50 protein-coding genes (1 of these 50 only partly in view) are annotated in these 56,276 nt (G+C 70.8%); 16 read left to right on the forward strand and 34 right to left on the reverse strand.

The features are described from left to right. Nucleotides 1–1,031, reverse strand: partial view of an LPS export ABC transporter periplasmic protein LptC gene (lptC, locus tag VB738_RS04720; RefSeq protein WP_323304653.1) — the 5' portion only. 103 nt of this gene lie to the left of the window's left edge; the window shows 1,031 of its 1,134 coding nt (coding positions 1–1,031); it begins with the start codon at nt 1,029–1,031; its stop codon lies off the left edge, out of view. Further along, the gene (locus VB738_RS04725) at nt 1,028–2,578 is read right to left on the reverse strand and encodes a methionine--tRNA ligase (RefSeq protein ID WP_323304654.1); all 1,551 of its coding nucleotides are present in this window, start codon (nt 2,576–2,578) and stop codon (nt 1,028–1,030) included. The genes lptC and VB738_RS04725 overlap by 4 nt, the downstream gene beginning before the upstream one ends. A 149-nt stretch (nt 2,579–2,727) precedes the next feature. Between VB738_RS04725 and VB738_RS04730 the strand changes: the two genes are divergently transcribed. From VB738_RS04730 to VB738_RS04740, 3 genes are read left to right on the forward strand one after another with little or no spacing between them, the layout of a single operon-like run. Next, complete coding sequence (locus tag VB738_RS04730) at nt 2,728–4,587, forward strand: FAD-dependent oxidoreductase (protein WP_323304655.1); 1,860 nt, start codon at nt 2,728–2,730, stop codon at nt 4,585–4,587. Next, a complete protein-coding gene (locus VB738_RS04735) occupies nt 4,584–5,174 on the forward strand; it encodes a hypothetical protein (protein ID WP_323304656.1) in 591 nt (196 codons plus the stop codon). The genes VB738_RS04730 and VB738_RS04735 overlap by 4 nt, the downstream gene beginning before the upstream one ends. A 37-nt stretch (nt 5,175–5,211) precedes the next feature. Next, nucleotides 5,212–5,526 carry a hypothetical protein gene (locus VB738_RS04740; RefSeq protein WP_323304657.1) on the forward strand — a complete coding sequence of 105 codons (315 nt, stop codon included), beginning with the start codon at nt 5,212–5,214 and terminating at the stop codon, nt 5,524–5,526. Between the two features lie 11 nt (nt 5,527–5,537). Here the strand turns inward: VB738_RS04740 and VB738_RS04745 are convergent, their stop codons facing one another. The 3 genes from VB738_RS04745 to rpmG all read right to left on the reverse strand — a co-directional run bounded on the left by VB738_RS04745 (nt 5,538) and on the right by rpmG (nt 8,084). Next, nucleotides 5,538–7,577 carry a ribonuclease catalytic domain-containing protein gene (locus VB738_RS04745; RefSeq protein WP_323304658.1) on the reverse strand — a complete coding sequence of 680 codons (2,040 nt, stop codon included), beginning with the start codon at nt 7,575–7,577 and terminating at the stop codon, nt 5,538–5,540. 1 nt (nt 7,578) lies between these two features. Further along, on the reverse strand, nt 7,579–7,800 hold the full coding sequence (gene rpsR / locus VB738_RS04750) for a 30S ribosomal protein S18 (RefSeq protein ID WP_006041316.1): 222 nt from the start codon (nt 7,798–7,800) through the stop codon (nt 7,579–7,581). 89 nt (nt 7,801–7,889) lie between these two features. Next, nucleotides 7,890–8,084, reverse strand: coding sequence for a 50S ribosomal protein L33 (rpmG, locus tag VB738_RS04755; protein WP_015108195.1), 195 nt, complete (start codon nt 8,082–8,084; stop codon nt 7,890–7,892). A gap of 112 nt (nt 8,085–8,196) precedes the next feature. On the opposite strand from rpmG, the gene pheT reads away from it, so the two are divergent. Then, complete coding sequence (gene pheT / locus VB738_RS04760) at nt 8,197–10,653, forward strand: phenylalanine--tRNA ligase subunit beta (protein ID WP_323304659.1); 2,457 nt, start codon at nt 8,197–8,199, stop codon at nt 10,651–10,653. Here pheT and rlmD read toward each other — a convergent pair. Then, nucleotides 10,650–12,020, reverse strand: a complete 1,371-nt coding sequence (gene rlmD, locus VB738_RS04765; protein WP_323304660.1) for a 23S rRNA (uracil(1939)-C(5))-methyltransferase RlmD — start codon at nt 12,018–12,020, stop codon at nt 10,650–10,652. The two genes, pheT and rlmD, sit on opposite strands and share 4 nt — an antisense overlap. 122 nt (nt 12,021–12,142) lie before the next feature. On the opposite strand from rlmD, the gene VB738_RS04770 reads away from it, so the two are divergent. Further along, nucleotides 12,143–12,637: an allophycocyanin subunit alpha-B gene (locus VB738_RS04770; RefSeq protein ID WP_323304661.1), complete on the forward strand. Its 495-nt coding sequence runs from the start codon at nt 12,143–12,145 to the stop codon at nt 12,635–12,637. A gap of 988 nt (nt 12,638–13,625) precedes the next feature. On the opposite strand, the gene VB738_RS04775 is transcribed toward VB738_RS04770, so the two are convergent. Both VB738_RS04775 and VB738_RS04780 read right to left on the reverse strand, forming a co-directional pair. Beyond that, nucleotides 13,626–14,690 (reverse strand): J domain-containing protein, encoded by a 1,065-nt coding sequence (locus VB738_RS04775; RefSeq protein ID WP_323304662.1) that lies wholly within the window; start codon nt 14,688–14,690, stop codon nt 13,626–13,628. A 45-nt stretch (nt 14,691–14,735) separates the two neighbouring features. Beyond that, a complete protein-coding gene (locus VB738_RS04780) occupies nt 14,736–16,301 on the reverse strand; it encodes a DUF3370 family protein (protein WP_323304904.1) in 1,566 nt (521 codons plus the stop codon). 238 nt (nt 16,302–16,539) lie between these two features. Here VB738_RS04780 and VB738_RS04785 point away from each other — a divergent pair, with 238 nt between their 5' ends. After that, complete coding sequence (locus VB738_RS04785; protein ID WP_323304663.1) at nt 16,540–16,731, forward strand: sigma factor SigF; 192 nt, start codon at nt 16,540–16,542, stop codon at nt 16,729–16,731. Here the strand turns inward: VB738_RS04785 and VB738_RS04790 are convergent. The 4 genes from VB738_RS04790 to VB738_RS04805 all read right to left on the reverse strand — a co-directional run bounded on the left by VB738_RS04790 (nt 16,679) and on the right by VB738_RS04805 (nt 20,495). Beyond that, the gene (locus VB738_RS04790) at nt 16,679–17,443 is read right to left on the reverse strand and encodes a sigma-70 family RNA polymerase sigma factor (RefSeq protein WP_323304664.1); all 765 of its coding nucleotides are present in this window, start codon (nt 17,441–17,443) and stop codon (nt 16,679–16,681) included. The genes VB738_RS04785 and VB738_RS04790 overlap by 53 nt on opposite strands. Nucleotides 17,444–17,587: 144 nt before the next feature. Further along, the gene (locus VB738_RS04795; RefSeq protein WP_323304665.1) at nt 17,588–18,418 is read right to left on the reverse strand and encodes a DUF4922 domain-containing protein; all 831 of its coding nucleotides are present in this window, start codon (nt 18,416–18,418) and stop codon (nt 17,588–17,590) included. Further along, nucleotides 18,408–19,457, reverse strand: a complete 1,050-nt coding sequence (locus tag VB738_RS04800) for a SpoIID/LytB domain-containing protein (protein ID WP_323304666.1) — start codon at nt 19,455–19,457, stop codon at nt 18,408–18,410. The genes VB738_RS04795 and VB738_RS04800 overlap by 11 nt, the downstream gene beginning before the upstream one ends. A 117-nt stretch (nt 19,458–19,574) precedes the next feature. Next, nucleotides 19,575–20,495, reverse strand: a complete 921-nt coding sequence (locus VB738_RS04805; RefSeq protein WP_323304667.1) for an NAD(P)H-dependent glycerol-3-phosphate dehydrogenase — start codon at nt 20,493–20,495, stop codon at nt 19,575–19,577. Between the two features lie 27 nt (nt 20,496–20,522). On the opposite strand from VB738_RS04805, the gene VB738_RS04810 reads away from it, so the two are divergent. Continuing rightward, the gene (locus VB738_RS04810) at nt 20,523–21,287 is read left to right on the forward strand and encodes an SDR family NAD(P)-dependent oxidoreductase (RefSeq protein WP_416233151.1); all 765 of its coding nucleotides are present in this window, start codon (nt 20,523–20,525) and stop codon (nt 21,285–21,287) included. 22 nt (nt 21,288–21,309) lie between these two features. Here the strand turns inward: VB738_RS04810 and VB738_RS04815 are convergent, their stop codons facing one another. Beyond that, nucleotides 21,310–21,696, reverse strand: coding sequence for a DUF2237 domain-containing protein (locus tag VB738_RS04815; protein WP_323304668.1), 387 nt, complete (start codon nt 21,694–21,696; stop codon nt 21,310–21,312). A 116-nt stretch (nt 21,697–21,812) separates the two neighbouring features. On the opposite strand from VB738_RS04815, the gene VB738_RS04820 reads away from it, so the two are divergent. After that, nucleotides 21,813–22,040, forward strand: a complete 228-nt coding sequence (locus tag VB738_RS04820) for a hypothetical protein (RefSeq protein ID WP_106220000.1) — start codon at nt 21,813–21,815, stop codon at nt 22,038–22,040. 30 nt (nt 22,041–22,070) lie between these two features. On the opposite strand, the gene VB738_RS04825 is transcribed toward VB738_RS04820, so the two are convergent. Genes VB738_RS04825 through VB738_RS04835 form a run of 3 tightly spaced genes read right to left on the reverse strand, consistent with a single transcriptional unit; the run spans nt 22,071 to nt 27,010 of the window. Then, a complete protein-coding gene (locus tag VB738_RS04825; protein WP_094584569.1) occupies nt 22,071–22,343 on the reverse strand; it encodes a DUF4090 family protein in 273 nt (90 codons plus the stop codon). 51 nt (nt 22,344–22,394) lie between these two features. Beyond that, complete coding sequence (gene metH / locus VB738_RS04830) at nt 22,395–26,093, reverse strand: methionine synthase (protein WP_323304669.1); 3,699 nt, start codon at nt 26,091–26,093, stop codon at nt 22,395–22,397. After that, complete coding sequence (locus tag VB738_RS04835; RefSeq protein WP_323304670.1) at nt 26,093–27,010, reverse strand: branched-chain amino acid transaminase; 918 nt, start codon at nt 27,008–27,010, stop codon at nt 26,093–26,095. The genes metH and VB738_RS04835 overlap by 1 nt, the downstream gene beginning before the upstream one ends. Nucleotides 27,011–27,063: 53 nt before the next feature. Here VB738_RS04835 and cobN point away from each other — a divergent pair, with 53 nt between their 5' ends. Then, nucleotides 27,064–30,807: a cobaltochelatase subunit CobN gene (cobN, locus tag VB738_RS04840; RefSeq protein WP_323304671.1), complete on the forward strand. Its 3,744-nt coding sequence runs from the start codon at nt 27,064–27,066 to the stop codon at nt 30,805–30,807. 24 nt (nt 30,808–30,831) lie between these two features. Here cobN and VB738_RS04845 read toward each other — a convergent pair whose 3' ends face one another. From VB738_RS04845 to VB738_RS04870, 6 genes are all read right to left on the reverse strand, one after another. After that, nucleotides 30,832–31,368: a hypothetical protein gene (locus tag VB738_RS04845; RefSeq protein ID WP_323304672.1), complete on the reverse strand. Its 537-nt coding sequence runs from the start codon at nt 31,366–31,368 to the stop codon at nt 30,832–30,834. Between the two features lie 29 nt (nt 31,369–31,397). Beyond that, nucleotides 31,398–32,063, reverse strand: a complete 666-nt coding sequence (locus VB738_RS04850) for a PHP domain-containing protein (protein ID WP_323304673.1) — start codon at nt 32,061–32,063, stop codon at nt 31,398–31,400. Further along, complete coding sequence (gene hemJ, locus VB738_RS04855; RefSeq protein ID WP_323304674.1) at nt 32,050–32,667, reverse strand: protoporphyrinogen oxidase HemJ; 618 nt, start codon at nt 32,665–32,667, stop codon at nt 32,050–32,052. Before hemJ ends, VB738_RS04850 begins: the two co-directional genes overlap by 14 nt. A gap of 84 nt (nt 32,668–32,751) precedes the next feature. Beyond that, nucleotides 32,752–33,072 carry a hypothetical protein gene (locus tag VB738_RS04860; RefSeq protein WP_323304675.1) on the reverse strand — a complete coding sequence of 107 codons (321 nt, stop codon included), beginning with the start codon at nt 33,070–33,072 and terminating at the stop codon, nt 32,752–32,754. Further along, nucleotides 33,069–35,081, reverse strand: a complete 2,013-nt coding sequence (gene uvrC / locus VB738_RS04865) for an excinuclease ABC subunit UvrC (protein WP_323304676.1) — start codon at nt 35,079–35,081, stop codon at nt 33,069–33,071. The genes VB738_RS04860 and uvrC overlap by 4 nt, the downstream gene beginning before the upstream one ends. Nucleotides 35,082–35,090: 9 nt before the next feature. Then, the gene (locus tag VB738_RS04870) at nt 35,091–35,582 is read right to left on the reverse strand and encodes a flavin reductase family protein (protein WP_323304677.1); all 492 of its coding nucleotides are present in this window, start codon (nt 35,580–35,582) and stop codon (nt 35,091–35,093) included. An 84-nt stretch (nt 35,583–35,666) separates the two neighbouring features. On the opposite strand from VB738_RS04870, the gene coaD reads away from it, so the two are divergent. Both coaD and VB738_RS04880 read left to right on the forward strand, forming a co-directional pair. Further along, nucleotides 35,667–36,170 carry a pantetheine-phosphate adenylyltransferase gene (gene coaD, locus VB738_RS04875; protein WP_323304678.1) on the forward strand — a complete coding sequence of 168 codons (504 nt, stop codon included), beginning with the start codon at nt 35,667–35,669 and terminating at the stop codon, nt 36,168–36,170. Further along, a complete protein-coding gene (locus VB738_RS04880) occupies nt 36,163–37,110 on the forward strand; it encodes a hypothetical protein (RefSeq protein WP_323304679.1) in 948 nt (315 codons plus the stop codon). The genes coaD and VB738_RS04880 overlap by 8 nt, the downstream gene beginning before the upstream one ends. A 21-nt stretch (nt 37,111–37,131) precedes the next feature. Here the strand turns inward: VB738_RS04880 and VB738_RS04885 are convergent, their stop codons facing one another. From VB738_RS04885 to dapF, 5 genes are all read right to left on the reverse strand, one after another. After that, complete coding sequence (locus VB738_RS04885) at nt 37,132–38,463, reverse strand: D-alanyl-D-alanine carboxypeptidase/D-alanyl-D-alanine-endopeptidase (protein WP_323304680.1); 1,332 nt, start codon at nt 38,461–38,463, stop codon at nt 37,132–37,134. A gap of 1 nt (nt 38,464) precedes the next feature. After that, nucleotides 38,465–38,995, reverse strand: coding sequence for a DUF4330 domain-containing protein (locus tag VB738_RS04890; RefSeq protein WP_323304681.1), 531 nt, complete (start codon nt 38,993–38,995; stop codon nt 38,465–38,467). A gap of 76 nt (nt 38,996–39,071) precedes the next feature. Continuing rightward, a complete protein-coding gene (locus tag VB738_RS04895) occupies nt 39,072–39,761 on the reverse strand; it encodes a DUF1995 family protein (protein WP_323304682.1) in 690 nt (229 codons plus the stop codon). 26 nt (nt 39,762–39,787) lie between these two features. Next, entirely contained in the window at nt 39,788–40,978 is a 1,191-nt protein-coding gene (locus VB738_RS04900) for a cysteine desulfurase family protein (protein WP_323304683.1), read from the reverse strand. Next, nucleotides 40,959–42,095, reverse strand: coding sequence for a diaminopimelate epimerase (gene dapF, locus VB738_RS04905; RefSeq protein WP_323304906.1), 1,137 nt, complete (start codon nt 42,093–42,095; stop codon nt 40,959–40,961). Before dapF ends, VB738_RS04900 begins: the two co-directional genes overlap by 20 nt. Before the next feature lie 43 nt (nt 42,096–42,138). Between dapF and VB738_RS04910 the strand changes: the two genes are divergently transcribed. Both VB738_RS04910 and leuS read left to right on the forward strand, forming a co-directional pair. Next, complete coding sequence (locus VB738_RS04910) at nt 42,139–42,378, forward strand: Hfq-related RNA-binding protein (RefSeq protein ID WP_106220014.1); 240 nt, start codon at nt 42,139–42,141, stop codon at nt 42,376–42,378. Between the two features lie 46 nt (nt 42,379–42,424). Beyond that, nucleotides 42,425–45,043: a leucine--tRNA ligase gene (gene leuS / locus VB738_RS04915; RefSeq protein ID WP_323304684.1), complete on the forward strand. Its 2,619-nt coding sequence runs from the start codon at nt 42,425–42,427 to the stop codon at nt 45,041–45,043. Here the strand turns inward: leuS and fghA are convergent. The 3 genes from fghA to VB738_RS04930 are packed head-to-tail and all read right to left on the reverse strand — an operon-like array spanning nt 45,027 to nt 48,640. Beyond that, nucleotides 45,027–45,875 carry an S-formylglutathione hydrolase gene (gene fghA / locus VB738_RS04920; protein WP_323304685.1) on the reverse strand — a complete coding sequence of 283 codons (849 nt, stop codon included), beginning with the start codon at nt 45,873–45,875 and terminating at the stop codon, nt 45,027–45,029. The genes leuS and fghA overlap by 17 nt on opposite strands. 31 nt (nt 45,876–45,906) lie before the next feature. After that, nucleotides 45,907–47,019: an S-(hydroxymethyl)glutathione dehydrogenase/class III alcohol dehydrogenase gene (locus tag VB738_RS04925; RefSeq protein ID WP_323304686.1), complete on the reverse strand. Its 1,113-nt coding sequence runs from the start codon at nt 47,017–47,019 to the stop codon at nt 45,907–45,909. Nucleotides 47,020–47,038: 19 nt separating this feature from the next. Then, on the reverse strand, nt 47,039–48,640 hold the full coding sequence (locus VB738_RS04930) for a glucose-6-phosphate isomerase (protein ID WP_323304687.1): 1,602 nt from the start codon (nt 48,638–48,640) through the stop codon (nt 47,039–47,041). Between the two features lie 288 nt (nt 48,641–48,928). Here VB738_RS04930 and VB738_RS04935 point away from each other — a divergent pair, with 288 nt between their 5' ends. Then, complete coding sequence (locus VB738_RS04935) at nt 48,929–49,762, forward strand: helicase DnaB (RefSeq protein ID WP_323304688.1); 834 nt, start codon at nt 48,929–48,931, stop codon at nt 49,760–49,762. Between the two features lie 24 nt (nt 49,763–49,786). On the opposite strand, the gene VB738_RS04940 is transcribed toward VB738_RS04935, so the two are convergent. The 3 genes from VB738_RS04940 to VB738_RS04950 are packed head-to-tail and all read right to left on the reverse strand — an operon-like array spanning nt 49,787 to nt 52,744. Next, the gene (locus VB738_RS04940) at nt 49,787–50,662 is read right to left on the reverse strand and encodes a peptidoglycan recognition family protein (RefSeq protein WP_323304689.1); all 876 of its coding nucleotides are present in this window, start codon (nt 50,660–50,662) and stop codon (nt 49,787–49,789) included. Then, complete coding sequence (locus tag VB738_RS04945) at nt 50,659–52,407, reverse strand: M61 family peptidase (RefSeq protein ID WP_323304690.1); 1,749 nt, start codon at nt 52,405–52,407, stop codon at nt 50,659–50,661. The genes VB738_RS04940 and VB738_RS04945 overlap by 4 nt, the downstream gene beginning before the upstream one ends. After that, a complete protein-coding gene (locus VB738_RS04950; protein ID WP_323304691.1) occupies nt 52,400–52,744 on the reverse strand; it encodes a DUF1257 domain-containing protein in 345 nt (114 codons plus the stop codon). The genes VB738_RS04945 and VB738_RS04950 overlap by 8 nt, the downstream gene beginning before the upstream one ends. 7 nt (nt 52,745–52,751) lie before the next feature. On the opposite strand from VB738_RS04950, the gene purN reads away from it, so the two are divergent. Next, entirely contained in the window at nt 52,752–53,411 is a 660-nt protein-coding gene (gene purN / locus VB738_RS04955) for a phosphoribosylglycinamide formyltransferase (protein ID WP_323304692.1), read from the forward strand. On the opposite strand, the gene argC is transcribed toward purN, so the two are convergent. After that, the gene (gene argC / locus VB738_RS04960; RefSeq protein ID WP_323304693.1) at nt 53,402–54,466 is read right to left on the reverse strand and encodes an N-acetyl-gamma-glutamyl-phosphate reductase; all 1,065 of its coding nucleotides are present in this window, start codon (nt 54,464–54,466) and stop codon (nt 53,402–53,404) included. The genes purN and argC overlap by 10 nt on opposite strands. 79 nt (nt 54,467–54,545) lie before the next feature. Between argC and ribBA the strand changes: the two genes are divergently transcribed. Further along, on the forward strand, nt 54,546–56,240 hold the full coding sequence (ribBA, locus tag VB738_RS04965) for a bifunctional 3,4-dihydroxy-2-butanone-4-phosphate synthase/GTP cyclohydrolase II (RefSeq protein WP_323304694.1): 1,695 nt from the start codon (nt 54,546–54,548) through the stop codon (nt 56,238–56,240). Nucleotides 56,241–56,276 lie beyond the last annotated feature (36 nt).

The following is a 56,276-nucleotide window of genomic DNA, read 5'->3' on the forward strand; positions in this document are numbered from 1 at the left end:
GTGACCACCACGGCCCCCTTGTTCCCCAGCTGGCCCCGCAGCACACTGCCGCGGGTCAGCTGGCGGCTGGCGGGCCGCTGCAGCAGCACCGAGCCATCGGCGGTGACCGCCTGGGTCTGCCAGTTCCAGGAGCAGCTGCGGGCCTCGAGGGTGGCACCGTCCTGCTGGAGGAAGCAGCCCGAAGGGATCAGGACCAGATGCTGGGCGGCGTCCACCTGCAGGGCCTTGCCCCGGGCGCTGGCACCGCCGGCCACCGCCGGGTCGCTGAACAGCACCGGTGGCCCGAGGTTGAACAGCTGCGTCTGGGTGTTGCCGATCAGGGAGGTGGCGGTGAGGGTCTGGAGCGGGCGTGTGGCGGTCGAGCCCGGCGGCCGCCGTTCCCCCAGGACCGGACCGCGGGCGGTGAGGGCGCCGGTGCCGGGTTTCCAGAGCACCGAGGTCACCGTCACCAGGATCTGGGGGGCTCCGACGGGGTTGGCCCGGAAGGGATCGAACGCCTTGGCCCAGCGCTGCAGCTGGGGCTTGCCCTGCAGCTCCAGGGTGTCCTTGTCGAGGCGGAAGGTGGCCCGCTCGGCGGAGAGCCGGGTGTGGGGGTCGAAGCCCTCCGGATGGCGGTCGATCTCCATCAGGTTGCGGGAGGGAAGCCAGCGCACCCGGGAGCCCTGGATCATCACCGGCTCTTTTCCCAGTCGCTGCAGCCGGATCCTCCCCTCCAGCAGGATCACGGCCCCGTCATTGATCACGGTGCCTGTGGAGGCCTCCACCCGATAGGCCGGCTTGCCGTCGCTGTAGATCACCCCACGGGGCTGAAGGGCCCGGGCGACGCGGCGGCGCAGGTCATAGCGCGCCTCAGGGCTGGTCAGTTCCCAGTTGGGCCGCCCGAACACGTCCTGCTGGCGCAGATCCAGGGAACGGAACACGAAGGGGGTGGGTGCCGTCTCGCGGGCGACGTCGCCGCGGCCGCAGCCCGTGAGCAACAGCAGCAGCAGGGCGGACAGACGCCAGGGTCGCGCGGGGAGAGGAAGCGTCAAAGGGGGGAATCCAGTTCCAGTCGGTGCATCACCGGCGTCGGTTCGGGGAGGGCCAGGTCACTGGCCAGCTTCCCCCAGTGTCGGGCTGCCGTCCAGCCGCTGTCGGCCACCAAGGCCGGCTGGGCCAGCTGGTCGAGCATGCGCCCGGAGAGATCCGGCAGCAGGGGCGCCAGGAGCACCGCCACCCAGCGGCTGGTCTCCAGCACGGCGTACAGGTCTTCGGCAACCCCGGCGCGGCCCTCCTCGGCCTTGATCGCCTTCCAGGGGGCGCGATCGTTCAGGAAGCCGTTGGCAGCCTCCGCCAGCTCCAGGATCGCGGCCGCCGCCGTGCGGAAATCCAGCCCCTCGAGGGCCCCATCGACGGCCTCGGCGCAGGCCAGGCAACGCAGGGCCAGGGGATGGTCTGGGACGGCGGCGGCTCCGGCCGGTGGCACGGCCCCGTCGAACCAGCGCCGCGCCATCGAGGAGGTGCGGTTGAGCAGGTTGCCGATCGTGTTGGCCAGGTCGTTGTTGACCAGATCGCTGAAGCGCTGCTGCTGGAAATCGCCGTCATCGCCGAAGGGGATGTCCCGCAGCAGGTACCAGCGCACCGCGTCGGTGCCGCAGCGCTCCAGCAGGACGTCGGGATCGAGCACGTTGCCCAGGGATTTGCCCATCTTCTGGCCCTCCCGGGTGAGGAAGCCATGGCCGAAGACCTTCTCCGGCAGGGGCAGGCCGGCTGAGAGCAGCATGGCCGGCCAGTAGACGGCATGAAAGCGCAGGATGTCCTTGCCGATAACGTGCAGCTGGGCGGGCCAGCCGCGCGCCGCCAGCAGGGTCAGGTCGGCGGGATCGCTGGGCTCCAGCAGGGCCGAAAGGTAGCCCAGCAGGGCGTCGAACCAGACATAGAAGGTGTGGCCCTGGTAGCCGGGAACGGGGATGCCCCAGGGCAGATCAAGCCGGGAAATGGAGAAGTCCCGCAGGCCCCCGGCAACGAAGTTCTCCACCTCCCGGCGGCGGGAGCGGGGCGCAATGAAGCCGTCGTTGGCCACCAGTTGTTCGATCTGGCTTTGGTAGCGGGAGAGGCGGAAGAAGAGGTTCAGCTCGTCGCGCCATTCCAGGGGGCGCAGGTGAATCGGGCAATGGGGCTCGGTGGCCGCCGGCGATTCCTCCTTGAACTCCTCGCAGGCGACGCAGTACCAGCCCTGCTGGCGCCCTTCGACCACATCACCGCTGGCCTCGACCCGGGCAAAGAACTGCTCCACGATCGCCCGGTGGCGCGGGTCGGTGGTGCGGATGAAGCGGTCGTTGCTGATGCCCCAACGGCGCCACAGGTCGCGGTACTCACCGCTGATGGCATCGCAGTGAGCCTGGGGCGTGAGGCCGGCCGCCTCGGCCGAGCGCTGGATCTTTAGACCGTGCTCGTCGCAGCCGGTGATGAAGGTGACCTGCTCCCCCTGCAGCCGCCGGAAGCGGGCAATGCTGTCGCAGGCGAGAGTGGTGTAGGTGCTGCCCAGGTGGGCACGGTCGTTGACGTAATAGAGGGGAGTGGTGAGGGTATAGGTCATCGGCAGGCGACGTCGACCGGGTCCGCCGGCGGCAGGTAGGTGTCCCGTGACGGCCCCCTTGACGCCCGTGGGCCCAGGCCCGGGGCCCGGATCCTACCCATGGCCCCGGGATGGGATGCTGGCCCCCTGACCCCGGCCCCTTCTCCACGATGCGCACGGGCTTCGATCGCAGGGCCGACGTGCTCGTCTGGGGCGGTGGCAGCGGTGGCGTGGCCGCCGCGCTCCAGGCCGCCCGCTCCGGCGCCGACACCCTGCTGCTCACCCCCGGGCCCTGGCTCGGGGGCATGGTGAGCGCGGCCGGGGTCTGCGCCCCGGACGGCAACGAGCTGAGCCCCTGGCAGAGCGGCCTGTGGGGGGCCCTGCTGCGGGCCCTGCAAGGGATGGAGCCGGAGGGGCTGGATCAGAACTGGGTGAGCTGCTTCGGCTACCGCCCCGCCAGCGCCGAGCGGCTCCTGCGCCGCTGGGTGGCCGCCGAGGAACGGCTGGACTGGTGGTCCGGCGTAGGGCTTGAGGCGGTAGAGCGCGACGGCGACCGCATCGGCGCCGTGAGCGTGGAGCACAGGGGCGTCCTGCGACGCCTGCGGCCCACGGTGGTCATCGATGGCAGCGACCGGGGCGAGCTCTATCCCCTGGCTGCCGCCCCCTTCCGCTTCGGCTGGGAGGCCAGGGAGCTCTGGCAGGAACCCAGCGCCCCCACGGCCGAGCGCCTCGGGAACGATCCCTTCTTCCAGCAGCAGCCCATCCAGTCGCCCACCTGGGTGTGGCTGGGCCAGCTGGACGAGCGGGGGGGAACGGCGGCCCCCGAGGCTGAAGCCTGGCGCCGCAGCCCCCCCCAACTGCCGGAGCCCTTCGCGGCGGCGACTGAGGCCTTCGGCCTGGAGCGCACCCTCACCTACGGCCGCCTGCCCGGCGGCCTGGTGATGCTGAACTGGCCCCTGCAGGGCAACGACTGGCACCACGGCCTGGAGCGGGCCTTCGCCGAGCGGGTCGCCGGTGGGGCCGGGGATGCCGAAGCAGCCGAGCGGGAACTGCTGGCGGCGATGCGCGACCACAGCGAAGCGTTCGCCGCCGCCCTGCGCCAGGCCAGCGGCGGCTGGCTGGGGCCGGCGGCGGTGTTTCCCACGCCGGAGGAGGCCGGGGCCGGCCGGCTCAGGGGCTCCGGATCCCTGGCCCTGATGCCCTACTGGCGCGAGGGTCGCCGGCTGGTGGCCAGGGAGCTGGTGCTGGAGCAGCACCTGCTGCCCCAGGGGGAGGGCGCCTGCATCGCCCCGCTCCGCCGTGATGCCGATGGGGCCTTGAGCAGCATCGCCGTGGGCAACTACGCCAACGACCACCACTATCCCGGCGGCGACTGGCCCCTGGCCCCCAAGAGCTGCCGCTGGGGCGGCCGCTGGAGCGGCACCCCGTTCACCATCCCCTACGGGGCCCTGGTGAGTGAGGGGGTGAGCAACCTGCTGGCGGCCGACAAGGGCTTCGGGGTCAGCCACATGGCGAATGGGGCCACCCGGCTGCAGCCCCTGGTGCTCAACATCGGCCAGGCCGCCGGGCTGGCGGCGGCCCTGTGCGTGCAGGGGGGGCTGGAGCCGGCGGCCCTGCCGGTGCGCCGGCTGCAGGAGGCTCTGATCGCCGATCCGCTGGCTCCGGCTGCCGTGGTGCCGCTGTGGGACACCCCCTGGCACCACCCCCGCTGGCGCGAGCGCCAGCTTGAGGCTCTGGCGGAGCCGGAGCGACTGGATCGGCACGGCCATCTGGAGGCAGCGGAACTGGCAGCGCCGGCGGGCTGGGCGCCGCCCCCGGAACCGGGCGAGCGCCTCTGGCGCGGCGAACTGGTGCCCGATGGCCAGGGCGGCTACGTGCTCGACGGCGAGGCGGGGGCCTGGCCGCTGATCACCCTGGAACCCACCCTGCACCACTGGCTGCTGGGCCTGGATCGCCCCACCACGGCGGCCCTGATCGGCTGCCCCAACCCCTGGGGCCCCTGGCTGCGGGTGTCGCGGCTCGTGCCGTGAAGCTGCTGTTCAGCGGTGCCGCCATCGCCCTCACCTTCGCGGCTTTCCTCCCCTACATCGTCTCCATCCGTGCCGGTCGCACCCGGCCCCATGTGTTCTCCTGGCTGATCTGGGGGGTCACCACCCTGCTGGTGTTCCTGGCCACCTGGGCCGGCGGTGGCGGGGTCGGGGCCTGGCCCACCGGCGTGTCGGCCCTGATCACCTTCCACATCGCCTGGCTGGCCCATGGCCATGGCGCCGACCGGGCGATCACGACGAGCGACTGGCTGTTTCTGGCCGGTGCCGCCTCGGCCCTGCCGTTCTGGTTCTTCACCGCCGATCCCCTCGGGGCGGTGGTGGTGCTCACCCTGGTGGATCTGCTGGGATTCGGCCCCACCCTGCGGCGCGCCTATCGCCATCCCGAACAGGAACGGATCGGCTTCTTCGGCCTGTTCGTGCTGCGCAACCTGCTGGTGCTGCTCTCCCTGGAGCGGCTGACGTTGACCACGGCCCTGTTTCCGGCCGCGGTGGGCCTGGCCTGCGTGGGGGTGGTGGTGCTGCTGCTGTGGCGCCGGCGCCGCTTGCCGGGAACGGGCTGTGCGGGCTGAGTTCGGCCAGGATGCGCTTGGTCCCTGTCGATTCTCCATGGCCCCCCACCACCCTGCGACGACCTTCCGGCCCCTGTCCGCTCTGCTTGCCCTGGCTGGCTCAGCGGTGCTGCTGGCGGCGCTGCCTGGCCGGGCCCAGGGCCTCAACAACATGCGCGACCAGCTGATCATCCATTACTGCACCCTGGCGGTGAACGCCGACTTCACCAAGGCCGGCAAGCCGGTGCCGGCCGGCCTGGCCAAGGACACCTGCACCTGCGTGGCCGAGCAGGTGAACGCCCGGGCCTCCATCGCCCAGGCCGAAACCATCTGCAAGCAGCAGGCGATGGACAGGTTCAACCTCAGCCCCTGAGCCCGCCAGGGTCAGCCCGTCGCGGTGAAGCGCAGCAGGTCCCGCAGGGAATCCACCTGCTGCAGCCGCACCAGCAGGGCGTCGCCGGGGACGGGGTCGCCATGGCACTCGGCGGCCAGGTCCATGGCCAGATCCGGCAGGTGCACCAGGCCGAGCCGGTCCTGGGGGCGCAGCCAGCGCAGGAACAGCGCCGGCCACTGGTGCTGCTCCTGGGCTTCGAACCACACCTGCTGCCAGTGGCGCTGGTCCTCCCGGGCGATCTGCAGCCCCTGGCGGATCGCCCCCTCGAGCTCGCTCAGCAGCGCCCCCAGCTCCGCCTCCTCCAGCACGGGCTGCCCCTGCTGGTGGGCCAGCAGCTGGCGCTGCACCAGCAGGTCGTTGTAGCGGCGGATCGGAGAGGTGGCCTGCACGTAGCAGGGCAGGCCCAGGGAGAAATGGGGAGCCGCTGTGGTACCCAGAAGGCCCCGGCTGAGGCAGCGCTTGATGGCCGCATGGCGCACCGGGCCGGGCGGCAGGATCGCCAACTCCGCCTCGCCTGGCAGCTCCGCCGCCAGCTGGCTGCGGTAGGGCAGGGCCAGACCCTGCTCCTGTCCGTGGCTGGCGATCACGGCCCCGGCGAGGATCATGGCCTCGGCCACCAGCGTGCGCGATGGCGAGGGTTCGGTGATCTCCAGCTGGGCTCCCTGGTCGTCACACCGGATCCGACCCTCGGGCTGATCCAGGTCGAGGGCTCCACGGGCCAGCCGCCAGCGGCGCCGCTGCTCCATCAGGACGTGGATCTCATTGAGATATCTCTCCTGGGGCGGGGCCAGCTCGATCAGCTCATCGGCATCGGCATAACTGAGCCGATAGGCGGGTTGCACCCAGCTGGGCTCGAGCCCGTAGCCGGTTACCGCGCCGTCCTCGGCCAGCTCCACCCACAGGCTCAGGGCGGCGCTGCGCTGGCCCATGCGCAGGCTCATCGGGCCGGTGCTGAGCACCTCGGGGAACATCGGCAGGGGGCCCCGGGCCAGGTAGAGGCTGCTGGCCCGGCGCCGGGCTTCTGTGTCGAGGGGGCTGTCCGGTGTCACCAGCCGCCCCGGGTCGGCGATGTGGATCCACAGCCGCGGCCGACCGTCAGCCCGATGCTCCAGGGAGAGGCCGTCGTCGATGTCGCGGGTGTCCGCATCGTCGATGGTGACGGTGTGCAGGCCGGTGAGGTCGCAGCGGCGATCGTCACCGGGAAGCTCCGTGGCGGCCAGCGCCACCAGCCGCAGGGCCTCCGCCTCCAGCTCCGCGGAGAAGCCCGCCTGCCAGGTGGTGTTTTCCAGGGAGGGCAGATGGTGCCGCTCCCACTGGCCCAGGTCCACCAGCAGGTGCCGGATCGGTGAGGCTTCCATCGGGCAATGGGCCGCCTGCAGGGCGCGGTGCAGGTCGTCCGGGAGTGGGCGGCTGGTGTCTCCACTGGCCCATTCCCGCAGCCGGGCCAGGTGCTGGCGCTGCTCGGCATTGAGCTGCTGCGGATCGATCGGGCGGCGCTGGCGCAGGGCGTCCTGCCACTGGCGCCGCCGCTGTTCGGCCAGCTGCTGGCGGCGGGCGTCCCGCCGCAGCCGCCGCACATCCACCAGCGGTCGGGGCTCCACCTGCTGCTGGCGCCAGCGGAACAGGGTCTGGGGGCCCTGCAGCCACAGCCAGCAGGCGGCCCGCTGGACCGGGTCGCTTCCGTCACCGATCAGGTCAACGAAGTCGCCCAGGTCGAGGGACGCCGGGTTGTCGAGCAGAAGCAACCAGGCCGCCCCCAGCTCCCGGGGGCTCGGGGCGGCCTGCTGCAACGTCTCGGCACTGAGCCCCCAGGGGGGCTGGGTCAGGCGTGTGGGTGGGGATTGATCGCCCGGGAGAGCGGCCAGCAGATCGAGCTGCCGGACCCCGCGCTGGAGGGCCTTGGCCTCGAAACCCACCTTGAGATCGAGGCGCGTGCCTTTCTCGGCCACGACCACCGCCAGCAGGCTGCGGCTGTCGTCGTGGAGGCCGACCAGGTCACCCGCCGTGAACCGACGCGAGGCGGAGGGCAACTCAGCCTTCGGGATTCACGAAGGGCAGCAGGGCCACGATCCGGGCCCGCTTGACGGCATTGGTGAGATCGCGCTGCTGCTTGGCCGTCAGGCCGGTGAGGCGGCGGGGCAGAATCTTGCCACGCTCGGTGATGAACTTCTTGAGCAGATCGACGTCCTTGTAGTCGATCGGGTCACCGGGCTTGATCGGCGAGAGGCGCTTCTTGAAGAAGGAACTGGACATGGGAACGGAGGGAAGGAACGAAAGGAGACAACTGCCGCTGCAGGGGCCGCGGGACGATCAGGCGATGGGATTCCGCAGGGAATCCGGCCTCACTTGATCTCCTTGTGGACGGTGGAGGCGTTGCAGTGGGGGCAGAACTTCTTCAGTTCGATCCGTTCGGTGGTGTTGCGGCGGTTCTTCTGGGTCGTGTAACGGGACACGCCAGGGGACCGCTTGGCGGGGTTGGACCGGCATTCGGTGCACTCGAGGGTGATCACCAGCCGGACGCCCTTGTTCTTGGCCATGGAAGGACGTTGCGCCGCGGATGCGTTGCAGAGAGACGATCCTGCACCTTACCTCCCGATGGGGAGGGCCCTGATCGCTTCCTAAGCTGCACGGCTGCTGTGCACCCCTCCGATGCTGGTTTCGCTCCAATGGCTCCGGGAGCTGGTCAGCGTGGAACCGGCCGCTCTCGTGCCTGAGCACCTGGCGGAGCGCCTCTCGATCGCCGGTTTCGAGGTGGAGGCCATCGAGGATCTGACGGCCCGGGCGGCCGGTGTGGTGGTGGGCCATGTGGTGCAGCGCGATCCCCACCCCAACGCCGACAAGCTCAGTGTCTGCCGGGTGGATGTGGGGGCTGGCGAGCCCCTTCAGATCGTCTGCGGCGCCCCGAATGTGCGCCAGGGCCTGCATGTGCCCGTGGCCCTGGTGGGCAGCACCCTGCCGGCGGTGGGGCTGACGATCAAGCCCGCCGAACTGCGGGGGGTGGCCAGCAGCGGCATGATCTGCTCCCTGCGGGAGCTGGGCCTCGACGACGGCAGCGACGGCATTGCCGAACTCGACCAGCTGCTGGACACGCTGCCCCCCCTGGGAACCCCCGTGGGCCCGCTGCTGGGCCTCGACGACCAGGTGCTGGAGCTGGCCATCACCGCCAACCGCCCCGATGGCCTGTCGATGCGCGGGATCGCCCGCGAAGTGGCGGCCCTCAGCGGCGGCTGCACCACCTTCCCCGCAGCAGCGCCGTTGGTGGCGGCCGAGCCCCTGGCCGCCGCGGCAGCCGACCGCGAAGCCATCGAAGCGGGGGGTCTGTTCAGCCTCACGGCCCTCAGCGGCCTGACGGTGGGCCCATCCCCGGACTGGCTGCGCCAGCGGCTGGAGCGCGCCGGTGTGCGCCCCATCAACAACGTGGTGGACATCACCAACCTGGTGATGCTGGAAACCGGTCAGCCCCTGCACGCCTTCGACCGGGATCGCCTGGGGGCGCTCATCGGCGGCACGCCCGAGCCCGCCAGCATCGGCCTGCGCCAGGGTCGCCCAGGAGAAGCGTTCCTGGCCCTCGACGGCCAGGAGCGCACCCTGGGCGATGAGGCCCTGGTGGTGACCTGCGGCGACCATCCCATCGCCCTGGCCGGGGTGATGGGGGGCCTGGCCGAGGCCGTCACCGAATCCACCACCTTCATCTGGCTGGAGGCGGCGGTGTTCGCTCCCCAGGCGGTGCGCCGCTCCGCCCGCAGCGTCGGTCTGCGCACGGAAGCCTGCAGCCGCTTCGAGAAGGGGGTGCCGCGCGAGATCACCCTGGCCGCCGCCGATCGTGCCGTCGCCCTGCTGCAGGAGCTCGCCGGAGCGCGGGTGGAGGGGCGCTGGCTGCACCAGCGGAGCGCGTCGCCGCAGCCGCCCCTGCCCCTGCGCCGCGACGCCCTGCACAACCTGCTGGGTCCGGTGCTGGTGGAGGGCGAAGCCCGGGACCTGGACGATGGACGCATCACCGCCACCCTGGTGGCCCTCGGCTGCGTGCTTGAGGAGGACGAGGAGGGCTGGCTGGTGCGGGTGCCGCCCGAGCGCGCCATGGACCTCAGGCGTGAGGTGGACCTGATCGAGGAGGTGGCCCGGCTGGTGGGCTACGACCACTTCGCCGCCCACCTCCCCGATCCCCTGATCCCCGGGGGACTCGAGCCGGCCCAGCAGCTGGAGCGCCGCCTGCGCCGCAGCCTCTGCGCCGCCGGCCTGCAGGAGATCGTCTCCCTGTCGCTGGTGGCGGCGGCGCCGGGCCGGGTTCCCCTGGCCAACCCGCTCCTGGCCGACTATGGCCACCTGCGCGACAACCTGCACCAGGAGCTGCTCCAGGCCGCCCGCCGCAACCTGCAGGCCTCCCTGGGCGGCTTCTGGGGCTTCGAGATCGGCCGGGTGTTTCCGGGTGGCGCGGCCAGCGGCGAAGAGCGCCATGGCGAACGCACCCTGCTGGTGGGGGTGATCGCCGGGGAGCGCCGCGCCGAGCGCTGGCGCAGCTGCGGCAAACCCGCCCCCCCGGATTACTTCCAGGCCCGTGGCGTGCTGCAGGCCGGTCTCGAGCCCCTGCGCCTGCCCCTGGAGGATCGCCCCCTGACCGATGCCCCCCTGCTCCACCCCGGCCGCGCCGCCCGGCTGCTGGTGGAAGGCAAGCCCGCCGGCTGGTTCGGCCAGCTCCACCCGACCGAGGCCGACGCCCTCGATCTTCCGGCCGCCACCTATGTGTTCCAGCTCGAACTGGAGCCCCTGCTCAGCGCCGGCACCCGCCGCAACCGCTGGCAGCCCAGCTTCCGCCCATACCCCACCGTGCCGGCTTCGGAGCGGGATCTGGCCCTGGTGGTACCCACCGACACCACCGCGGCGGACCTGCTGGCGGCGATCCGCAAGGCGGGCAAGCCGTTGCTGGAGCAGGCCGAACTGATCGACCGCTACGAGGGCGCCCAGGTGGAGGCCGGCCGGTGCAGCCAGGCCTTCCGGCTCCGGTACCGCGACAGCGCCCGCACCCTCACCGACGAAGAGGTGGAGGCAGCCCATGGGCGGGTGCGTGAGGCCCTGGAGCGCCGTTTCGGCGCCGAACAGCGCCGCTAGAGGCGCTCCAGGGCCGCCAGGGCCTCCACGTGGCTGGTGTTGGGGAAGAAGTCGACGGGCTGCACCCAGTTCAGCCGGTAGACCCCTGGGCCGCACAGCTGGGCCAGGTCGCGGGCCAGCGCCGCCGGATCGCAGCTCACGTAGGCGATCCGCTCCGGTCGTGCCGCCAGGATCGCCGCGATGGCGACCGGATTCAGTCCCTTGCGGGGCGGATCCAGCACCAGGGCCTGCTGGCCCTGGAGGCGCTCCTCCAGCACCTGGGGCACGTCGGACTGCTCGAAGCTCGCCCGTCCCTCCAGCCCGTTGGCGGAGGCATTCAGCCGGGCCATGGCCACGGCGCCCGGATGCAGCTCGAGGCCGCTCACCAGCCAGCCGGCGGCGGCCAGGGGCAGGCTGTAGGTGCCGATGCCGCAGTAGGCATCGAGCAGGGAGCCGCCGGCGGGAACGGGGCCGAGGGCCTCCGTCAGAGGGGGCACCAGCCGTTCGGCCTGGCGGGTGTTGACCTGGAAGAAGGTGTCGGCGGCGATGCGGAAGCGCAGGCCGGCGAAGGACTCGTGGAGCCACTCCCGGCCGCGGATCACCCGGGTCTCGTCGCCCATCAGACGATTGGTGGGCAGGGGCTGGAGGTTGAGGCAGACACCCACCAGTTCCGGCCAGCGTTCGCACCAGGCGTCGGCCAGGGCCTCGAGGCCGGGCAGATCGTCATGGCTGCTGATCAGGGTGATGAGCAGCTCCCCGGTGGCGGCCCCCACCCGCAGGCCGAGGTGGCGCAGACCAGGACCTTCCACGGCCTCAGGGTCGTTGCCGTGGCGATCGATCGGCCAGTCGCTGGCTTCGATGTCGGCCTTGAGGGGCGCGATCAGGGCGTCAATGCGCGGGTCGAGCACCGGACAGCGGGCCATGTTGACGATCTGGTGCGAGCCCCGGCGGTAGTAGCCGGCGCGCAAGCGGCCATCGGCCCGGCGCTCCAGGGGAATCAGGGCACGGTTGCGGTAGCCCAGGGTCGGATCGGCCGCCAGCAGCGGTCGCACAGGCGCGCTCAGGCCGCCGATGCGCTGCAGGGTCTGCTCCAGGCTGCGTTGCTTCCAGGCGGCCTGGGCCCCGTCCGCCAGGGGCTGGAGGCTGCAGCCCCCGCAGTTGTCGGCCAGGATGCAGGGGGGGCGGCGGCGGTCGGCAGAGGGCCTCAGCACCCGCTGCAGCTGACCCACCAGATGGCGCCGCGCCACCGCCTGCAGGCGCACCTGCACGGTGTCGCCGGGCAGGGCGCCGCTGACGAACACCACCTGGCCGTCGTGGCGCCCCACCCCCTGCCCGTCATGGCCCAGGTCGGTGATCTCCAGCTCGAGCCTGTCGCCCACCGAGGCCATCTGCGATCCGCAGCACTGCAGCGACCCTATCGGGGGTCGTGCAAAGGGGCGTTACACCTTGCGCCAGGAGCCCTGGCGGAGGCTTCGGGCTCGATAGGATTCGCCGGACTGTGGTCGCTGCTATGAGCGTCGTTCGCGATCTGATCCTCCAGGCCGATGATCAGCTCCGCTATCCCACCGGCGGCGAGCTGCGCACGATGGTGGAGTTCCTCAGTGGCGGGGCCCGCCGGCTGAGTGTCGTCAGGGTGCTGACCGACAACGAGAAGAAGATCATTGCCGAAGCGTCCAAACAACTCTTCCTGCGCAAGCCGGATTACGTGGCCCCCGGCGGCAACGCCTTCGGCCAGAAGCAGCGGGCCCAGTGCCTGCGTGACTACAGCTGGTATCTCCGGCTGGTCACCTACGGCATCCTGGCCGGCAGCACCGAGCTGATCCAGCAGATCGGCGTGGTGGGCGCCCGCGAGATGTACAACAGCCTGGGCGTGCCCCTGCCCGGCATGGTGGAGGCGATGCGCACCCTCAAGGATGCGGCCCTGGTGCTGCTGGGTGGCGAGGAAGCGACCCTGGCCGGGCCCTACTTCGACTATCTGATTCAGGGACTCCAGACCTCCACCTGATCCGTCCATGAGTCTCAGACGGGACTCCTTGCTGGTCTGCTGAGGGGTCCAGCATGAGACAGCCGATCAGGCTTTTGCGTCTTCATCAGCCTTCTGCCCCGTCACCCACGTGACGGGGATTTTTTGTGGCACCTCGCGCGTTCGCGGCAGGGGCTCGACGGGTGTGCACGGCCCATCGTCGGCGGGCGGCACCGCTGCCCTACGCATCTCGCCTGGGACTCGTATCCGGTCCCGGATCAAGACCCGAGTCAGCCAGTCGCGACGACTGGAGAAGTGGCGGTTCTGGTTGCTGCATGGCCGGCCGTTGGAGATTCAGGTCGGCCTATCCATGCGGCGGGGCGACGGCCTGCCCGAAGTGGGGTCCGACGCATCGCGTAGAAGGCGGGTCCAGCTGCAGCACCCCAGCAGTCCCAGTTGCGTCACGCAGTGAGTCCCAGAGCAGTTCTCAGTCAGGACTGGCGATGCTCCTGTGGGAGGGCCCAGCCGCTGCGAAGGACAACCCATCCCGGAGATCGTTCCTCCCCTGGACGCCTTCGAGAGACTTCCGAGGTGATCGACCGCCTCGAACCTCGGCTCAACTCTGCGTATCTGTGTCAAAGACAGATACGCAGTCTGGTGGACTTCAGTCCTCACAAGGCTTCTCAGGCACTGTCCAAAGCATGGACAGCGTCGCTTGGGTGGCACGCCATCCTTGGACAGTGGCCGGGCTGGGGGGCAGGTGGCATCGAGTCTCGACGGGGGCAGGGCTCAGCCGTTCGCTGTTGACAAGGGAAATCAACGAAAAATCGGGAAATTACAGATACCGGATGGGTCCAATGACAAGACACACGGCTGGTCCAACATGACGTGCCTGGGAATAGCGCCGACCCAACCATCAGAGCAGTGATCCATGCTGGCTCACCCAGGTCTAGATGTAGGACCCATATGTGGTCCAACAGGAGACTACTGATCTGCCAGATGACGCCCTGGTCGTTTGGCGCGCAGTGGGTCAGCGGTCGCTCGCGGCACCCTGCCGATAAAGCTCCTTGAGCAGCTGATAGGCCTCATTGAGGCGCCGCATCGCCTCCACCGATCCTCCGGCGTCAGGATGGTGACTCTGGGCCATGTCCCGGTAGGCCTCGCGGATCTGGGCAAGGGTGAGGCGCTGCCCGGGATCGGTGGGCAACTGCAGCAGCCGCAGGGCGCCGTGCAGGGTCATCGTGTGCTCCAGCGTCTGGAAGGACGTGCCCCGGCGACGGCGGCGGAAACGGTGCACAAAGCGGCGGATCAGGGTCGGAATCCGCAGGCTCAGGGTGGAACCACTGAAGGGGTCCTCCAGCACCCCCGCCGTCACCATCACCCGCTCGAAGGTCGGCGGGCCATCACTCCAACCGGGAACGAACTGCTGCATCACCTGGCAGGCACCTGACCATGTGAACGTCCGGCCATCGCTCTGGTCCGATTGGGGCCAGATGTCCTGGGCCAGCCAAAGCATGGCCGCCTCCAGTACCGCCTCGTTGGCTGGCGACCCATAGAGCGTGTGCCAGTGGTTGCCGGCTTCTTCCATCGCCTGCTGCACCACCTCACCCCCTAGGGGCGGCAGGGGGGTCAGGGGCAGGGGCCCGGCACTCTGCCGGGCCGTTGGCCGCAGGCTGCGCTTGAGAACGTCGGAGCGGCGACGCACGAAACCAGGAAGATCGATGCCCCCACCAGCGCGCTGGGAGCGCGGAGGATGCTCCTTCGGTGCCTCCCACTCGAATTCCGCCTGCAGGGTGTCCATCGCCCCCCGCCCCACCAGCACCAGGGCCCCCTGTTCCTCCAGGTCCCGCGCGTCCTCGCCGTGACGCTCGGCTGATCGGGCCAACGGAACCAGGCCATCCTCCCCAACGTCATCGCCATCGCCCTCTCCGTCTCCATCGTCCCCGGAGCCGAACAGGTCGTCGAGCAGACGCTCGAGCACATCACCCCGGCTGCGGATGCCCCACTCCCGCCGCAGATGATCAAGGTGGGCCACCAGCTCACGGGTGAGGTCGAGGCTGATCCGCTGCCGGGCGTCGTTCGACTTCTCAGCCACGGCAGCCCTCCTTCGGTGCTGGATTCGCTGGCATCGGACGGATGGTCAGGGTCCCCGCTGGTCCCGCAGGAACTGTTGCTGGGCCTCGACGGCCTCGCGGTAGCGATCCACCAGTGAGCCGGAGCCGGCTGCAGTGCCGGAACGACTGCGCATCGGCGTGATCATGGGGGAAGGGGCCAGGACGCCGCGGGTCGATGAGGGCGGCGGGGGTGGTGGCGGATTCAGCCAGCCGGGGGCGGGTGCCGGTCGGAGGATCTGGGGCGGCGGTATGAGGGGCCCGGTCCCTCCGATCGGTGTCGGGGTGATCGCGGCGGCCGGCGGCACGATGGTCACCGCCGGGGGCGCAACGGGCGGCGGCGACGGCCGGACGGTGGCCCCGGCCCGCGCCAGTTCCAGCTGGCGTTCCCGCTCCTGGACCATGGCCAGCTGGCTGGCACTCACCACGCTCAGCAGATGGCCAGGGGTGGCATCCGCCGGATAGACGAGGCTGACCCGCACGGGATTCACGACCCCTGGTGTGAGGTCGATCTGGCCCAGGGACAGGCTCTGCCCCGAGCGGAGCCCCACATGCACTTCCCTCAGACCGGAGGGGGTCTGGATCTGGATCGATCCCCGGAAGGCTGTGAACGGCTGACCACCGATCAGGGTGGGGTGGCTCATCACCAGCTCATAGGGGCCGTTGCCCTTGAGATTCAGGTCGACGTCGAAGCGCACCCCGTAGGTGCCGACGTTGTCGAGGGAGGAATCGACCATGCGAGTGGCCAGGGCGTTGACCTGCACGTCCCGGGTGCCGAAATGGTGCCGGTCGGTGCTGGTGAAGGGCACGTGCAGCGGCCCTTTGGCGTCGAGGTCGTGGGTGATCGAGGCCTGGTAGGCATCCCCAAGGGCCACGCCGCCCACCCGGGAGAAGATCCTGCGGTTGTGGATGTCGTTGATGCGACTCAGATAGACCCTGCCCGGGGCCAGCCGGCCCTCATCCAGCACCGCCAGCACCTGGCTGTAGGAGTCCTCCGCCTTGGCGGCCACCACGGCGATCTGGAAGGGGCCGTCACTGCGGCCGCGCAGCAGGGCGTTGGCGATCCCCAGGGCCGGCAGCTGGGTCTGGAAGAGCACGATGCGGCTGCGGGCCGGAATCGTGATTTCGTCGGTCAGGCGGCTGTCCAGCCGGCCGCGGAGCATCTGCACCGCGGTGGCGTCGCCGGGGCCGGTGTTCCAGGGCCGGGGACCCAGCGGCTTGACCCCCATCAGGTTGTTGGCCAGGTAAGGGGCCTCGAAGCTGTTGCGCACCGCCCCCTTGGAGAAGCGGATGTGGACAGGGCGCACCCCCGGATTGATCAGGACCGCCGCCAGGGTGAGCTCCGCGCGGCGACTGCCGGGGGCGATGGAGCGCCGGTTGGGGGGGAAGTACTTATGGTGCAGGTGCATGCCGAAGTCACCGTTGAAGGTGAACTCGGCATTGCGCAGGGCCTGGCCGGTCTCGGCGGCGTAGGCGTAGCCGGGCGCCGTGTTGATCAGGATCCCCGGCCCCTCCACCTCCTCGGGCTGGTTGGAGTGCAGTACCGGCACGTTGTTGAAGGTGCCGTTCAGGGGCCGGGCCTTCTGGCCCGCCATCAGGGCCACGTAGGCGTGGGCGGGCTGCGCCAGCACCAGGCCCAGACCCAGCGTCAGCCAGACACCGATGGGACCAATGGGGGGGACTGATCTCAAATTGCGACAGGCTGGTGGTGTGGGTGGCCAGAGGACGGTACGGCGGGATGCGACCGTCCCAACCGTTGGGGGGTGCGTGACCTGGGCAGCCCCGGATGGAACGACGGGCTCGCTAGAACGGTCGCACTCTGCAGATTTTGTCATGATTCCTCCCTTCGGGTACTGCTCCGGGTCGGAGTCCGGAGCCAGCGCCCTGCGGCGGTATCAGGAACGCAAGCTGCGCCTGCTCAGTTTCTGGCGCGATGGCATCGAACGGCAGCTGGCCGCGATGAACGCGGCCATCAGCACCCTGGAACAGCAGATGCACCGCGATCAGGCCGACCACCCGGGGTGAGCCCGCGGGCGTCGAGCTCCAGTCGGAGCTGCTCCAGCCCTTTGTGCAGCAGGCGTTTCACCGTCATCGGGCTGACGTCCATCTGGCGCCCGAGGCGCCGGTAGCTCCAGCCCGCCAGAACCACCTGGCGCACCACCAGCTGTTGGCGGGGCTCCAGCAGGGCCAGCAGCCCCGCCACGGACGGCCCCGGCTCCTCCTGGCGGCAAGGTTCGCTGGCGGTGCTGGCCGCCACGGCCTCGACCAGTGCCGGATCGTCGAGGTTGGCGGGCCTGGCCAGCAGCCGCTGCAGCTCCAGCCGTCGCCACTCCGCCGGGGTGATGCCCATGGAGATGCTCAGCTGCGTGATCGCCCGGGCCGGATCCGCCAGGAGGGCGGGGTGATGGCTGAGCCTGTTGAACCGTTCCTGAAGTTCCGCCTGGCGCCGCGGCAACCGCACCAGCGGCGCCACATCCCGCAGGTAGTGGAGGATCGCCCCGCGGATGTGGGGCCTGGCGAAGGCCTCGAAGGGGGTCCGGCGATCCTCGCGGTAGAGCTCGGCGGCCCGGATCAGCCCCATCAGACCCACCTGGAGCAGATCCTCGACGGATTCACGGCTGCAGCGGGAATAGTGCAACGCCAGGGGACGGACCACGGCCCGGTACTGCTCAACGCGCCGATTGCGGCAGGCGGCGTCGGAGGGAAGGGCCTGGCGGCAGGAGGGGGAGGGGGCCATGGTCGTGGGGCTGGGGCGTCGGCGATGTCGGGGAAGCAGGGCGCGCCGCGGCGCCGATGACGGCTGGCGGTGCGCTCCTTTTCCAGAGAGGGCCAGGGGGCCAGAAACGCACAACCGTGGAAACACGGAAGTTGTTCGTTGGGTTCAGGAACGGGGGGCGGCCACGTCCTTCAGCAGGGCCCAGGGACCATGCCGTGTCAGCCAACCCCTGTCGGAGCCCTCGGTGATCAGCAGGAAGCCCGCGAAGCCCAGGGCGTTGACGCTGAATCCCGCCCCATGCTCCCGCACCCTTCGCACGGTCAGGAACCAGTCGTCGTCGAACAGCAGGTTGTAGGGGTGCTGGGGCTCGCCGTCGCGGCCCGGATCCCCCAGTTCCAGGGCCCGGGCATGGGCGTGGTACAAACCCTCCAGATCGGACCCACCCAGGGGATCACTGCGCCGGCTGAGTCGGTAGGCCCAGCTCCAGGCGGGCTTCCCCGTCTCCAGCTGCTCCAGGAACAACGGCGCCAGGGGGCAGCTGGGCTCGCCAGGTCGGCGCGGCAGCAGCTGCAGATGGCGATGGGGCTGGCTGGCTCCGGAGCGGGCGCCGCTGTTGAAGAACCACAGACCGCCGGTGTCCCGGCCCACCTGCGCCACCGCCTGCCAGTCGGAGCCCTCGATCCAGCCGCCCTGGGGGCGCCAGTCACGGGTGATCACCAGCAGGTGTGCTTCCTGCACCGGGTACTTGTTCAGCAGCAGAACGTGGGCGGGCTCGAGCAGGTCCACCTGCAGCGGCCTGTCCCAGGGCAGGAAGGGATTGGGCCGGGGCCCCCCCTGGCGCAGGTGCCGGGGCGCGGAGGAGAGCAGCTCGCGCAGGACGAAAGGCTCCATCCCGGGAACCGGCAGGATGCGTGTGTCGAGGGGCACCAGGGCACCCTGGTGGCGGGCCAGCTCCGAGACCTCACGGGCCCGTTGCCATTGGCGCTCAGCTCGCACCGGCCTGCAGTCGGGCCAGGGAGGCGCCCCGGTAGTAGCGCCCGAGGATCTCGTTGTACCGCAGTCCCTGCTCCGCCAGATCCTGGGCGCCGTGCTGGCTCATGCTGGCCCCCAGATGGCCGTGGGCCTCCTGGGTAATGCGGGTGGTGGCCGCGTAGAGGCTTTCGACGATGCCCCCCTGGTAGCTGAGGATCACCCCGGAGGTGCTGGCGGTGGCCTGGCGGGTGCGGGCGGTGACGCTGCCCAGGCCCCGGTAGGCCTGCCAGCGGGTGGTGTCGCCCAGGTGCCAGTGGGCACTGGCCGGACGGGCCATGTGGGCCATGGCGTAGGACCGGGCCGCCACGGCCTGGGCCTTGAGGGCCTCCATGTTCCAGCTGCTGGGCATTTCCGCACCCACCACCGAACTGATGTAGCGCTCCAGGGAGACGTGGTTCACCAGCTGGAGGCCCTGGGATCCGCGCAGCACCCGCAGCCGGCCTTCGTAGGGACGGCCGTCCACCTGCAGGACGTGGTCGGACCCCGTCTCCATCCAGACCTCGGCCCGTCCGGCCATGGCCGCCGCCAGATCGGGTGCGTCACCGGGCCCGCCCTCCTGGACCGGGCGCCCGTCCCGGTCGACCAGCCGCCAGACGCCGCTGGCGCCCAGCCTTGGGGACGGGGAGGCGCCTAGCAGGGCCACCCGGATCTCGAGGGGGACCTCCGCGCCGGCCTCCGGCTCCACCAGGGCAGGGTCGGGATCGCTCAGGCTGGTGCGCTGGGCCTGCAGGGACGCCGCCGCCAGCAGATTCCTGTCCGGGGCTTCGCTGGCTTCGGTGGCCTGCTGGGAGAGCTCCCGGGGCTGGGCGATCAGGGCTTCGAGCAGGTCGGGATCCGAGCGGGAGGCCCCCGCCGGGATCAGCTCCTGGGCGGCGAAACCGGCTCCCACCGCCACGATGGCCAGGGGGGCGGTGAGCAGGATCGGGTGGCGGCGACACCCCTGCATCAGTCGCCGGCCCGTGGCCCGGAGAGCGGCGATGGCGGCCGTGACATGCCGGCTCACGGCAAGGATTCACAAAGGAATGCAAGGATCATGCCGGAGAATCCGTCTCCGCCGCCGCCCGGCGCAGGACGGTCGCCCCATTGCACCGCGGTGCCACGCCGGCACGGCCGTCCCGGCTCAGGCGACCGCTTCGGCCCGCAGGTCGCGCTGCATCAGCTCCTGGACGGCCTGCCGGGCCTCCAGCTCCCCCGCCAGCAGACGCACCACCTGGGCGCAGATGGGCAGTTGCCAGCCCTCCCTCTCGGCCAGGGCCAGGGTGGCGCGGGCAGTGCGGGGCCCCTCCACGGTGGCGCCGATGCGGCCGAGGGCTGTGCTCTCGTCACAACCCTCGGCCAGCAGGCTGCCGAAGCGGTAGTTGCGGCTGAGGCTGCTGTTGGCCGTGGCCAGCAGATCCCCCAGACCGGCCAGGCCGTAGAGGGTGGTCGACTGACCGCCGAGGGCCTGGAGCACGACGGCGATCTCCGCCAGCCCCCGGCACAGCAGGGAGGCCTTGGCGTTTGCCCCCAGGCCCAGGCCGTCGCTGATGCCCGCGGCCAGGGCGATCACGTTCTTGAGGGCTCCTGCCGCCTCGGTGCCGATGGGATCGGCGTTCGTGTACAGGCGCAGGTGCGGGGTCCGTAACTGCTCCTGCAGCCGGCGGGCCAGGCCGGGGTCGTCGCTGCTGAGCACGCTGGCCGCGGGCAGGCCCCGGTCGAGCTCCTCGGCCAGATTCGGGCCGCTCAGCACCGCCAGCGGCACCGCCGGCAGGTGGCGCCGCCAGAGCTGACTGGCGGTGCACAGGCTGTCCAGATCAATCCCCTTGCTGCAACTCAGCAGCGGCAGGCCCTCCGGCCAGCGCCCCTGCAGGCCCAGGCCCAGGGGGGCGACCCCCACCATCGAGACGGCCACCACCGCCAGGTCGCAGTCCTGGAGTGCGGAGGCCGGATCTCCACCGTCGCGCCGCGACCAGCTGCGCAGCTGGTGCCCCTGGCGCTCCCAGAGCCGCAGCAACGTGCCGCCCCAGGCACCCCGACCCAGCACGGTGATGCGCAGACCCATGGACCGATGCGCGGGGCGATTCCCCGGATGGAACTGCCATCATGCGCCATCCCCCTGCCCGCCATGCCGATCGCCACCTACCCCCACTGGCACGACTGGGAGGGGCAGGCCCTGATCGTCGGCCCGGGGGGCATCGGGCTGGCGCTGGCGGCCGAGCTGGCAAGGCGCGCGCCGGGGCTGCGGATCCGCACCGCCGGTCGCCGCCGGGCGCACATCCCGCTGGATCTGACCGATGACGCCAGCCTGGCCGCGCTGGCCGCCCGTGCTCCCGCCGAGCTCGCGCCGCTCCGGGTCGTGATCAACACGGCCGGCTTGCTGCACGACGGGGCCCTGCAGCCGGAGAAGCGTCTCTCCCAGGTGAACCGCCAGGCCCTGGAGCGCAGCTTCGCCATCAACGCCTTCGGCCCCCTGCTGCTGGCCCAGGCGATCGAGGCTGCCCTGCCCAGGGACCAGCCAGTGCACTTCGCCAGTCTTTCGGCCCGGGTGGGCAGCATCGGCGACAACCGGCTCGGCGGCTGGTACGCCTACCGGGCGGCCAAGGCGGCCCAGAACCAGCTGCTGCGCACCCTGGCGATCGAGTGGCAGCGCCGGCTCCCCCTGGCCTGCGTCACCCTCCTCCATCCAGGCACCACGGCCACGCCGCTCTCGGCTCCCTTCGGCCGCTCCGTGCCGCCCCTGACCCTGTTCAGCCCGGATCGGGCCGCCGGCCACCTGCTCGATGTGCTGGAGGCCCAGACAGCGGCCAGAAGCGGAGCCTTCCTCGCCTGGGACGGCCAGGCGGTGCCCTGGTGAGGCGCCGGAGGCAGGACGCCGCTCAGGCGGCGTGGCTGCGCAGGACGTCCAGGGGGATCACCTCAAGGGTGGAGAGGGCGGAGCTCTCCAGTCGCACCGGCGGGGCCATGCCGTCCTCATAGGCCTCCAGCCAGCGGGCGGCGCAAACGCACCAGTGGTCGCCGGGGCGCAGGCCTGGGAAGTTGTAGGCCGGTACCGGAGTCGACAGGTCGTTGCCCTGGGCACGGCTGTAGGTCAGAAAGGACTCGTTCACCACACAGCAGACCGTGTGGCGGCCGAAATCACCGGGATCGGCATGGCAGTAGCCGTCTCTGAACCATCCGGTGAGCGGCGCACATCCACACTCCTGCAACGGTTCTCCCAGCACGTTGTGGCTTTCGGCGGGGGGCTGCAGGGGGGAGGCGACCAAGGCCGGTGCGGTGCAGGAACGGGGAGAGTCTGACGGAGGACTGGCACAAATTGCCCCCAGGAGGTTGACGAATTCCGGGGGAGAGGGGTTAAAGGTCTTTCAGCACGACCCCCTTCATGAGCTGGGATTTCACCGAGGATGCGGCCTTCCTGGCCCTCTGCGACGCCTACAAGGAAAGCGGTGAGCCCTCCGCCATGGAGTTTCTGGCCCATGGGGAGGGTGCCTTCCACTTCCAGGAGCTCACCCAGAACGCCGCAGGTGAGGGGATCGACCTCAGCGACTCCGACGCCCTCGACACCTTCCAACAGGACGTGATCGACAGCCTCGAGGAGCTCTGTAGCTGAAGCCCCCGCCGCTGAGGTCCTCGTGCGCCCTCAGCCGTAGAAGAACGCGATCTCCTTGTCCTTGAGGCCCTCCCAGCCTGCTTCACGGAGGCGCTGGTCGAGGGTGAGCCGGTCCAGATGCTTGGCTCCGGTGCGGACGATGCGATTCCGCATCGACTTCTTCACCCCGCTGCGGGCCCGGCGGCTCTCCAGTTCCATCACTTCGCCGTAGAGGGCAAGCATGGCGGCCGGGATCGGGGAGCCGTCAAGATCCACACCCGCCGCGATGGCGTCATCGACGCCGCCGGGTCCTGCGATGGCCATGGCCTGGGATGCGAAGGATGAACAAAGCCTGCCATGGCAGGGGGGCCGGCCTCAGGCGCTGAAGTAGCGGGCCTGGCTGTGCAGGGCCACCAGCGCGGTGGTGCTCTGCTCTGGCTCCAGCTGGTCGCTCTCGTCCATCGTCAGGCCGATGCGGCCGGTGTCCAGCCAGGCGAGCTGCTGGCGCGAATCGGCCACGTTCGGGCAGGCGGGATAGCCGAAGGAGTAGCGGCTGCCCCGGTAGCGCTGGGCCAGCACATCCCGGAGGGCAGCCGGCTCGGCCTCGGCGAATCCCATCTCCCGGCGGATGCGGGCATGGGTCCATTCGGCCAGGGCCTCGGCCATCTGGACCGCCAGTCCATGGAAGTAGAGGTAGTCGCTGTAGCGATCGGCCCGGAAGAGCTCCTGGGCGAAGCTGGTGGCCCCTTCCCCCATCGTGACGGCCTGCATGGGCAGCACGTCGGACGGGCGGGGGGCGCCGTTCGCTGCCGGTTCCAGGTCGCGGTAGAAGTCGGCGATGCAGTAGCGGTTGCCGCTGCGCTGGCGGGGCAGGGCAAATCGCCCCAGCTCGCCGCCGCCGTTGGTGGGCGGGTCCCGGTCGTCCATCGCGGTGGGATCGAACACCACCAAGGCGTTGCCCTCGCGGCCGCAGGGGAAGTAGCCGTAGGCCACCCGGGGGGTGAGCAGACCCTCCTGCCGGCAGCGGCCGAGCCACTCCTGCAGCACCGGCTCCGCCTTCTCGGCGAGCATGGCCTCATAGGCCTCCCGGCTCTGCTGCTGGGTCTTGCGCAGTTGCCACTGGCCGGCGAAGAGGGCGTTGCGATCCAGGTAGGCGACCACCTCCTCGAGGTCGATCTGCGTCTCGGTGAGCACCCGGGTGCCCCAGAAGGGGGGCGCGATCGCCGCTTCGGCGGGCACCGCCGCGGAGCGCTCCACGCTGCCGGCCGCCACCGGCTCGGCTGGCACGGGCTGCGAGTCCGACGGAGTCTCCCCCGGCTCCGCGGATGCCTGACCTGAATCGGCAGCCGGCGACGACGACGACGACGTGGTCTCGCCCAGCCCCAGGCCATCGGGAGCGCCGTCGAGGAAACCCTGACGGTCGTCCCAGCGGCCGGCCGCCTTGGCCTCCATCAGGGCGTCCATGAAGCGCAGGTCGGCGAAGGCGTCCCGTCCGTAGATCACCTGGCCCCGGTAGGCCGCTCGGCAGTCGCCATTGACGAACCGCGGCGTCAGTGCCGCACCGCCGAGGATGACGGGAACGGAGATGCCGACCTCATTGAAGGTCTCGAGGTTGTCCTTCATGAAGGCGGTGGATTTCACCAGCAGGCCGCTCATGGCGATGCAGTCGGCGCCGTGCTGCCGCTGGGCCTCGACGATCGCGTCGACGCTCTGCTTGATGCCCAGATTCACCACCTCATAGCCATTGTTGGTGAGGATGATGTCCACCAGGTTCTTGCCGATGTCGTGAACGTCACCCTTGACGGTGGCGATCAGAAACTTGCCCTTACTGCTGGATTCGCCTTCCTTGCGCTCCATGTGCGGTTCGAGGAAGGCGACGGCCGCCTTCATGGTTTCGGCGCTCTGCAGCACGAAGGGAAGTTGCATCTGCCCGGAGCCGAACAGTTCGCCCACCACCTTCATGCCATCCAGCAGGAAGGTGTTGATGATCTTCAGCGGTGGATGCTCCGCCAGGGCCTCCTCAAGGGCGGACTCCAGGCCGATGCGCTCGCCGTCGATGATGTGCTGCTTGAGCCGCTCGTCCAGCGGCAGATCGGCCAGGGATGGCCCTGAGGCCCTGGCCTCCCTGGCGCTGACCCCTTCAAATTCGGTGGTCAGCAGGGTGAGGGGGTCGTGGACGCAGATGCCGTCCTCGAAGCGTCTCCGGTCGTGGATCAGGTCGCGGCAGATCTGCTGATGCTCCTCGCTGATCTTCGCCAGGGGAAGGATCTTCGCCGGGCTGACGATCGCCGCATCCATGCCGGCGGCGCAGCAGTCGTGCAGGAACACCGAATTGAGCACGATGCGGGCCGCCGGGGACAGCCCGAAGCTGACGTTGCTGACGCCCAGCACCACATGCACGCCGGGAAGATCCTGGCGGATGCGGCGGATCGCTTCGATCGTGGCGGCTGCGTTGGCCCGATCCTCCTCGATGCCGGTGGAGATGGGCAGGGCGAGGGGGTCGTAGAAGATCTCGTGGGCCGGCAGGCCGAATTCGAGCGCATCCCGGTAGGCCCGCTGGGCGATGGCGAACTTGCGCTCGGCGGTGCGCGCCATGCCCTCTTCATCGATGGTGCCCACCACCACGCCGGCACCGTAGTCGCGGGCCAGTTCCAGCACCTTGAAGAAGCGCTCGTCGCCGTCCTCGTAGTTGGTGGAGTTGAGAATGCACTTGCCTCCGGCCACCTTGAGTCCCGCCTCCATCTTCTGCCACTCGGTGGAATCGAGCATCAGCGGCAGGTTGACGTTGGTGACCAGGCGGCTCACCAGATCGTGCATGTCCTTCACCCCATCGCGCCCCACGTAGTCGACGTTCACATCGAGCACATGGGCATTCTCCTTCACCTGGCCGCGGGCCACCGCCACCAGGCCATCCCAGTCCTCGGCGTTGAGCAGTTCGCGCACCTTCTTCGAGCCGCTGGCATTGAGCCGCTCGCCGATGATCAGGAAGGAGTTGTCCTGGAAGTAGGGGGTGACGCCATAGATCGAGGCCACTGCGGGCTCGTAGTGGAGCGGCGGCCGCTCCAGCCGCTGCCGGGGCAGCCGCACCTCGCGGGGGGCAGGCTTCAGGTCGGCGGCGAGATCCGCCAGGGCACCGATGTGGGCCGGGGTGGTGCCGCAGCAGCCACCGATCACCTGGACCCCCAGATCCTCGACGAAGTGCATCAGTTGCATCCGCATCTCGGTGGGGGTGAGCCGGTAGTGGGCCACCCCGCCGATGTTCTCGGGCAGCCCCGCATTGGGGATGCAGCTCACCACGAAGGGACTGTGCTGACTCAGGTAGCGGATGTGCTCCTTCATCTGCTCCGGGCCTGTGGCGCAGTTGAGGCCGAGCACGTCGATGGGGAACGGCTCCAGGATCGCCACCACGGCGGCGATGTCGGAGCCCACCAGCATGGTGCCGGTGGTCTCCATGGTCACCGAGACCATCAGGGGCCGCCGCTCCCCGGCGGCGCTGAAGGCCTCCTCGATGCCCTGCAGGGCCGCCTTGATCTGCAGCACGTCCTGGCAGGTCTCGACGATGAACAGGTCGACGTCACCGGCGATCAGGCCGGCAGCCTGCTCGCGGAACGAGGCCTTCATCGTGTCGAAGTCGATGTGGCCGAGGGTGGGCAGCTTGGTGGTGGGCCCCATCGAGCCGGCCACGAACCGGGGCTTCTCCGGCGTGCTGTAGGCGGCGGCCATTTCGCGGGCCAGTTCGGCGGCCCGGCGGTTGATGGCAAAGGCCTGGTCCTCCAGTCCGTACTCGGCCAGCACGATCGAGGCCGCCCCGAAGGTGTCGGTCTCAATCACGTCGCAACCCACCTCCAGGAACTGGCGGTGCACCGCCTGGACCGCATCGGGCCGGGTGAAGACCAGGTTCTCGTTGCAGCCCTCCAGGGCCGCACCACCGAAATCCTCGGCCGTCAGGTTCATCTCCTGCAGAGAGGTCCCCGTCGCGCCGTCGAAGACGAGCACGGGCCGGGTCGGACCGTGCAGCCACTCGAGGAAGCCGATGCGGTCGGTGGGGTGGTGGATGGCGGCGGTGACGACCATCAGGCGTCGATGCGGATGCGGGTGACCCAGTGGTCATAGGAAGGATCGCGGCCCTCCGTGATCGCCGTGAGGCGGTCGCGCAGACGCTCCATCACGGGACGGTGGCTGGAGAGGTCGGTGGATTCGATCCGGCGCACCGGGGTGACGCGGGCGGCCGTGCCACTGAGGAACACCTCGTCGGCGATCATCAGCTCGGTCTTGTCGACAGCCCGCTCGAGCACGGGGATGTCCATCGCGCGCGCCAGCTCCATGATGCTGGCCCGGGTGATGCCCTCAAGGATGTCCTGGTCGACGCCGGGGGTGATCAGCACCCCGTCCCGGACGATGAACAGGTTCATGCCGCTGGCCTCACTCACCTTGCCGCGGCTGTTGAGCAGCAGGGCCTCGTCAAAGCCGCTCTTGACGGCTTCCGTCTTGGCCAGGGAACTGGTGATGTAGGCGCCACTGATCTTGCCCCTCAGGGGCAGGGAGCGGTCCTCCTGGCGGCACCAACTGCTGATCCGGCAGCTCACACCCTCAGGGGAGAGATAGTCACCCATCTCGATGCCGTAGATGAGGAAGTCGGTCTGGATGTTGTGCAGCCGCGGGGCGATGCCGAGGTCGCTGGTGTAGACGAACGGTCGCAGATAGATCGGACAGGTGGGCCGGTTCGCCTTCAGGAAGGCGGCGATGGCATGGTGGATCGTCTCCTCCGGCAGCTCGGCCAGCAGCAGCCGGGCGCTCTGGCTGAGCCGATGGGCATGGCGATCGGCGCGGAACAGCAGGATTTCGCTGGTGTCGGTGGGGTTGGGGAGGGCGCGCATGCCACCGAAGGCGCCCGTGCCGTAGTGCAGCGCATGGGTGGCCACCGACAGGGTGGCCTCGGCAAAGGGGACGCATTGTCCGCCGAACCAGGCATAGGGCAGGAACTGGTGCATGGAGGGCGGTGGCGACGATGCGATCTTCTCATCGCGTTAGGCAGGATGGGGCCATGCATCGACTCGCGTCCATCGCCGGGGACAGGACGGAGGAGGACGGCGGCCTGTTCGTCGAGCAGCCACCGGCACCGGTGGTGCTGCTCAGCAGCGCCGACACGGATCTGCTGGCCGTTGCCCAGCTGCTCGAGGTCGAGCCGGAACTGCTGCCGTCCGACCTGCGCGCCCTCAATCTCTCGTGCCTGCAGCACCCGGCGGTGATCGACCACTACGTGGCCACCAGCCTCGCCAGCACTCGGCTGGTGGTGGTGCGGCTGCTGGGCGGACGCGGCCACTGGAGCTACGGGCTGGAGTGCCTGCGCCACTGGGCCGGCAGCGGCGAAGGCCGCCAGCTGCTGGTGCTGGCCGGCACCGCCGAGGAGGAGCAGGCCCTGGCCTGCCTCGGCAGCCTCGACGGGCCGCTGGCGTCGGCCTGTGCCGCCTGCCTGCGGGAGGGGGGGGCGGCCAATCTGCGCCTCCTGCTGCGGACCCTGGCCGGCCTTCTGGCCGGGGAACGTCCCGAGCCGCCCTGGCCCGCACCGGCCGCCGATCCCCTCCCCCATGACTGGCGGGATGAGCCCGGCTCGCGGGTGGGGGTGATCCTCTACCGGGCCCTCTGGCAGGCGGGGGATCTGGCCCTGATGGAGGCGCTGCTGGAGGCCCTGCGCGGCCGGGGGCTGGCGCCGCGGGCCCTGTGGGTGAGCAGCCTGCGCGATGCCGCCGTGCAGCGGGGGGTGGCCGATCTCCTGGCCAGGGAGGGGGCGGAGGCGGTGCTCTGCGGCACCGGCTTCGCCTCGGTGTCCTTCGAAGATGCGGGGCTGGGGGCGCCCCTGTGGGAGCGACTGGGGGTGCCGGTGCTGCAGGTGCTCTGCAGCGGCCGCAGCCGTGACGCCTGGCGTGCCAGCAGCATCGGCCTGGCCCCCCTGGACCTCAGCCTCCAGGTGGCCCTGCCGGAACTGGACGGGCGCCTCACCACCCGGGTGGGGGCCTTCAAGGAGCGGAGCGCCACCAGCGATAGCCTGGCCACGGCCCTACACCGTTACGTACCCGACCGGGAGCGCCTCGACTGGATCGCCCGCCTCACCGGCGGCTGGATCGAACTGCGCCGCACGCCCGCCGCCGGACGCCGCGTGGCCCTGGTGCTGGCCAACTACCCCAACCGCAACAGTCGCCTCGCCAACGGTGTCGGCCTCGACACCCCGGCGAGCGCCGCCCTGATGCTGGGCTGGCTGGCGGAGGCCGGCTACGACCTGGGGGCGGCCGTGGATCTGCCGAACGACGGCGATGTCCTCATCCACCGGCTGCTGGAGGGCCGCAGCAACGATCCGGAGAGCGGCCACCGTCCGCCCCTGGACCACCTGCCCCTCGCCACCTACCAGGCCTGGTATTCCACCCTGCCGCCGGAGGGCCGCCAGCGGCTGGAGGCGGTCTGGGGGCCGCCCGAGGCCGACGCGGGCCTGGAGCCGGCGGTGCTGGCCGACGGGGTCACGCGCCAGGCCTTTCCGGTGCGCGGGCTGCGCTTCGGCCGGGTGCTGGTGCTGATCCAGCCCGAGCGGGGCTACGACCGGGATCCAAGCCTCAGCTACCACAGCCCCGATCTGCCCCCCACCCACGCCTACCTGGCCCAGTACCTCTGGCTGCGGGAGCGGTTCGGTGCCCAGGTGGTGGTGCACGTGGGCAAGCACGGCAACCTGGAATGGCTGCCCGGCAAGGGGCTGGGGCTGTCGCAGGACTGCTTCCCCGAGTGGGCCCTTGGCCCCCTGCCGCACCTCTATCCCTTCATCGTCAACGACCCGGGCGAGGGCAGCCAGGCCAAGCGCCGTGCCCAGGCCGTGATCCTCGACCACCTGACCCCGCCCCTTGGACGGGCCGGCCTGCACGGGGATCTTCAATGCCTCGAGACCCTCCTGGACGAATACTGGGAGGCGTGCCAGATGGGCAGCGCCCGAGCCCCGCTGCTGCGGGAGCGGCTGGCTCAGCGGCTGGAGGAACTGCAGCTGCCCGCCACGGCCCAGCCAGATCTGGACGGGCAGCTGGAGGCGGCCGACGGCTACCTGTGCGAGCTCAAGGAAGCCCAGATCCGCCTGGGCCTGCACACCTTCGGCACCCTGCCGGGGCCGGCGAAGCTGGCCGAACTGCTGCTGTGCCTGGCCCGGGCGCCCCAGGGCGGGGTGACCGGGCTCACCCAGGCCCTGGCTTTCGACCTGGGCCTGGACCTCGACCCCTGGTCCGATCCTGAGGAGGCCCCCCTCACTGCCGACGACCGCGGCCGGCTCACCGCCTTCGCGGGGAGCGGTCCCCTGCTGCGCCACATCGGTGATGGGGTGGCCCTGCTGGAGGCCCGGGCCCTGGCACTCGTGCAGGAGGAGCTGGGCGAAGCCCCCGAGGCTCCACGGGAGCCGCCGGGGCCGGCCACCGCACGGGCACTGGCGCACCTGCGCCGGGCCCTGCTGCCGCCCCTGCTGGCCTGCGGCGCGGCGGAGCGCCAGGCCTTGCTCACCGGCCTGGCCGGCGGGCGCATCGCCGCCGGGCCTTCGGGGGCGCCCACCCGCGGGCGGCCGGACCTGCTGCCGACGGGGCGCAACTTCTACAGCGTCGACCTGCGCGGTCTGCCGACGGAAGCCGCCTGGGACCTGGGGCGGCGCAGCGCTGAGCTGCTGCTCCAGCTCCATCTCCAGGAGGAGGGCGAGGACCTGCGCACCCTGGCCCTGTCGGTGTGGGGCACCGCCACCATGCGCAACGGCGGCGAGGACATCGGTCAGGCCCTGGCCCTGATGGGGGTGCGGCCCGTCTGGGATGGCCCCACCCGCCGGCTCGTGGACGTGGAGGTGATTCCCCTGCGTCTGCTCGGCCGGCCGCGGGTGGACGTCACCCTGCGCATCTCCGGCCTGTTCCGCGATGCCTTCCCCCAGCTGGTGGGCTGGTTCAACCGTGCCACCCGCCTGGTGGCCGCCCTGGAGGAGGCCCCCGAAGACAACCCGCTGGCGGCCTCCTCACGGCAGGAGGGCCACGGGGGGCGGATCTACGGTTCGGCGCCCGGCGCCTACGGGGCCGGGCTGCAGGGCCTGATTGACAGCGGCCACTGGGAGGAACGGGGCGACCTGGGCGACGCCTTCCTCAACTGGAGCGCCTGGCGCTACGACGGTGATCCCGGCGACGGGGCCAGCGGCGGCGCCATCGACGCCACGGCGGATCGTGTCGGCCTGGAACGTCGCCTGTCCCAGGTGCAGGTGGTGCTGCACAACCAGGACAACCGGGAGCACGACCTGCTGGATTCCGACGACTACTACCAGTTCCAGGGGGGGCTCAGTGCCGCCGCCGAGCGACTCCAGGGCCGGTCCCCGGCCCTCTGGTTCGGGGACCATTCCCGCAGCCAACGCCCCCGGCTGCACCGGCTCGAGCGCGAGTTCGACAAGGTGCTGCGCTCACGGCTGCTCAATCCCCGCTGGATCTCCGCCATGCAGGAGCATGGCTACAAGGGCGGCTTCGAGATGGCCGCCAGCCTCGATTACCTGTTCGCCTACGACGCCAGCACCGGACGCGTCCCCGACTGGGGCTACGGCGCCATCAGCGCCGCCTGGCTCGAGGACGGGGCCGTGCGGGAGTTTCTGGCCCGCTCCAACCCCTGGGCCCTGCGGGACATGGCCGAACGGCTTCTCGAGGCGCACCATCGCGGCCTCTGGGACGGGGCCGATCCGGAGCGGCTGGAGCGGCTCCGGCAACTGGTGCTGGAGAGCGAGAGCCTGGTGGAGCAACGCTGAACCAGGCTCCCGACTTGGAGGGGATCAGAGCTCCAGGTCCCTCACCATGGAGCGGAACGGGTCGGTGGTGCCGGGCTTGGCCGCCGCCTGGGAGCTGGCCGGCTGACCCTGGGTCTCGGCCTCCTTCTTCTGCTTGGCCGCCGCCGGACCACCGGGCAGGTTGGTCGGAGTGACGGCCGCCCCCTTCATGCGCTGGCCGAGCTCGGCGGCGCTCATCTGCTGGGCGAAGGTCTTCTTGACAGGCTTGGGGATGCCGCCGGTGAGGTTGACCGACCCCTTCTCGGTGGGCTGAATGCCGGCCAGACCGGGGGTCATCTTCTCCACCCGGGCTTCCATCGACGCCACTTCGGCCACCATCTCCTTGTCGCCGGGGCTGTCGGCGTTGCCGGGGAAGGTGTGGCGGATGGTGTTCGAGCGCTTCATGAACTTGACATCGCCAAGGCTGGTGGAGGCCTCGGGATCGAGGAAGAAGGTCTCGGCCTTCGGTTTGGCCTTGGCGGCAGCCTCAGGCTTGGTCACCGAAGCGGCACGGGAACCGAACAGACGATCGAACAGGCCCATCGACGCAAGGAGAAACGTGTCAGCAAACCCTAGCGGCCGCGGAGCACCAGCCCATGGGTATCCGTACCACAACTCATCAGAAGACCTCGGCGCTCCAGGTCGGCGGCGATCGCTTCGCACACCAGCGGCGTCGGCTGCCAGCGGGTCTGCATGGCGTAGTCGTACCAGACCTCGGCGCCGTCGAAGCCCAGATCCGCCGCCGCCGCGATCAGGCGCTGGTGGGGCAGCCGGTAGCGGGCGGGGTGGGCCAGCAGCACCAGCCCCCCCGCCTGCCGGATCGCCGCCACCACCGCCTCGGCCCGCAGGGCCGGCCCGACGACGGCGTTGCCCTGCAGGTAGGGGTGGAGGGAGGGATGCTCCTCGGCGAAGCCCAGCCCCAGCACATGCACCAGGCATCCCTCCAGCAGACAGCTGATCTCCACACCGCGCCAGAGGGTGGGTGGGGCCGCCCCCCGCCGGCGGTGGTCGTCCAGGGCGGCGCTGATGGCGGCATGGGCGGCGAGGCCGTGGTGGTCGGTGACGGCCAGGTGCTCCAGGCCGATGGCCACGGCCTCGGCCGCCAGATCTTCAGGCTGGAGGCTGCCGTCGCTGCAGATCGTGTGGCAGTGGAAGTTGAACCGCTCCGGGCAGCTGTCGGCCCGCACCTGGCGCAGCACCGGGGTGAGGGGATGGGCGAGAGCCTCAGGCCGCAGCACCACCGCTCTCCTGCTGGGCCAGCCGTTCGACGCGCAACCGCCGCCAGCGGGCATAGAACTGGATCGAGGCGGCCATGAACACCACCAGGGCCACCAGGAACCAGGTGGCGGCACCGGTGGGGAACTGGTTCTTGAAGACGACCAGCATCACCACCAGCACCAGCATCAGGGTGGGCAGCTCGTTGAGGGCCCTCAGCTGGCGGCCGCTCCAGTTGCACACACCGCGCTGCAGCTGGCCCATCAGCCGGTAGCAGAACCAGTGGTAGGCGAGAAGCGCCGCCACGACGGCCAGCTTGGCGTGCATCCAGGCCTGCTTCAGCCAGAGGGGCTCCACCAGCAGCAGGCCCACCGCCATCGCCACGGCCACCACCATGCCCGGGGTGGTGATGATGTTGGCCAGACGCCGCTCCATCAGCCCGTACTGCTGCTCGAAGGCCTGGCGCAGGGGCGGCTCCAGTTCGGCGGCCTCCCGGTGGTAGATGAACAGGCGCACCAGGTAGAACAACCCGGCGAACCACACCACCACGCCGACGATGTGGAGGGTCTTGAACCAGAGGTAGGCCTCGGGGGGCAGGGTCACGGCCAGGGACAGGGGCAGCGTCATGTCAGGGCCCGGGGGAGGGCGATGGGCGACGGACCGTCAAGTTAGACGCCGTGCTGCGGTTCGTCGCCATGGGGTGGGCTGGGCTCAGCCCTCCCCCACCAGGCGGCAGCAACGGCGGGCCACGGCGGCGCTGTAGGCCCGGTCCACGGGCCCCAGCCGCGGACTGATGGCGCCATCGCGGCAATCCACCACGATCCGCTCCCGCCGGCTCTCCTGGTCGCTGACCCGGAGCCTCAACTGCCAGTGGTGCTTGGCGCTGCGACTGATCTCATCCCCGCAGACCGGACCGACGCAGAGCCCCGGGGACGCCGCCACGGGCGCCGGAACGAACGGCAGCAGCAGCAGCAGGGCCAGCAGCAGCCCGGCCCAGTCCCCCACACCCCAGCTCCGCAGGGCCGGCCTCATCCCGCCAGTTCCAGGGGTTCCCCGTCGCGGACGTCGGCCTCGTCGGCCGCGTCCAAGGGGGGATGGAAGTGCTCCCACACCTGCCGTGCCAGGGCGGGCCCCATGCCGGGCACGGCGGCGATCTGCTCGGGGCTGGCCAGCTGGATGGCGTCGATGGAGCGGAAGTGGGCCAGCAGATCCTTGACCCGCTTGGGGCCCAGGCCGGCGATGTCGCTGAGGCGGGAGCGTTTCATCCGCTCACCCCGCTGCTGGCGGTGGAAGCTGACGGCGAAGCGGTGGGCCTCGTCCCGCAGCCGCCGCAGCAGCACCACCCCCAGCTGGTCGGCCTCGGTGTCGAGGGGCTGGCTGGCGCCCGGCAGGAAGACCTCCTCCCGCTGCTTGGCCAGGGAGCACACCGTCAGGTCCTCGTGCAGATCCAGCTCCCGCAGGGCCTCCATCACCGCCGACAGCTGGCCCTTGCCGCCGTCGATCATCACCACGTCCGGCCAGTCGCTGAGGCCGTCGGTGTGCAGGGCCGAGGCACCGGCCCGGCGCAGGGCCGCCAGGTCGGCCCCCTCCGCCTTCGCCTGGGACCAGCGGCGGAAACGCCGCCGCATGATTTCCGCCATGGCCATGAAGTCGTCGGAGTGGCCGGCGCGGATGCTGCTGCTGCGGATCCGGTATTTGCGGTAGTGCTGCTTGGCCGGCAGGCCGTCGATGAACACCACCTGGGACGCCACGGCATCGCTGCCCTGGATGTGGCTGATGTCATAGCCCTCGATCCGCCGGGGTGGCACCGACAGCTCCAGCAGCTGGGCCAGGTCCTCGGTGGCGAGCAGCTGCTGTTCCGCCCCCCGCTGGGCCCGGGCCAGCTCGAAGCCGGCGTTGCGCTCCACCAGCTCGATCAGATCCGCCTTCTGGCGCCGCTGGGGCACGGCCAGCCGCACCTTGCGGCCCCGCCGTTCCGCCAGCCAGTCGCCGATCAGCTCCTGGGCCGGCAGCGGGTGCTGCAGCAGCAGTTCCGGCGGGATCTCCACCGGCTCCACCTGGCTGTAGTGCTCCTCGACCACCCGCTGCAGCACCTCCGCCGGGGTGGCGATCGCCGCGTCGGCGGTGTAACCCAGCCGTCCCACCAGCTTGCCGGCCCGCATCTGGAAGATCTGCACGGCCGCCACCCGCTCATCCGCCGCCAGGGCGATCACATCCCGGCTGACGGAACTGTCCCCCAGGCTCATCTTCTGGTCGGCGGTGAGCAGATCGAGGCCCTGCAGCTGGTCGCGGACCCGGGCGGCGGCCTCGAAATCCAGCCGCTCGGCATAGCGGTCCATCTGCTGGCGCAGCAGATCCAGGAGCTCGTCGTTGCGGCCCTGGAACACCATCGCCACCTTGCGCAGAATGCGGTGGTAGTCCTCCGAGCCGATCTTCTCCTGGCAGACGCCGGGGCAGCGGCCGATGTCGTAGTTGAGGCAGGTGCGGTCACGGTAGAGGGGCTGGGGCCGCTGGCGCAGGGGGAACACCCGCTTGACCACGGCCAGGGTGCGGCGCAGCAGGCCCACATCCACGTAGGGGCCGTAGAAGCGGTCGAGGGGGCTGCGCAGCCGGCGCCGGCGGGTGATGAAGATGCGGGGGTAGGCCTCGCTCCAGGTGATGCAGAGGTAGGGGTACTTCTTGTCGTCCTTGAGCAGGACGTTGAAGTGGGGCTGGTGGTTCTTGATCAGGTTCGATTCGAGCGCCAGAGCCTCCGCCTCGCTGTCGGTGACGATGAACTCGATCTCGCAGACCTGCCGCACCATCAGGGCGATGCGGGGGCTGATGTCGTGGGAGCTGCGGAAGTAGCTGCGCACCCGGGCCCGCAGGCTCTTCGACTTGCCGATGTAGAGGATGCGGTCGCTCGCATCCCGCATCAGGTAGCAGCCCGGCTCCGCCGGCAGCTCCCGCAGCCGGGCCGACAGTCGCTCACGCTGGAGCAGCAGCGGTCCGACGACGTCACCGCCCGGTGTGCCGACCGGGGTGGCCACCGGCTCAGCCATGGCGGGGCCTCAACCGCCGTACTGCCAGCCCGTGGCGGACAGTTCCAGGGCGGGGGCGTCGCGGTGCAGGGTCGCCGTCTTCACTTCCCCCACGAAGACGGTGTGGTCGCCGTGGGCCACCTGGCCCACCAGGGTGCACTCCACGGCGCCGAGGGCGTCGTCGAGCACGGGCAGGCCCAGGGGGCCGAGGGTGAACGGAGCCGCATCGAAGCGCCCCCCCACCCCCTTCTGGGGCTTGAAGAACACGGCGGCCAGGTCCTTCTGGTCGGCGGCCAGCACGTTGAGGCAGAAGCGCCCGCTGCGCTGGATCATGCCGTTGCTGGTGGAGTCGGAGCGCACCGCCATCACCACAAGGGGAGGCTCGAAGGAGCCCTGGGTGACCCAGCTGGCGGTGAAGCCGTTGACCTCCTCGCCTTCGGCCACCCCGCAGATGAACACGCCGTGGGGGATCTTGCGCAGCAGGGTCTTCTTGGCGGCCGCGTCCAGGGCAACGTCGGTCATGGGGTGGGCGGCAGGAATCCATGGACTCTAGGAACCCGTCCGGGTCCGGGACCCCGCCCTGGCCCGTCTCCATAGGCTGGGACGATGCGAGCCCTCTATCCCGGCAGTTTCGATCCCCTCACCCTGGGCCACCTCGACCTGATCGAGCGGGCGGCCGGCCTCTTCGACGGGGTTGTGGTGGCGGTGCTGATGAACCCCTCCAAGCAGCCCGCCTTCCCCCTGGAGCGGCGGCTGGAGCAGATCCGCCTGGCCACCGAGGGAATGGCCGGCATCGAGGTGGGCCATTTCGACGGCCTGACCGTGACCTACGCCCAGACCTGCGGCGCCCAGGTGATCCTGCGGGGCCTGCGGGCGATGAGCGACTTCGAGTTCGAGTTGCAGATCGCACACACCAACCGGACCCTGGCCCCCCGGGTCGAGACCCTGTTCATGGCCACCGCAGCGCACCACAGCTTTCTCAGCAGCTCGGTGGTGAAGGAGGTGGCCCGCTTCGGCGGCGACGTGGGTCACATGGTCCCGCCGGGAGTGGCGATCGACCTGGAGAGGCTCTTTAATCGACAGGCAGCTCCCGGAACCCGATATGGCTGAGGTCCGTTTCACCGTTCTCGATCAGCTGGATCAGCTGGAGGACATCGTTCTCGACGGCAGCCGGATCCCCTTCAGCGGTGGTCGCCTGGTGAACGAGCAGGACGCCATCGAGATGATGGATGCGCTGCGGGAGGCCCTGCCCGGGCAGATCTCCCAGGCGGAGGACCTGATCCGGCAGCGGGAGGGCTTCATCGAGAAGGCCCGGGTGCAGGCCGAGGAGATCGTCACCCAGGCGCGGCGCGAGCGGGAGCAGCTGATCAACGCCGCCGCCATCCGCCAGGAGGCGGAGCGCCAGGTGACGGAACAGCGGGAACTGGCCCGCCAGCAATGCGAGCAGATGGTGCTGCAGGCCCGCCAGCAGGTGGCCCAGACCGAACAGGAGCACCAGGCCCGGATGGCCCAGTTCGAGCAGCAGTTCGCCGGCCGCCGGCAGCAGCTGGAGCAGGAGGCCCAGCAGCGGCGCCAGCAGCTGGAACAGGAGGCGGCGGAGCGCAACCGCCAGCTGCTCGAGCAGCACGAGCGCAGCCGGGCCCAGGCCCTGCAAGAACTGGAGGGCATCCGCCAGGAGGGGCTGCGCATCCAGCGGGACAGCCAGGCCGAGGCCGAGCGGCTCCATGCCGACGCGCTCCAGTTCCGCCAGCAGACCCAGCAGCAGTGCGATGCCCTGATCGCCCGCAGCCGCCAGGAGGCGGCCACCATCCAGGAGGGCGCCAACCGCTACGCCGAGCAGGTGCTGGGGGAACTGGAGGTGCGTCTCAAGGAGCTCAGCCAGGTGGTGCTCGGTGGCCGCCGGGAGCTGGTGCGTCTGCAGGCCCAGGAGACCCAGGCTGCCAGCCGCCCCCCCGAAGCCCCCATTCCCCTGGAGAATGCCGCGGTGGATCGGGCCCGACGGGCTGCGGGCCGACTCCGGCGTGCCGCCAGCCGCGGACTGGCCAGCTGAGGCGGTCGCCTCAGCGCTGCTTCAGCTCAGCGAAGGGCAGGCCCCCATGGCCTGCACCTCCCGCAGGACCCGGCCGATCATGGTGTTCGGCGCCCCCGCCCCGGCGGAGACGGCACTGATGTAGCGGGGGCCGTCCGTCGTCTGGAGAACGCCGCTGATCGAGCGCACACCGGTGAGGGTACCGGTCTTGGCGAAAAGGCGGCCGTCGAGGCTGGTGCCCCTGTAGAGGTTGCGCAAGGTGCCGCGTCGTCCGGCAATGGCCATCGAGCTGATGTAGTCCCTCGAATAGGGGTGGTGGTCCATGCGCAGCAGCAGGGCCACCAGGAAGCGGCTGGTGACCCTGTTGGCGCGGTCGAGGCCACTGCCGTCAGCCACCCGGACCCCCTCCATCGGCAGCCCCTGTTCGAGCAGCCAGAGGGTGTTCAGGCGGCTGGCCTCGGCCACATCCCAGGTGCCGGCGGCCTGGCGCAGCAGCACCTCGGCGGTGAAGTTGTGGCTCTCGGTGTTGGCCAGGCTCAGCAAGCCATGCATCGAGGTGGAGGGCTCCTCATGGATCAGCACGGCGTCGGTGGGCAGGGGCTGGCGGGCGGACACCAAGGCCAGTTGAAGGGGCGACCCGCCGCGCTGGTTCATGGCCCGACGCAGCAGCGTCTGCAGCCGGGAGGGCGGATTGCTCACCGCATCGTCGATGGCGTTGCTGGTGATCGCCAGCCGGGTGATCGGGGCGCCGTAGGCATAGGCCCGGTCGGCCACATGCCAGCCGCTGGGCCACCAGTTCTGGGAGGCTTCCTCCGCCAGTTCCAGCCGTACCGGAGCGCCACCCACGGCGGTGGTGGCACCGGCGGCCATCGCCAGCTGGGCGAAACGCTGCAGTTGGGGCAGGGCCAGGTCGGGATCCCCCTGCCCCGTGAGCCGCAGGGTGCCGTCCTGGAGTCGCCACAGCTGGGTGGAGAGCCGGTAGTCCGGGCCGAGGCGATCGAGGGCGAAGGCGCTGCTGACCAGCTTCTGGTTGGAGGCCGGCACCCGGGGCTGGCGCCCGTTGACGTCGGCCAGCAGGCGACCGCTGCCGTCGGCGACGCTGACACTCCAGCGGGGGCTCTCCGCGCCGAGCACCTTGGCGACCTGCCGCTGCAGGCTGGGGCAGCTGACCTCGCTGGCCAGCCGGGGCATGCCCACCGGGGGTGGGGCCGGCGGCAACGCCGCCATCGGGAGGGGGCGCTGGCTGCGGGGCGAGGGCAGGGCCGGCTCGCTCTGGGCCCAGGCCGCCGGGCCGGTACCGGCGGTCACCAGCAGCAGAGCCGCCAGGCTCAGGGGGCGGGGGAGGCGGTGGTCGGGGCGAATGGACGCGGTCATGTCAGGAGGTTCCGAGTTTCAGGCCTGTGACGGTGCCGTTGAAGCGGTAATTGGTCCCCTCCAGTTCCACCGGGGCGCCGATCTTGATCGTCTGGTTGCCGAAGACGACCCCGCCGGCGGTGCGACGTCCCTGGCCCTCCAGGACAAAGCGTCCATCGAAGGTGCTGAAGGTCTTCTGGTTGGGATCGGGGGCGCTCACCACCTTCCCGTCGGGGGTGAGGGTGGAGATGATCCGGTCGAAGGGGACGATCTCCTTCACCGCCACGCTTCCGTGGGGCTGGTTGCGAATCACGATCGCCACCTTGCCTTCGGCGCGGGCCTGTTCCAGCAGCTCCAGGGGGGCGGCGGTGGGGGCGCCGCGCACGTCCACCATCACGGTGACGGGCTCGAGGGCGCCGGTGGCCTGGGCCACAGCCCCGCTCAGCCGAGGGCTCCAGATCACGCCCCCGATCGCCAGCAGGGCGGCGGCGGCGGCGCCGACGTCGACGAGGCTGAAGGAACGGGACCGGGGCGTTTCGCTGGGCATGGGCATGGGAAAGCCCGCGAAGTGTACGCAGCCTTTCCCGGATCCACCAGCCGCCCCGGCCAGGACGCTGCGGACCGGCGTCTCAGTTCTGCAGGTCCTCGATCATCTGGCCCAGGGCCCGCAGGTTGCCCCCCAGGCCCGCCTCCTGGCGACCGCTGAGGGCCAGGTCCTGCTGCTCGGCATCGGGCTTCTGCTCGAAGCTCCCCGCCAGCCGGAAGCCGTCGGGGTCGAGTCGGTAGAGCTCCCATTCGCCCGGGTAGGCCACCCGGAGGGCTCGGTCGGCCTTGGGCAGCAGGGCATAGGCGGCCCGCCAGCCGGCCAGGAAGCCGCGGCGACGCTGGCGCGCCACGCTGCCGATGCCCACGGCGGCATCCTCCAGGGCGGGATTGATCAGCACCACGGCATCGCCATGGCGGCCACACACCTCCTCCACCAGCTCGTACTCCGCCTGGCTCGCCCCCACCATCAGCAACACGCCGTTGGAGGCCTCCTCCTGCTGACGCCGCCGCTGGTCGGAAAAGCTGCCGATGTGCTCAGCCAGGGCCGGTGCATCCCGGCGGGCCAGGGCGGTGGCGCCGGCATCGGGGAACAGCAGCCGCACCCCGGGCCGCTCAGCCATCAGCCCGTCCAGCAACCGCAGCACCACCGGCAACAGTCGAAGTCCTTCGAAGCGGAACTCCACGGTCCAGCGGCCCCCCGATCCGGCCGCCAGGGCCGCCTGCAGGGCCTCGAGAGCTTCGGCTTCGGCGGTGCGCAGGTCGGCGGGCAGCATCGGCGGGCGGCAGGGCTGATCGGACCCTACCCAGGCGCTACCGCCACCCCGCGGCGGGCCTGCTCCAGGGCCGCCGGCAGGCCGGCCAGATCATCGGGGCTGTTCCAGGGGCCCAGGCTGATCCGCAGGCCGCTGCTCGCTTCGGCGGGGTCGTATCCCATCGCCAGCAGCACCGCACTGGTGCCCGCCGTTCCCGCACCGGCGCTGGCGCAGGCGGATCCACTGCTCACGGCGTAGCCCCGGCGGGCCAGCTCCCGCACCAGCCGCCGACCGCCGATGGGACGGCCCTCCGGCCCGTCCACCAGCAGGCTGATGTGGTGCGGCAGGCGCCCGGCCGGGCCGTCCGGCTCCGGCCCGCTCAGCCGTAGGCCCTCCAGCCGCCGCAGGTCGGCCAGCAGCTGATCCCGCAGCGACGCCAGCGGGTCGCCGCCGCCATGGGCCGCCAGCCGCCGGTCGGCCAGCTCGAGGGCTGCCGCGAAGCCGGCCACCAGGGCCACCGGCTCGGTGCCGCCGCGACGCCCCCCCTCCTGGGCGCCACCGATCAGGGGCTGGAGCCGGACCCCGCGCCGCACCAGCAGCGCCCCCACCCCGCGGGGACCCTGCAGTTTGTGGGCCGTGCAGCTGAGCAGGTCCACCGGCAGCCGGCTGAAATCAACCGGGCGGTGGCCCACCACCTGCACCGCATCGACGTGGAAGCGCACGCCGGCCTGGCGGCAGAGCGCACCGATCGCCTCGATCGGCTGGAGCGTTCCCACCTCGCTCTGGCCCCAGAGGACCGACACCAGCCGGGTCGGCGGCGTCAGCAGGCGCTGCAGATCCTCCAGATCCACCACGCCGCGGCGGTCCACCGGCAGGAGCTGCACGTCCCAGCCCCGGCGCGCCAGCGCGGCGGCGGCGGCATAGCTGGCGGGGTGCTCCACGGCCGAGAGCAGCACCCGGCCCGGTTCCAGCGGTCCGTCGGAGCCCACCAGGGCCGCGTGGATCGCCTCACTCCCCCCGGAGACGATCAGCAGTTCATCGCCGCCGCAGCCGAGCCGGGCGGCGAGGGCCTGGCGGTCCCGCTCCAGGCGTTCCGCCGCCGCCAGGCCGTGGCCATGGAGGCTGGAGGGGTTGGCCCAGGCCTCCCGGTGGGCGCGGGCCATGGCCTCCAGCACCTCCACGGCTGGGGGGGCGGTGGCGCAGGCGTCGAGGTAGACCTCAGAGGGAGGAGGGAGCATCGCGGGAGAGGCGGCCCCGGGTGCGGGATTCCAGGGATTCGCCGGCCAGCGCCACCAGATCGTCGAGGGAGCGCCCCTCCAGCAGGGCCGTGACGCGGGCCCGGGCTTCGGCGCTGGGGCAGGCCTCCGGGCGCAGGCAGCCATGGACGCAGGCGGTGGCGCAGTCGATGGCGCCATCAAGGGGGGCGGCCCCGCTCTCTACCGGAGCGCTGGGCGGGGCTGCCACCGCCGTGGCGGAGGGCAGCGACCCGTCCTCGTCGAACAGCGACGGCGCCACGACCCCGTCGAACACCGCCTCGGCCGGGCCGGTCATGAAAACGTGGCCACTGGTCTCGTCCCAGTAGATCTCCAGGGGCCCACCCGGCAGATCAAGCCGGGCGTGGCGGGCAGCCAGGCCGAGCCGGTGGCAGGCCACCAGGGTGGCGCAGGCGCCGGTGCCGCAGGCCAGGGTGGGTCCCGCCCCCCGCTCCCAGACCCGCATCACCAGATGGTCGGGGGCGAGCACCTGGACGAAATGGACGTTGGTGCGGGCCGGAAAGGCCCCGTGCACCTCCAGGGCGGCGCCGAGACCCTCCAGATCGATCGCCGCCACGTCGGGGACGGGCACGACTGCATGGGGGTTGCCCATGCCGGCGGCCGCCACCGCCAGGCGCTGGCCCAGCACCTCCAGCTCGCCCACCGGCAGCCCCTGCTCCCCCACCGCCATGGTGGTGGGCACGGTCTCGGGCGTCAGGAACGGCGGACCCATGTCGACGCGGATGCGACCGTCCTCGGCCAGGGCCGGCACGATGCGACCGGCGAGGGTCTCGATCTCCCAGCTCCGGGGGGCCTGGTCGCCGTCGCTGTCCGCCAGGAAGCGGGCCAGGCAGCGGATGCCGTTGCCGCACATCTCCGGCTCGGTGCCATCGGCGTTGAAGATCCGCATCCGCAGCTCGCCGCCCTCCCTGGGCGGCAGGGCGAGGATCACCCCATCGCCGCCGACGCCGAAGCGGCGGTCGCAGAGCCGCTGCACCCGTTCGGGGGTCAGGCCGAGCAGACCCTCAGGATCCTCTAAGCTGCGGCCGTCCAGCAGCAAGAAGTCATTTCCCAGACCCTGGTATTTGCTGAATTGGAGCACCTGAAGCACCGTTCCGTGAGACCTGAAGGTTGGGGTCGATCCTATGCAGAGTTTCTTTGAGCGACGGGGACCCAGGCTCGACACGACCCTGCCCAGTGTGCGACACGTCCAGGAGCTGATCCGCATTCGAACCCCTGTCAATGTCGTGCTGTTGTCCGGCAAGGAGTTCGACGGGATCATCCGCTGGCAGGACAGCCATTTCCTGGCGATGAGCACCGAACCCGGCACACCGCTGCTGCTGATCAGCCTGGCTGCCGTGGCCTCGCTGCGCGCCCTCAGCTGAGCCTTCCCATGGGCTGTGACACGATCACCCCCATTCCCTGTGCCCCGTGACTGACCCTTCCCGCTACCGGCCCGATGCGATTGAGCAGCGCTGGCAGCTGCAGTGGGATCAGCTGGGACTGCACGCCACCCCCGACCCCGACGCCGCCGGCGAGCCCTACTACGCCCTGTCGATGTTCCCCTACCCGTCGGGGAGCCTCCACATGGGCCACGTCCGTAATTACGTCATCACCGACGTCATCGCTCGGGCGGCCCGTCTGCGGGGACGGCAGGTGCTCCATCCCATGGGCTGGGACGCCTTCGGCCTGCCGGCGGAGAACGCCGCCATCGAGCGGGGCGTCGATCCGGGGGACTGGACCGACCGCAACATCGCCCAGATGCGGGACCAGCTCAAACGGCTGGGCCTCTCGATCGACTGGGACCGGGAGGTGGCCACCTGCCACGCCGATTACTACCGCTGGACCCAGTGGCTGTTCCTGCAGTTCCTGGATGCCGGCCTGGCCTACCGCAAGGAGGCAACCGTCAACTGGGACCCGATCGACCAGACGGTGCTCGCCAACGAACAGGTGGACGCGGAGGGGCGCTCCTGGCGTTCCGGTGCCCAGGTGGAGAAGCGCCGCCTGCGCCAGTGGTTTCTGAAGATCACCGCCTATGCCGATGCCCTGCTCGACGATCTGCCCTCGCTGGAGGGCTGGCCGGAGCGCGTGCGCACGATGCAGGCCAACTGGATCGGCCGCTCCCTCGGTGCCGAGCTGACCTTCACCACCGAGAGCGGCGCGGCGATCACCGTCTTCACCACCCGGCCCGACACCATCCACGGGGCCACCTACGTGGTGCTGGCGCCGGACCACCCCCTGGTGGCCGAGCTGACCACGGACGACTGCCGCCTCCCGGTGACCGCCTTCTGCGATCTGGTCAGCCGCCAGAGCGAGCAGGAGCGGACCGCCGAGGACCGGCCCAAGCGGGGCGTGCCGATCGGCTCCTGGGCGCGCAACCCCGCCAGCGGCGAACGCATCCCCGTCTGGATCGCCGACTACGTGCTGGCCGACTACGGCACCGGCGCCGTCATGGGGGTACCGGCCCATGACCAGCGCGACTTCGCCTTCGCCCGGCAGTACGAACTTCCCATCAGGCGGGTGGTGATCCCCGAGGGCTCCGACCCTCATGCCTACGAAGGCCAGGCCTGGACCGAAGCCGGTGTGCTGATCGGCTCCGGTTCCTTCGACGGCCTGACCACCGCCGAGGCGAAGTCGGCCATCGTCGCCTGGGCCGAGGATCAGGGCTGGGGCCAGGGACGGGTCCAGTACCGCCTGCGCGACTGGCTGATCTCCCGCCAGCGCTACTGGGGCTGCCCCATCCCCGTGATCCACTGCGACAGCTGCGGCGTGGTGCCGGTCCCCGACGACCAGCTGCCGGTGGAGCTGCCCCGGGACATCCCCCTGAGCGGCAAGGGGGGCACCCCGCTGGCCAGGTTGGCGTCGTGGGTGAACGTGCCCTGCCCCCGCTGCGGCGCCCCTGCCAAGCGGGAGACCGACACGATGGATACCTTCATGTGTTCCTCCTGGTACTACCTGCGCTACAGCGACCCCCACAACGACAAACGGCCGTTCGAGCGCAGCGCCGTCGACCACTGGTTGCCCGTCGACCAGTACGTGGGCGGCATCGAGCACGCCATCCTGCACCTGCTCTATTCCCGCTTCTTCACCAAGGTGCTGCGGGACCGGGGCCTGCTGGGCTTCTCCGAACCCTTCGCCCGCCTGCTCACCCAGGGGATGGTTCAGGGGATCACCTACCGCAACCCCCAGACCGGGCTGTACGTGGCCCCGGCCCAGGTGGCCGACCCCACCGACCCCCGCGACCCGATCAGCGGCGAGGTGCTGGAGGTCTTCTACGAGAAGATGTCCAAGTCGAAGCACAACGGCGTCGACCCGGCGGTGGTGATCGACCGCTACGGGGCCGACACGGCCCGCATGTTCATCCTGTTCAAGGCGCCTCCCGAGAAGGATCTCGAGTGGGACGACGCCGACGTCGAGGGCCAGTACCGCTTCCTGCAGCGCCTCTGGCGCCTGGTGGACGCGGCCCATGGCCGCGGGCTGCGCCTGAGCGGCCCTGACGCCCCCCAGCCGGCGCCGGATCCCTCTTCCCTCAGCGACGGCGAACGGGAGCTGCGCCGGGCCGTGCACACCGCCATCGCCGCCATCAGCGAAGACCTGGAGGGGGAGCTGCAGCTCAACACCGCCGTTTCCGAACTGATGAAGCTCAGCAACGCCCTGGCCGCCCACCTGGAGGCGGCTGGCCAGGGCGTGGCCACCGAAGCCCTCTCCACCCTGCTGATCCTGCTGGCGCCCTTCGCGCCCCACCTGGCCGAAGAGCTCTGGCAGAAGCTCAGCGGTCACGCGGATGGGCAGCCCATCAGCGCCGCGGCGAGCGTCCATGCCCAGCGCTGGCCCGCCGTCGATCCCACCGCCCTGGTGCGCGACACCATCCCCCTGGTGATCCAGGTGAAGGGCAAGATGCGCGGCAGCCTGGAGGTGCCCGCCGACGCCGATGCGGCCACCCTGGAGCGCCTGGCCCTGGAGAGCGAGGTGGCCCGTCGCTGGCTGGAGGGTCAGCCGCCGCGGCGGGTGATCGTGGTGCCCGGCAAGCTGGTCAACCTGGTGCCCTGAGGGCGGCCGCGTGGTGGCGCAGGTGGTCGTCGATGAAGCTGGCGATGAAGAAGTAGCTGTGGTCGTAGCCCTCCTGGAGGCGCAGCTGCAGGGGGTGGCCCGCCGCCTCGGCCGCCGCCGCCAGGTCGGCGGGCCGCAGCTGGGTGTCCAGGAAGGGGTCGGCACTGCCCTGATCCACCAGCAGGGGCAGCCGCTCCGCGGCATCCGGGATCAGCAGGGTGGCGTCCCAGCCGGCCCAGGCCCGTGGGTCGGGGCCGAGATAGGCCCCGAAGGCTTTCCGGCCCCAGGGGCAGGCGGCGGGATGGCAGATCGGGGCGAAGGCGGACACCGAGCGGTAGCGGCCCGGGTGCCGCAGGGCCGCTACCAGGGCGCCGTGGCCGCCCATGGAGTGGCCGCTGATGCTGCGGGCCGGTGCCAGGGGCAGCTCCGCTTCCAGCAGGGCGGGCAGCTCCTCCACCACGTAGCTGTGCATGCGGTAATGGCGATCCCAGGGGGCCTGGGTGGCATCGACGTAGAACCCGGCCCCCTGGCCCAGATCCCAGCCACCCTCGGGGTCCGTGGGCACCTCCGCCCCCCTGGGGCTGGTATCCGGTGCCACCAGGGCCAGGCCGAGCTCGGCGGCGAGCCGGTGGGCCCCGCCCTTCTGCATCACGTTCTCGTCGGTGCAGGTGAGGCCTGAGAGCCAGTAGAGGGCCGGCACCCGCTCCCCGGCGAGGGCCTGGGGCGGCAGATACACCGCCAGAGTCGCCGGCCCGTTCAGCTCGGAGGACGGGTGGCGGTAACGGCGGTGCAGACCGCCGAAGCTGCGGTTCTCGCTGAGCAGCTCAAGCATGGGGACGCCGGCCTCCGGGGCCGCAGGGGGGTCAGAAGTGGATCACCGAACGGATGCTCTGGCCGGCGTGCATCAGGTCGAAGGCCCGGTTGATGTCCTCCAACCCCATCGTGTGGGTGATGAAGGTGTCGAGGGGAATCTCCCCCTGCTGGAAGCGATCGACATAGCCCGGCAGCTCGCTGCGGCCCCGCACCCCGCCGAAGGCGGAACCCCGCCACACCCGTCCCGTCACCAGCTGGAACGGCCGGGTGGCGATCTCCTGGCCCGCCCCCGCCACGCCGATGATCGTGGATTCACCCCAGCCCTTGTGGCAGCACTCCAGGGCGGCGCGCATCACCTGGACGTTGCCGATGCACTCGAAGGAGTAATCCACGCCGCCGTCGGTGCGGTCGATCACCACCTCCTGGATGGGGGCGTCAAAGGCCTTGGGATCCAGGCACTCGGTGGCGCCGAGCTGGCCGGCGATGGCGAACTTGTCGGGGTTGGTGTCGATGCCGATGATCCGCTCCGCCCCGGCCATCACCGCCCCGATGATCACCGCCAGGCCGATGCCGCCGAGGCCGAAGACGGCCACGCTGCTGCCCGGTTCCACCTTGGCGGTGTTGAGCACGGCGCCGATGCCGGTGGTGACGCCGCAGCCCAGCAGGCACACCTTCTCCAGCGGAGCTTCCGGGGCGATCTTCGCGACGGCGATCTCAGGCACCACGGTGTATTCCGAGAAGGTGGAGGTGCCCATGTAGTGGTGGATGGACTGGCCGTTCCTGGAGAAGCGGCTGCTGCCGTCCGGCATCAGGCCCCGGCCCTGGGTGGCGCGGATCGCCTGACAGAGGTTGGTCTTGCCGGAGAGACAGAAACGGCAGGAGCGGCACTCGGGTGTGTAAAGCGGGATCACGTGGTCCCCCACCGCCAGGGAGGTGACCCCCGGACCCACCTCCACCACCACCGCCCCGCCCTCGTGGCCGAGCACCGCCGGAAAGATTCCCTCGGGGTCGGCGCCGGAGAGGGTGAAGGCATCGGTGTGGCACACGCCGGTGGCCACCACCCGCAGCAGCACCTCGCCGGCCCGGGGGCCCTCCACATCGATCTCGGTGACCTCCAGGGGCTGGCCGGCGGCCCAGGCGACCGCGGCGCGGGAACGGACCATGGTTAAGGGAGAGGGTCCCTCAAGTGTGGTGGAAGACCAGCCCGTCGGGCTGCCCCCAGTCGCCTTTCGCCCCATAGCCGCGGTTGTTGGCGCAGAGGTGGCGCAGCAGCCAGAACACCGGCTCCACTGCCTCCAGCTCCAGCTCCGCACCGATGGCGGCCAGGGAGCGGGGCTGGCCATCGGCGAGCAGTCCCTCCACCCGGCTCTGCAGGGACAGGATCCCGGCAGCCGCCTGCTTGCCCGCCTCCACCCCGGGCTGGTGGTAGGCATTGACATTGACCAGCTCGCCGTAGAGCCCCACCGCCCGCTCGAAGAGTCCGATCAGGGCACCGAGTCCGCGGGCGTCGAAGCGGCGCAGGGTGATGGTGATGCTCTGGCGGGCCTGTTCGGCCAGGGCCGCCCGGGTGCCCTGCAGGAAGCCCTCGAGGAAATCGGCGGGGCATTCGCCGTCGATCGTGGGGATCTCCGCCGGGTCCTCCAGCACCTCGATGAAGGTCACGAAGAAGTTGTCGAGGCCGTCGCGCAGCTGCTGCACGTAGGCGTGCTGGTCGGTGGAGCCCTTGTTGCCGTAGACGGCCAGGCCCTGGTGCACCACGACACCGTCGCGGTCGAGCCGCTTGCCCAGGGACTCCATCACCAGCTGCTGCAGGTAGCGGCTGAACACCTCCAGCCGGTCCCGATAGGGGAGCACCACCATGTCGCGGCGCCCCTGACCGCCGCCGGCCACATGCCAGGAGGCAGCCAGCAGGGCAGCGGGGTTGGCGCGCAGGTCGGGCACCCGCGTCAGCCGGTCCATGGCGGCAGCCCCCTCCAGGAAACCGCGCAGGTCGGCACCGATCAGGGCGGCGGGCAGCAGGCCGACGGCACTGGTGATGCTGGTGCGTCCTCCGACCCAGTCGAACATGTCGAAGCGCCGCAGCCAGCCGGCCGCCTTCGCCTCCTGATCCAGGTGGCTGCCGCCCATGGTGATGGCCACGGCCTGGGCGCTCCAGTCGCCGCCGGTGGCCAGCACCCGTGCCCGGGCCTGCACCATGCCCAGATGGGGTTCGGGGGTGCCGCCCGACTTGCTGACCACGATCACCAGCGTGGTGGTGAGACGGTCGGCCAGGGCGGCCAGGGTGCGGGCCATCCCGTCGGGATCGACGTTGTCGAAGAAGTGGAATGGCAGTCCTACCCCCTGGCGTGCCAGGGCCCGGAGCATCAGCAGGGGGCCCAGGCCGGAACCGCCGATGCCGATCCAGAGCACGTCGGTGAAGGGCCGACCCCCGGGGGCCGTGACCGTTCCGGCCAACACGTCCCGTCCGAAGGTTTCGAGACGGTCCACCTCCGCGGCGATCGCGGCGGCCACCGCCGGGTCCGGGGCCAGCTCCGGGGCCCGCAGCCAGTAGTGGCCCACCTGGCGGCCCTCGTCGGCGTTGGCGATGGCGCCGGATTCGAGGCCCTCCATGGCGGCGAAGGCATGGGCGAAGGGGGCCTGGAAGCGCTCCAGGTCCTGCTCCTCAAGGGCCATCCGGCTCACGTCCAGCCAGAGGGCGAGATCAGGGTCGTGCCAGAGAAGCTGGCGGAATCGCTCCCAAAGGGCAGCGGAATCTTGGCCGTTCAACGGCGGCAGCGGGGACATGGCTCCTGGGACGCCGTGACGGGCCCCCGAACCGTATCCATCCGCCTCCATGTTCGGCAAGCGGATCGGCGGATGCGGGCTTTCCACCACGGGGCCGGCCGCCGTAGCGCCCCCGGAACGGGAAGAATCCGACGGTGTTCGTTACAATTGGTCTAAAGAGCGCCATTTCGCTTGCTGTCCCGCCTCGCCGGAACTAAGCCACGACGCTCCGCCCGCACGCCGGCGGTCGCCGCCCTTGCTCGCCAGCGTCACAAAGTTTTTCGTCCATACGGTCTTCATCGCCACGGCTTGCACCGCCACCGCCTGCACCGCCACGCACTGAAGCTGGGCCTCCTGCTCGCGGCCGGCGCCCTGGCCCTGATCCCCCTGAGCCGGGAACCCCAGGTGCGATCGCGCAGCCGCTTCCTGCTCACCGATGGTGTGCGCGACGGCAAGGCCTTTCCCCTGATCAGTCCCTCCACCAGCGAAGGGCTCAGGCCTGATCCGGTCGATTTCACTCCCGAGGAACTGCGGGAGCTCAACCGCCGCTTCGGCGTCCATGGCCCCCAGCCCCGGCTGGCCCAGCTGTTCACCGAGGGCATCGACCAGCTCCAGCCCCTGCGCAGCCACACCCTCGGCCGGCTCGAGGAGCTCCGGCCGGTGATTCTCAGCGAGAGCCGACGCCACAACATCAATCCGATGCTGGTCACGGCCGTGCTGTTCGATGAGCTGCAGCACGCCAAGCCTGGCGAAGACCTCCCCCTGGCGGCCCGCAGCGGCCTGTTCAGCACCCACGGACCCGCCCAGCTCAGCGTCGGCGAGCTCGTCAAGCAGGGCCTGCTGCCTGCCGATGCCACTCCGGAGCAGATCGATGAAGCGCGCATGGAGCTCCTCGACCCCGACCGCAACGTCCGGCTGCTGGTGGGCAAGTTCGTGCGGCTGAAGCAGGCCCTCGGGCTTTCCGACAATGCCCTGCTGATGGCCAGCACCTCCCCCGCGGATGCCAAGGCCATCGCCACCCTGGCCTACCTCCACAACGGCAAGCTCGACTACCCCGGTCGGGTGCTGCGCTACATGCAGGACGCAGAGCTGCATGCCCTCCTCTACGGCACCCGCAAACCGATCACCAGTCCGCTGATCTGAGCTCACGTCCTTACCGCGAGCCGATCAGCAGAGCACACCAAGAGCGGCCAGCCGCATCTGCAGTTCCCGCCAGTCGAAGCTGCGTGGATCCATCCGTTCCCCGCCCAGATCCACATGCTGGTGGGTGGTGATGTTGCTGGGGGGAATGCCGTAGCGGCGCATCCAGCGGGCCAGGACGACCGCGAGGGCGTCGTACTGGGCGGCCGTGTAACCGCTGTGACGCGACCCCTGGTTCTCCCCGTCGAGGGGCGTCTCCAGGCTGAGGTGCAAGGCGAAATTATTGATCGAGCCGGCCAGCTCCGGGTTGGTCACCACCCAGCGGCCGTTGAAGGCGGAGTTGCCGGCACCGAAGGCCCGCTTGGCCGGGTCCAGCGCCTCCACCACCTGGCCGTCGAGGCCGATGAGGGTGTGGTAACTCACCTGATCCTCATCCCGCGGATGGGGCGTCATGAAGGTGTTGATCGCCGAGTTGATGCCGAAGACCGTCTCGTGCAGCACGACGACCTGGGGAGTGGTGTCCAGCGGCTGGCCGAAGGCATCACGGCGGAAGCGTTCCCCGTAGTTGCTCGGGTCGATGCGCAACCGGACGCTCTCGTAGCGGAGCCGCTCCGCCAGGCCCGCCAGGCGGGCGCGCAGGGCCGGGTCGGCCTGGCAGGCTCCCCCCAGGGGGGCGCGCCAGGCCGCCTGGGGTGGCGGCAAGACCTGCTCCGGGGGTGACGGCGACGCTCCCCCATCGGGAGGGGACTGGCGCACCTCCTCCAGCAGATCGAGGAGGGAAGCGCGGCCACCGGCATTGCCTGGAGCTCCGAAGAGGTCACGGCCCAGCCAGATGAGTCCTCCCAGGCTGAGCACGCCGGCACCGGCGACCGCCAGCACCAGGGGACGCAGGGACGACGTCATGGCTGCAGGGACAGCCAGCGCTGCCGGTTGGCGCGCTTGAGCGCGCTGTCGCGTTCGGGGTCGATCACCAGCTGCCAGCTGGCGATGGCCGGCGAATCGGGCTGCAGACCGGTGAGGCGCACCCGGCCGTCCCGGCAGAACAGCAGTTGCCGTTCCGCCGCCGCCGTGGGGATGGCGAGGGCCAGGGCCAGGTCCTCCAGACTCCGCAGGCGGAGATCGTCGAGGGCCAGCAGCTCATCGCCCGCCTGCAGGCAGGCCCGCTCCGCCGGTCCGTCCCTGTGCACCCGCTTCAGCCGCATCGATCCCCCCGCGGCCTCCTCCAGCTGCCAGCCCAGGAAGGGCTCGTTGGCCGGCTTCGGCCGCAGGGCCAGCCCGACGTCCGCCAGGTAGGCGTCGAGGTCGGGGTCGTCGGTGCTCTCCAGCCAGAGGGGCAGCAGCTCCGCCAGGTCGGGGGCCTGGTCGGCGAAGGCGTCGACCAGATCAGCGTCGGTGTAGCCCCGCCCTGCGGCCCCATGGCTGCGCCACAGCCCCCGCAGCACCATGCCCAGGCTGGAGCCGTGCCGCCGCAGGTGCAGATCGAGCACCAGGGCCACCACGGCCCCTTTCAGGTAGTAGCTGATCTGGCTGTCGGCGGAAGAAGCGTCCTGGCGGTAGAGCTTCACCCAGGCCTCCTCGGCGCTCTGGCGCAGTCCCTGGACCCGGCGACCGGGGGTGAGCAGGTAGCGGCTGAGGTCGGCCCCCAGGTCCTCGAGCAGGTCCGCCTCGGTGCCCACGCCGGCCGCCAGCGGCAGCAGCAGATCGAGGTAGGAGGTCACCCCCTCGGCGAACCACAGACCGGACACGATCGTGGCCCGCCCATAGTCGAGCGGCGTGAGCTCAGCGGGCTTCAGGCGCCGCACGTTCCACTGGTGCAGGTACTCGTGGGCCACCAGCTGCAGCAGCTTGCGGCGACCACCGGGAGCCGCCAGGGCCCGGCGGCCGTACTGGAGCACGCTGGCGTGGTCGTGCTCCAGGCCGCCGAAGCCTGCGTCCAGCAGATGCAGCACGAACAGGTAATCGTCGCTGGCGGGGGCGGTTTCCCCCATCAGGCGGCAGCAGGTGAGGGCAATCCGTTCCACATCGGCCAGCCAGGCGGGATCCCGGGCGGGCAGGTCGCCCCCCCAGGTGACCCAGCGGTGCGGCACGCCGGCGACACTGAAGCGATGGCAGGGATGGGGGCCGGCTTCAACCGGCGCATCGATCAGCCGGTCGTAGTCGCCGGCGATCCAGGCCCCGTCAGCGGCGGCCGGCAGGGGGATGAAGGCCTGCCAGCCCTCAGGCAGAAGCAGCTCCAGGCGGTGGGGATTCCAGCGTTCGCCCGTGGCCTCCAGCACCACACCGGCCAGGGCCAGGAAGCCGTGGTCGGCGCTGAGGTGGCAGGTGCGCACGGTCAGCTCCGTGGCCTGGAGGCGGTAGCGGACGACGAGGGGCGCGAGGCTGGTGAGGGGGAGGCGCCAGCAGGCTTCCGACACCCGGATCGGGACGACGTTGCTGTCCCCCTGGATCACCTCGAGGCCCTCCAGGTTCCGGACATGGTCGCGGATCAGATAAGAGCCCGGCGTCCAGGCGGGCAGCTGCAGCTCCGGCCGCAGACACCGGGGGGTGAGAAGGAGGGTGACCTGGACCAGATGGCGATGGGGCTCACGCAGGTCGAGCTGGATGACAGGCCCGGCGGCCGCGTCAGGCTGGGGTGGATCGTCAGGCACGGAGCTCGATCGACGCCGTGGGGACGGCCAGGTGGGCCTCCTGGAGGGCCGCCCGGGCGGCATAGGCCCGGGTGATCCGTCCCAGCAGCCGTTGCAGGGCGGTGTTGCGGCTGAGGCGCTGGAGGTCACCCACCAGGGCGAGGGATCCGTCGTCCTGGTGGGCCCATCCCAGGCCCTGGCCGTCCCTGAGCTGCAGCTGAAGCATCACTGCCTGGCGCTCGCCGGCGAAACCGACCAGTTCACCCCCCCACCGCCAGGGAAGATCGAGGCTGGCCAGCGTGGCCGCCAGGGCCTCGGCGTCCCGCAGCACGGTGGGCAGGATGGAGAGATGGGACATGGACGCAATGCCCGATTCCGCTGACCATAGCGATCCCGGCGGGTCTCTCCAGTGGCCGTTGCCACAGCCGACTCCGGCCTCCCAGGCCCCGCTGCGACTGGCGGTAATGGCCTCAGGGGCGGGGAGCAACTTCGAGGCCCTGGCAAGGGCCTGCGGCGATGGGCGGCTGCACGGGCATGTGGTCGTCCTGGCGGTGAACCGGGCGGACTGCGGGGCCCGGGACCGGGCCGGGCGGCTCGGCATCCCCTGCCAGGTGATCGACCACCGCCACCAGCCCTCGCGGGAGGCCCTCGACCGGGCCCTGATCCGCCTGTTCGAAGCGCACCGCGTCGATCTGGTGGTGATGGCCGGCTGGATGCGCATCGTCACTCCGGTGCTGATCGGAGCCTTCCCGGAGCGGCTGGTCAACATCCACCCCTCCCTGCTGCCCAGCTTCCGCGGCGCCGACGGGGTGGGGCAGGCCCTGGCGGCCGGGGTCACCCTGGCCGGCTGCACCGCCCACCTGGTGACCGAGCAGGTGGATGCGGGGCCGATCCTGGTGCAGGCGGCGGTGCCGGTGCTGGCGGACGACGACCGGGAACGGCTCCATGCCCGCATCCAGCGCCAGGAGCACCGGATCCTCCCCCTGGCCGTCAGCCTGGCGGCCCGGCGTCTGGCTCAGGGGTAGAAGGGCAGCAGCGGCAGGCCGGTGCCCGCCTCCAGGCCGCAGAGCAGGTTGAGGCACTGCATCCCCTGGCCGGCCTGGCCCTTGATCAGGTTGTCGATGGCGCTCATGACGATCAGCTGCCCGGTGCGCGGGTCGACCTGGACCGACAGCAGGCAGCGGTTGGTGTTGCGCACCCACTTGGTGGAGGGGTAGACCCCCACCGGCAGAACCTGCACCGTGGGGCTGTGGCGGTAGGAGGCCTTGAGCAGGGTCGTGCAGTCCTCCGCCGTCAGGCCGGGGTCCCGCAGTCGCCCGTACACCGTGGCGAGCAGGCCCCGCACCATCGGCATCAGGTGGGGGGTGAACTGCAGCTGGATCGCCTGGCCCGCCGCCTGGCCCGCCAGCTGCTCGATCTCGCTGGTGTGGCGGTGGCCCACCACCCCGTAGGGAGCCACGGCTTCGGCGGCTTCGGCCAGCAGCAGAGTCTCCTTGGCGGCCCGGCCACCGCCGGAGGTGCCCGTCTTGGCGTCGATGACGATGCCGTTCGTCTCGATCAATCCCTGCTCAAGGAACGGCAGCAAGGCCAGCAGGCTGGCGGTGGGGAAGCAACCGGGGGCCGCCACCAGGCGAGCCTCGCGGATCCGCGCCTCCGCCACCTCCACCAGCCCGTAGACGGCCTCCCGGCAGAGGTCGTCATCCCGGCGGGCGACCTGGCGGGCCTCGGCGGCATACACCTCCTGCCACTGGGCCAGGGAGCGGTAGCGATAGTCGGCCGAGAGATCCACCACCTTCACGCCGCGCTGCAGCAGCTCCGGCACCAGACCGGCCGCCAGCCCGTTCGGCAGGCTCAGGACGGCCAGATCGGCGGCGGCGGCGATGGCCTCGGGATCGGGCGAACGCACCACCAGGTCGTCCTCCAGGGGGAGGAACGGCACCAGTTCGCTCCAGCGTCTGCCGCTGCTGCGCTCCCCGCCCAGAAAGGTCACCGTGAGATCCGGGTGGCCCTGCAGCAGCCGGAGGGTCTGCAGTCCCCCGTAGCCACTGGCACCGATCACCGCAACGCGCTTGCCAGCCATGCGGAACGCAGAAGAACGCTGGATCGTACCGGCACCCTATAAATGAGGTTCGATCCTTTCCCCGATCCATTCCGCTCCCTTGACCGTCCTGTCCGGCCCCCGCCAGTCCACGGGCATTCACTTCGATGCCATCGCCGATGCCCTGGCGGCCATCCGCAACGGTGAGTCGATCGTGGTGGTCGATGACGAGAACCGGGAGAACGAAGGTGATCTGATCTGCGCGGCCCAGTTCGCCACCCCCCAGCAGATCAACTTCATGGCCACCGATGCCCGGGGCCTGATCTGCCTGGCGATGGAGGGCGAGCGGCTCGATGCCCTGGATCTGCCCCTGATGGTGGATCGCAACACCGACAGCAACCAGACCGCCTTCACCGTGAGCGTGGATGCGGGCCCGGAGCGGGGGGTGAGCACGGGCATCTCGGCGGAGGACCGGGCCCGGACGATCCAGGTGGCGATCCATCCCGACACCCGGCCCGGCGACCTGCGCCGGCCCGGCCACATCTTCCCGCTGCGGGCCCGCCAGGGCGGGGTGCTGCAGCGGGCCGGCCACACCGAGGCGGCCGTCGACCTGGCCCGTCTGGCCGGCCTGTACCCGGCCGGTGTGATCTGCGAGATCCAGAACGCCGATGGCTCCATGGCCCGGCTGGCCCAGCTGGCCGACTACGCCCGCCACCACGGCCTGCGGCTGATCAGCATCGCCGACCTGATCCGCTACCGCCTCGACACCGAGCGGTTCGTGGCCCGCCAGGCGGAGGCCACCCTGCCCAGCAGCTTCGGCCAGTTCCGGGCGATCGGCTACCGCAACGAACTCGACGGCAGCGAGCACGTGGCGATCGTCAAGGGCTACCCCGAACGGGGCAGCGGCCCCGTGCTGGTGCGTGTCCATTCCGAGTGCCTCACCGGCGATGCCTTCGGCTCGCTTCGCTGCGACTGCCGCCCCCAGCTGGAGGCGGCCCTGCGCATGATCGAGTCCGCCGGGGAGGGGGTGGTGGTCTACCTGCGCCAGGAAGGGCGCGGCATCGGCCTGATCAACAAGCTCAAGGCCTACAGCCTCCAGGACGGCGGCCTCGACACGGTGGAGGCCAACGAACGGCTGGGCTTCGCCGCCGACCTGCGCAACTACGGCGTCGGGGCCCAGATCCTCAGCGACCTGGGCGTGCGCCGGCTGCGCCTGATCACCAACAACCCCCGCAAGATCGCCGGTCTGGGTGGCTACGGCCTCCAGGTGGTCGACCGGGTGCCGCTGGTGATGGATCCCGGCATCCACAACGCCGCCTACCTGCGGGTGAAGCGCACCAAGCTGGGCCACCTGATGGAGGCGGAATCCCATGGCCTCACCGCGGTGCTGGGCTGGCACGGCCCCCACGATCCCCTGCTGGGGGCCAGCCGATTGGAGGTGCTGAGGGAGTGGGCCCGGCGCAAGGGTCTGCTGCTGGACCGGGAAGAGGATCCGCGGCTGCTCGCCTTGCTCGAGCGTCCCGGGCTGGCTCTGCTGCTGGCCGCCCACCAGAACCGCCAGCTGACGGCTGCCGACCTGGCCGGACCGCTGATGGAGATGGCCCGCTGGCAGGGCACCGCCGGCGTCCACCTGCTGCTGGCGCCCGATGCCCGCCGCAAGGGTCATCCGAGCATCGATCTGGAGCCGGAGCGCCGCCTGCTGAGCGATCTGGTGCCACGGCCCCCCGAGGTGGAGCCTGGGAATGGGGGCCCTGCCCCGACGCTCGCCTGCCCTCTGCTGAACCTCACCCCCGGCGCCTTCATCGTCTGGAGCTGATCGGGGGCTGCCCCGTCGTTCCTAAGAACATTGACG

The organism is Cyanobium gracile UHCC 0139 (assembly GCF_034931325.1).
Taxonomy (GTDB): Bacteria; Cyanobacteriota; Cyanobacteriia; order PCC-6307; family Cyanobiaceae; genus Cyanobium; species Cyanobium gracile_B.

Bases quoted from the DNA above. Each gene is read 5' to 3' on its own strand.
- hemJ (WP_323304674.1), bottom strand. From the start codon at position 32,667: ATGACGCTGCCCCTGTCCCTGGCCGTGACCCTGCCCCCCGAGGCCTAC.
- pheT (WP_323304659.1), top strand. From the start codon at position 8,197: ATGCTGGTTTCGCTCCAATGGCTCCGGGAGCTGGTCAGCGTGGAACCG.
- VB738_RS04785 (WP_323304663.1), top strand. From the start codon at position 16,540: ATGATTCCTCCCTTCGGGTACTGCTCCGGGTCGGAGTCCGGAGCCAGC.
- VB738_RS04950 (WP_323304691.1), bottom strand. From the start codon at position 52,744: ATGTCCCATCTCTCCATCCTGCCCACCGTGCTGCGGGACGCCGAGGCC.
- cobN (WP_323304671.1), top strand. From the start codon at position 27,064: ATGCATCGACTCGCGTCCATCGCCGGGGACAGGACGGAGGAGGACGGC.
- VB738_RS04810 (WP_416233151.1), top strand. From the start codon at position 20,523: ATGGAACTGCCATCATGCGCCATCCCCCTGCCCGCCATGCCGATCGCC.
- purN (WP_323304692.1), top strand. From the start codon at position 52,752: ATGCCCGATTCCGCTGACCATAGCGATCCCGGCGGGTCTCTCCAGTGG.
- VB738_RS04900 (WP_323304683.1), bottom strand. From the start codon at position 40,978: ATGCTCCCTCCTCCCTCTGAGGTCTACCTCGACGCCTGCGCCACCGCC.
- VB738_RS04780 (WP_323304904.1), bottom strand. From the start codon at position 16,301: ATGGCGGGCCAGAAGGCCCGGCCCCTGAACGGCACCTTCAACAACGTG.
- VB738_RS04805 (WP_323304667.1), bottom strand. From the start codon at position 20,495: ATGGGTCTGCGCATCACCGTGCTGGGTCGGGGTGCCTGGGGCGGCACG.
- VB738_RS04730 (WP_323304655.1), top strand. From the start codon at position 2,728: ATGCGCACGGGCTTCGATCGCAGGGCCGACGTGCTCGTCTGGGGCGGT.
- VB738_RS04925 (WP_323304686.1), bottom strand. From the start codon at position 47,019: ATGGTCCGTTCCCGCGCCGCGGTCGCCTGGGCCGCCGGCCAGCCCCTG.
- coaD (WP_323304678.1), top strand. From the start codon at position 35,667: ATGCGAGCCCTCTATCCCGGCAGTTTCGATCCCCTCACCCTGGGCCAC.
- VB738_RS04835 (WP_323304670.1), bottom strand. From the start codon at position 27,010: ATGCACCAGTTCCTGCCCTATGCCTGGTTCGGCGGACAATGCGTCCCC.
- VB738_RS04885 (WP_323304680.1), bottom strand. From the start codon at position 38,463: ATGACCGCGTCCATTCGCCCCGACCACCGCCTCCCCCGCCCCCTGAGC.
- VB738_RS04870 (WP_323304677.1), bottom strand. From the start codon at position 35,582: ATGACCGACGTTGCCCTGGACGCGGCCGCCAAGAAGACCCTGCTGCGC.
- VB738_RS04940 (WP_323304689.1), bottom strand. From the start codon at position 50,662: ATGACGTCGTCCCTGCGTCCCCTGGTGCTGGCGGTCGCCGGTGCCGGC.
- VB738_RS04930 (WP_323304687.1), bottom strand. From the start codon at position 48,640: ATGTCCCCGCTGCCGCCGTTGAACGGCCAAGATTCCGCTGCCCTTTGG.
- fghA (WP_323304685.1), bottom strand. From the start codon at position 45,875: ATGCTTGAGCTGCTCAGCGAGAACCGCAGCTTCGGCGGTCTGCACCGC.
- argC (WP_323304693.1), bottom strand. From the start codon at position 54,466: ATGGCTGGCAAGCGCGTTGCGGTGATCGGTGCCAGTGGCTACGGGGGA.
- rlmD (WP_323304660.1), bottom strand. From the start codon at position 12,020: ATGGCCTCGGTGGGCGACAGGCTCGAGCTGGAGATCACCGACCTGGGC.
- VB738_RS04895 (WP_323304682.1), bottom strand. From the start codon at position 39,761: ATGCTGCCCGCCGACCTGCGCACCGCCGAAGCCGAAGCTCTCGAGGCC.
- VB738_RS04820 (WP_106220000.1), top strand. From the start codon at position 21,813: ATGAGCTGGGATTTCACCGAGGATGCGGCCTTCCTGGCCCTCTGCGAC.
- rpmG (WP_015108195.1), bottom strand. From the start codon at position 8,084: ATGGCCAAGAACAAGGGCGTCCGGCTGGTGATCACCCTCGAGTGCACC.
- VB738_RS04725 (WP_323304654.1), bottom strand. From the start codon at position 2,578: ATGACCTATACCCTCACCACTCCCCTCTATTACGTCAACGACCGTGCC.
- VB738_RS04880 (WP_323304679.1), top strand. From the start codon at position 36,163: ATGGCTGAGGTCCGTTTCACCGTTCTCGATCAGCTGGATCAGCTGGAG.
- VB738_RS04740 (WP_323304657.1), top strand. From the start codon at position 5,212: ATGGCCCCCCACCACCCTGCGACGACCTTCCGGCCCCTGTCCGCTCTG.
- VB738_RS04770 (WP_323304661.1), top strand. From the start codon at position 12,143: ATGAGCGTCGTTCGCGATCTGATCCTCCAGGCCGATGATCAGCTCCGC.
- VB738_RS04860 (WP_323304675.1), bottom strand. From the start codon at position 33,072: ATGAGGCCGGCCCTGCGGAGCTGGGGTGTGGGGGACTGGGCCGGGCTG.
- VB738_RS04790 (WP_323304664.1), bottom strand. From the start codon at position 17,443: ATGGCCCCCTCCCCCTCCTGCCGCCAGGCCCTTCCCTCCGACGCCGCC.
- VB738_RS04825 (WP_094584569.1), bottom strand. From the start codon at position 22,343: ATGGCCATCGCAGGACCCGGCGGCGTCGATGACGCCATCGCGGCGGGT.
- VB738_RS04910 (WP_106220014.1), top strand. From the start codon at position 42,139: ATGCAGAGTTTCTTTGAGCGACGGGGACCCAGGCTCGACACGACCCTG.
- rpsR (WP_006041316.1), bottom strand. From the start codon at position 7,800: ATGTCCAGTTCCTTCTTCAAGAAGCGCCTCTCGCCGATCAAGCCCGGT.
- uvrC (WP_323304676.1), bottom strand. From the start codon at position 35,081: ATGGCTGAGCCGGTGGCCACCCCGGTCGGCACACCGGGCGGTGACGTC.
- metH (WP_323304669.1), bottom strand. From the start codon at position 26,093: ATGGTCGTCACCGCCGCCATCCACCACCCCACCGACCGCATCGGCTTC.
- VB738_RS04890 (WP_323304681.1), bottom strand. From the start codon at position 38,995: ATGCCCATGCCCAGCGAAACGCCCCGGTCCCGTTCCTTCAGCCTCGTC.
- VB738_RS04845 (WP_323304672.1), bottom strand. From the start codon at position 31,368: ATGGGCCTGTTCGATCGTCTGTTCGGTTCCCGTGCCGCTTCGGTGACC.